Genomic DNA, 43086 nt, shown 5'->3' with positions numbered 1-43086 from the left:
CCGTGCTCGCCGGCTACCTGACCGGGTCGCTAAGGGGGCCGAGGGGATTGGCGCCGGCGCCATCCCGCCGCGCCTGGCACCGGATGGCGCTTGGCGCCCACTGAATCATACATTTCACATCTGCCGTTCCTGCGCTAGACAGAAATATGTGTTTCAACTAGCGTGGCCGGTAATCCCCTGCACTCGCCCTACGATTGGAAGTCGCAGTGACCGCGGAACCACCCCCGTCCGACGAGCACTCACCCGCGCGGCCGTCCGACGGTGCCGCCCCGCTCAGACAACCAACCTCCGTCGAGCAGTACGGCGTCGAACCGGTACCGGCATCCGAACGCACGGTGCGCTGGTACGACTTGTTCCAGATCATCGTCAACGTGCTACTCAACCCGGGCCTCATCCTGATCGCCGGTTTGGCCGTCGCCTCGGGGTTGTCGTTCTGGGCGGCGGTGACCGCCCAGGTCCTCGGCATCGCCATCGCGTTCGCCGCCTACACGGTGATGGCCACCGTGGGGGTCGACTACGGGTTGCCCGGCATCGTGTCGACGCGCGCATTTCTCGGAATCAGCGCATCGCGCTGGATCGTGTCCACCCTGCGCGCGGTCAGTTCGGCGTTCTGGTTTGCCTTCCAAACGCTCGCTGGCGCCATGGGAATCGTTGCGGTCGTGGGTGTTTGGCTCGGTGTAGACCTATCGCTGATCGCCGTCAGCGCGGTGTTCGCCATCCTCCAGGCGTCCGTCGCACTTCTGGGTTACGGCTCACTGAAGTGGTTGTCGAAAGTCGCGTTTCCCGTCAAGGTGGTGATCCTGGGGTATCTGTTCTACCTCCTCGCCACGCATGACGCACCCGGCTTCGCGCCGAGTGAAGTGTTCTCGTTCTCCAACTCCGAGGGTTGGCGATGGGCCGTCTTCGCGGTCTGGGTGAACTCCGTTGCCGCCGCGTGGTTCAGCCAGGTCACCGACGCGGCCGACTACTGCCGCTACTCGAGCTCGCGACGCGACATGTGGGTCGGCACGATCGCGGCGGCGCTGGTCGGCACCACCGGGTCGGCGGTCTTTGGGGCCTACGCGGCGGCGGCGACGCTGGGACAGACCTCCAACGCCTTCGAGGTCATCCCCACGCTCGGCGTCGGCGGTGTGACGCTGTTCCTCGTCCTGGTCGTGCTGATCCTCGACAACTGGACCATCAACGTCCTCAATCTCTATACCGGCGGATTGTCCTTGGCCAACCTGACCACCCGACTCGGGCGGTTCTGGTCCACGCTCGCCGTCGCCGTCGTAGGTGTCCTACTGGCCATCCTGCCTGCCGTGGTCGACGATTTCAGCGACTTCATGACGGCCATGGGCAACGTGTTTGCGCCCATCGTCGGCGTCATCATCGCCGACTACGTCGTCGTCAAGCGGGGTCGTATCGACGTGGACGCGCTCTTCGACCTGCACGGTCCGTATCGCTACACCCACGGCGTCAACGTCACGGCACTGGCGTGGTCGGCCATCGGCGCGGTGATCTACTTCTTCCTGCCGACCGACGTCCTTCCGATCCCGCTCGTCGCAATCGTTTCCGGCGCCGGTTACGTCGCCACGGTCCGGTTCCTTCGCGTGGCGGATCCCGTGCCGCCGGCCGCCACCGTGAACGCAGCCAAGTCCTACTGACCCACCCGGGCAGCACCCGATCCAGGAGGCATGATGTCGCAAGAATCCGCAATCCAGGAGGTCGTCCAGTCCATCGACCGTCACCGCGACAGGGTCATCGACACCGTGCGGCAACTGGTCCAGATTCCCACCGTCAACCCCAAGTTCGAGACCGGCGGCGACATCAACCGAGAGCCCGAGGCGCAACGCCTGGTGGCGGATCTTCTGGTGTCGGCTGGCATGACCGCCACGGACCACGAGGCAATGCCGGGACGGCCCAACGTGATTGGCACGCTCGACGGAGCAGGCGAACGTAGCCTGGTGTTCAACGGCCACATCGACGTCGTGCCCACCGGAGACCGCGCCGATTGGGAGTCCGACCCGTTCGGCGCCGAGATCAGGGACGGCCGGATGTACGGCCGCGGAACCTACGACATGAAGGCCGGTCTCGGCGCCGCCATCGCGGCCGTCCAGGCCATCTACGACTGCGGCATCTCGTTGGCCGGGGATCTGCAGGTGCACAGTGTGGTCGACGAGGAGGCAGGCGGCTTCGGCACCCGTGCGCTGCTTCAGCGCGGGCCGACCGCAACGGCCGTCATCGTCGCGGAGCCCACCCAGAACGAGATCATGGTCTGCCAGCCAGGTTTGGAGTGGGTACGGGTGACCATCCGCGGCCGAAGCGCCCACGCCGGATGGCGATACAACGACATCTATCCACAGCCCCACACACCGGATCGGATGCGCCCGGGCGTGAACGCCGCCGAACTGGTCACGCGGTTCATCACCGCGGTCGGTCATCTCGAGAAGGCGTGGTCGCAACGCAAGTTCCACCCGCTGCTGCCCGCGGGGATCACCACCATCAGTCCCAGTGTCGTGCACGTCGGGTCTGGTCTGGGTTCCGACGGCCTGCCCGTCACCGTCACCAACCCGGCGATCACCCCCGACGTCGCCGTCGTGGACTTCGACCTGAAGTACCTACCCAACGAGGATTCCGAGGACATTCGACGGGCATTCGTGGACTTCGTCCATCACTGGAGCATGCAGGATCCCTGGCTCGCGGAGCACCCACCGGTCGTGCAGTGGGAACTGGCCGGGCTCGTCTTTCCGCCGTTCGACACCTCCCCGGACCATCCGTTGGTGGTCAGCGTCGCCAAACATGCTGCGGCACTGCACATGCACACCCCCGTCACTGGCTTCCCCGCGGTGTGCGACGGTGCCTTCTACCGTGACCACGGTGCCACGCCGATCATCTTCGGGCCCATCGGCGCGGACGCCCACGGACCCAACGAATGGGTGGACGTCGACTCGTTGATCAACGTCGCCAAGGTCATGGCTGCCACGGCGATCGACTACTGCGGGTTGGCTGGCACCGGCTCATCCGCCACCGGAGAGCGCCGCGCAGCGCCTGCCGCGTCGGCAGGCTAGCGCGTCGCTGGCCTCAGTCGCCGCCGAGCTTCTTGTAGACGGCGCCGACGACCGGGGTGACGATGGACCGCGGCCCGTAGCCGCTGGCCACGGACATCGCCTTCGACGTCACGCCGGGCACGACGCGCATCTTGTTGCGCTCCAACCCGTCCAGCGACAGCTTCGCGGTGTGCTCGGTGGAGATCCACAGGAAGTCCGGGATCAGCTTCTCGACGAGGGACTGGTCGTCCGGGTCCGGCAATTCGGTGCGGACCGGTCCAGGGGCGAGCACGGTGACGTGCACGCCGTGGGCCTTGACCTCGCCGCGCAGAGACTCGCTGAAGGTGTTGGCGAAGGCCTTCGACGCGGCGTACGTGGCGTTGTTGGGGATGGGTGAGTTGCCTGCTACGGAGCCGGAGATCAGGATGCCGCCCGCGCGCCGTTCGATCATCCCGGGGAGTACGGCCAGGACGAGGTCGTGGACGCCGAGCACGTTCAGCTGAACCTGTGCCTTCTCGCCGTCGACGTCGAGGTCCGCCACCGGGCCGAACGTCGCGGTTCCGGCGTTGGCGCAGAGTATCGAGACGTTGCGGGCGGCGAGTTCGGCGCACAACGTGGCGCGTTGGGCCGGGTCGACGAGGTCGACGGCGCGGACCTCGACCGTCACGCCGTAGCGCGTCGTCAGACGGTCGGCGAGCGCGGTGAGCACGTCCTCGCGCCGCGCGGTGATGATGAGATGGTGCCCTCGGGCGGCGAGTTCGGTGGCCAGTGCCTCACCGATGTTCTGCGAGGCGCCTGTGACGACGGCTCGGGCATCGGGGCTGGGAGCGGGTACGGACATGGCGCCAATCGTAGGGACCAATAGAGTGCGGTCATGAGCAACCCCGCGTCGGGTCCTCGAACGGCGGGACGCTCCCGGGTGGTCGCATGGGCGTTGTGGGACTGCGGTGCCACGGGTGTCAACGCGATCGTCGTGACGTTCGTCTTCTCCGTGTACCTGACCGAACAGGTGGGTGCGGGGTTGCCGGGTCCCACGACGCCTGCCAGTTGGCTCGGGCGGGTGTTGACGATGGCAGGCCTGTCCGTCGCGCTCCTCGCGCCAGCGACGGGCGTCCTCGTCGACGCGCCGCACCGGCGGCGGACCGTCCTCGCCGTGCTGACCGGTGCCGTGGTGGCGTTGACGTCGGCGATGAGTCTGATCCGTGCGGACTACGAGTATCTGTGGCTCGGCCTGGCGATGCTGGCGTGCACTGCCGCGTTCAGCGATCTCGCCACGGTGCCGTACAACGCGATGCTGAGGCAGCTGTCGACCCCAGAGACCTCTGGTCGAGTATCCGGATTCGGCTCGGCGGCAGGGTACTTCGGCAGTGTGCTGCTGCTCCTGGTGGTGTACCTCGGCCTGATTCGAGGTGACGGCGGGATGTTGGCACTGCCCACCGACGACGGGCAGAACGTCCGCGCCGCAATGCTTTTGACCGCGGCTTGGTTCGCTCTGTTCGCACTGCCCCTGCTGGTGACGGCGCGACACCTCGACACCGATGAGCGTCCACCCGCGGTGGGGTTCCTCGGTGCGTATCGCGCCTTGTGGATCGAGGTGAAGGGCGAGTGGCGTCGTGACCGTCAGGTGGTGTATTACCTGTTGGCCAGCGCGGTCTTTCGTGACGGGTTGACCGGGGTGTTCTCCTTTGGCGCGGTCCTGGGCGTCAGCGTGTACGGGGTGTCGCCTGCCGACGTGCTGCTGTTCGGCGTGGCTGCGTGCGTGATCGCTGCGATCGGTGCGGTGCTCGGCGGCCTGCTCGACGACCGCGTCGGGTCCAAGCCCGTCATCGTGGGCTCGCTGACGGCGATGGTGGTCGTGGGGCTCGTGCTGTTGACGCTGTCTGGGGTGGTGGCGTTCTTCGTCTGCGGCCTACTGCTGTGCCTGTTCGTCGGGCCTACCCAGTCGTCCGCGCGGACGATGATGCTGCGGATGTCCACGGAGGGCAAGGAGGGCATCGCGTTCGGGCTGTACACCACCACCGGGCGGGCCGTGTCGTTCCTCGCGCCGTTCCTGTTCTTCACCTTCATCGACGTCTTCGGGTCGGACCGGGCGGGGTTGGGCGGCCTGATCACGGTGTTGGCGCTGGGCTTGGTCGCCGTCCTCGCGGTGCGGGTGCCAACGCGCTCCCGCTAACGGCCCCCCAGTGCGTTGCACAGCGTCAGACCGGTGCCCGTCCTCTGCTGGGTCTGGACGCCGTCGATGTTGATGGCGCAGCTGATCTCGCGGCCGACGTTGACGATGCTGACGCTGGCCTGCAGGTTGGCCTGACCGGTGAGCTCGACCTGCTTGCTCCACGGCAGCAGGACGTTGAACTCGGTTTGGAGAATGCCGCCGGTGTCGAGATACAGGATGCTGATGGCGCGTCCTTCGCCTGCGACCGTGTACACCACGGTGTGGGTTGCGCCGGGGGAGGTGCTGTCCGGTGGTAGAGCCGTCCTCGACGGTGTGGTCGACGGCGTCGTTCGTGGTCGCGTGCTTCTGGTGGTGGTCGGTGGCCTGCTCGTCGCGGTGGTCTGAGCCTCGCTGGGCAGCGGCGTTTGGGGCTCGGCCGTCATCGGCTCCTGTGAGCTGTTGTCGATCAGCAAACTCAGGATCAGGCCAACCACGAGGATCAGGGCGAGGGCCGCGAGCACCCAGAGCCAGGCTCGCGATCCCCGCCCGCCGCGCCGTGGTGGCTCGGGGGGCGGGCCGGGTGGTTGTGGCGGGATCCCGTAGGTGCCGTACGGGTCGGGGCCGTAGGGCGAGTAGGCAGGCAGCTGCTGGGTGGGGTTGAGTCCGGCCGGGGGCGGGTTGACGGGCTCTCGTCGCGGCCGTCGGCCGTCCGTCTCACCGGGTTCGACGGGGTAGCTGTACGTACCGGGGTGCTCTTGCCCCCACCCATCGCGGCCTGATGGATCCGTCATGCCCACCTCATGTCTGCAGGGTACCTGCGGGCACGACCGGTTCAGATGGTCCGATCGCGGCGGGGAGCTACCGGGGCCGTCAGGGGTTTACCAGAATTGTCGTTCGGGTAAAGCAAGGTCTCGTCATCGTGGCGGACACCGACATGGAGGTCAGCATGCGTGGTAGCGGTTTACTCGGCGTGATCGTGCTCATCTGGTTGTTGATCGGGGCGTATGCCGCCTATGACCGGGGGTACTTCGCGGGTGGGGACGCGAACTGTGCGACGGCGGGCACGATAGCGCTGAACGTGGTTGCCGGCCCGCTGAATTGGGTAGGCGACATCAATCCGAAGGTGGCGGATTGCGACGTGGACATCCCGCCGCCCAACCAGTGATCACGAAGGAACGCATTGCCATGATCGCGCTTGGGGTTGTTCTCCTCATTGTTGGTCTCGTCTTTGGGATGCCGGTTCTGGCCTACGTCGGCGTCGTCGCGCTCGTCATCGGTGCCGTGTTCTGGATGCTGGGAGCGGCCGGACACGCCGTTGGTGGGCGGCGGGTCTGGTACTAGCTGCCACGCGCCTGCGTGAGCGCAGCGACGGTCATCGCGCGTAGAAGTGCGCGCGATGACTGTGGCGCTGCTCCCGGGCGGACGCTGTACGGGGTGGAGTTGAGCAGTCCGAACGTGGCGTGGGCCATCAACCGGGCATCGGGTTCGTCCATCTCGCCATCGAGTTGGCGCAGCGTGTTCACCCATACCTCGACGTATTGTCGCTGCGCGCGACGGACCTGACGCTTGGCCGTAGCGGGCAGGTGGGCGAGGTCGCGGTCCTGAATGCGGATCAGATCGGACTCGTCCAGCACGAAGTCCAGGTGAAAGTCCACCAATCCATCCAGCGCCTCGGAGGCGGTCCCGGCACGGTCGACGACCTCCGCGGCGCCGGTGAGCAGCCGCGTGCTTATCCCGACGAGGAGTTCGGCGAGCAGGGTCTCCTTGTTGGCGAAGTGGCGGTAGACGGCGGGACCCGTGACGCCCGCCGCGGCGCCGATGTCCTCGATCCGCACCGCTAGAAACCCGTGCTCGGCGAAGAGTCGCTCGGCGGCGGCGATCAGCTGCGTACGGCGGTCGGACTTGGCTTGGCTGCGGCTGGTTGACGACGAGGCCGGTGACGGCACTGACAACTCCTCGGACTGGCGTTTGGACATTTGGGTTAATCGTCACTAACATTACCATCAGTTAGTCGTCATTAACTCAACTGGAATGGCTTGCATGGCAACGCGGACATCTCATCGCGATCAGCACCTGACGCTGGTCACCGAGCTGAAGTCGAAGCTCGCCGCAGCGGCGCTCGGCGGATCCCCACGGTCACGGGAACGGCACGTCGGCAGGGGCAAGCTGCTGCCCCGCGACCGGGTCAACGGACTGCTCGACCCTGGCAGCCCCTTCCTCGAGCTGTCACCACTTGCCGCCGACGGCATGTACGACGACGAATGTCCCGGCGCTGGAATGATCGCCGGCATCGGCCGAATCTCCGGCCGGGAGTGCATGGTCGTCGCCAATGACGCGACGGTGAAGGGCGGGACCTACTACCCGATCACGGTCAAGAAGCACCTCAGGGCTCAGGAGATCGCGGCCGACAACGCGCTGCCATGCATCTACCTCGTCGATTCGGGCGGTGCGTTCCTGCCCCGGCAAGACGAGGTCTTCCCCGACCGGGAGCACTTCGGCCGGATCTTCTTCAACCAGGCGAATTTGAGCGCGAGGGGCATTCCGCAGATCGCCGCGGTGCTCGGATCCTGCACCGCGGGCGGGGCGTACGTCCCCGCGATGAGCGACGAGGCCGTGATCGTGCGCAACCAGGGGACCATCTTTCTCGGCGGTCCGCCCCTGGTGAAGGCCGCGACGGGCGAGGTGGTGACCGCGGAGGATCTAGGTGGCGGCGATCTGCACGCCAAGGTCTCCGGGGTCACCGACCATCTCGCGCACGACGATCGCGACGCGCTGAGGATCGTCCGCCGGATCGTCGACACCCTCGGGCCCCGGTCGGCAACGCCGTGGGACGTCGTCCCGACGGTGGATCCCGTCGCCGATCAGACCGAGCTCTACGACGTCGTACCCATCGACCCGCGCGTGCCGTACGACGTGCACGAGGTGATCAACAGGATCGTCGACGGGCCTTCCCCCGGCGCTTCGCATGCCCAAGGTGTTGGCGACTTCGCCGAGTTCAAGGCGGAGTACGGCTCGACGCTGGTGACGGGCTTCGCGCGGATTCACGGCCATCCGGTCGGAATCGTCGCCAACAACGGGGTGCTGTTCGGTGAATCAGCCATGAAGGGAGCGCATTTCATCGAGCTGTGCGACAAGCGCTCCACGCCGTTGTTGTTCCTCCAGAACATCTCGGGGTTCATGGTGGGCCGCGACTACGAAGCCGGGGGGATCGCCAAGCACGGGGCCAAGATGGTGACCGCCGTCGCGTGCGCGCGGGTGCCCAAACTCACGGTCGTGATCGGCGGATCCTATGGGGCGGGCAATTACTCGATGTGTGGGCGGGCGTATTCACCGCGCTTCCTGTGGATGTGGCCCAATGCTCGGATCTCGGTGATGGGCGGCGAGCAGGCCGCTTCGGTGCTCGCCACCGTGCGCGGCGACATGACGGCCGAGGAGGCGGACGCGTTCAAGGCCCCCATCCGCGCGCAGTACGAACATCAGGGCAACCCGTACTACTCCACCGCACGGCTGTGGGATGACGGTGTCATCGACCCTGCCGATACCAGAACCGTTGTCGGGCTTGCGCTCTCGGTAGCCGCGCAGGCCCCGCTGGAGCCGGTGTCCTACGGCGTCTTCAGGATGTGATGCAGATGACCACCAGTCCCGACCCTTCGGCCGACCGCAGCACCACCTTCGACACCGTCCTCGTCGCGAACCGCGGTGAGATTGCGGTGCGGGTGATCCGCACGCTGCGAGCCATGGGCATCCGGTCCGTCGCCGTCTACAGCGACGCCGATGCCGGCGCCCGCCACGTCGCCGAGGCCGACACCGCGGTACGCATCGGCCCGGCCGCCGCCAGGCAGAGCTACCTCGACGTCGACGCCGTCGTGGGCGCGGCGGTGCGCAGTGGCGCGCAAGCCGTGCATCCTGGCTACGGATTCCTCTCCGAGAACGCCGAATTCGCGGCGGCGCTGCAACGCGCGGGCATCGTGTTCATCGGTCCGCCCGCGCACGCCATCGCCACCATGGGCGACAAGATCACCGCCAAGGACACGGTCGAACGTTCCGGGGTGCCGGTGGTTCCCGGCATCGCCCGACAGGGCCTGACCGACGCCGACCTCGTTTCGGCCGCCACCGACGTCGGCTACCCCGTGCTCGTCAAGCCGTCCGCGGGTGGTGGCGGCAAGGGCATGCGCATGGTCGACGACCCCAAGGAGTTACCGGCCGCGGTGGCGAGTGCGCGACGCGAGTCGGCCGCCGCCTTCGGGGACGACACCCTATTCCTGGAGCGGTTCGTGCTGATGCCCAGGCACATCGAGGTGCAGGTACTCGCCGACGCCCACGGCAACGTCATCCATCTCGGTGAGCGCGAGTGCAGCCTGCAGCGTCGGCACCAGAAGGTCATCGAGGAGGCGCCCTCACCCCTGCTGGACGAGGCCACCAGGGCCCGCATCGGTGCCGCGGCGTGCGACACCGCCCGCAGCGTGGACTACGTCGGTGCGGGCACCGTCGAGTTCATCGTCTCCGCGGCGAGCCCCGACGAGTTCTTCTTCATGGAGATGAACACCCGGCTGCAGGTCGAGCATCCCGTGACCGAAGAGGTGACGGGCCTGGACCTGGTCGAATGGCAGGTTCGCATCGCCGCGGGCCAGGAGCTGACGGTCCGCCAGGAAGACGTCGTCATGACCGGACACGCCATCGAAGCCCGGGTGTATGCCGAGGACCCGGCCCACGGGTTCCTGCCGACCGGTGGTGCCGTGCTCGGCGTCGAGGAGCCGAATGGCCCCGGCGTGCGGGTGGATTCGGGCCTGTTCGGGGGCACCGTGGTCGGCAGTGATTACGATCCGATGCTCGCCAAGGTCATCGCACACGACGTGGACCGTGGCGCGGCCTTGCGCCGCCTCGACCGTGCGCTGAGCCGCACCGCCGTGCTGGGTGTCGTCACCAACGTCGACTTCCTGCGATTTCTCCTCGCCGACCCCGACGTCGCGGCGGGCCGCCTGGACACCGGCTTGTTGGACCGGCGCGTTGGTGAGTTCACCACGCCGACGGCAGGCGAGGAGCTCTTCATCGCCGCCGCGGCATACCGTTGGCTGACCCGGTGGCAGCAGGCGACGAGCGACCCGTGGTCGGTGCCGTCCGGCTGGCGTCTCGGCGCGGACGCCGCCACCGTTCTGCGGTTGCGCTGCGGGGACGCGACCGACCACGTCCATGTCACGGGAACGCCCGAGCGGGCCGTCGCACGCCTTGAGGGTCACGAAACACGTTCTCTCGCAGCGATACTCGACGGAGATGCTCTCATCGTCACGCTGGACGGGTTGCAAGCCCGATTCCGGGTCGCCGATTCCGGACACCAGATCTGGCTCGCAGGCGAGACCGGCGTCACCGTCTTCGACGAGGTGCGCGAACCACCGGTACGTCCGGACGACGAGCTCGGCGGCGATGCCGAGTTGACCAGCCCGATGCCGGGTGCGGTGGTGGCAGTCGGTGTTGCGGACGGTGGAACCGTGACGGCGGGCACCGTCGTGGTGACCGTCGAGGCAATGAAGATGGAACACGCCCTGTCGGCACCCGCGGACGGCACCGTCGAACTACTCGTCGCCGTCGGCGATCAAGTCAAGGTGGGCCAGCCATTGGCCCGCGTCACCGCTCATTCCGAGGAGTCCAAGTCATGAACGATTATCTGTCCACCGGCACTCTGCCGGATCACTACGAGCAGCTCGCCAAGACCGTCCGCGACTTCGCCCGCAGCGTCGTGGCCCCGGTGGCCGCGAAACACGATGCGGAACACTCCTTTCCGTATGAGGTCGTGTCGGGGATGGCCGACATGGGACTGTTCGGACTGCCCTTCCCCGAGGAGTACGGCGGCATGGGTGGTGACTACTTCGCGCTGTGTCTCGCCCTGGAGGAACTCGGCAAGGTCGACCAGAGTGTGGCCGCCACGTTGGAGGCCGGGGTGTCACTCGGCACGATGCCGGTCTACCACTTCGGGACCGACGCGCAGAAGCAGGAGTGGTTGCCGCTGTTGACGAGCGGCCGGGCGCTGGGCGCGTTCGGTCTCACCGAGGCGGGTGGGGGCACCGACGCCGGTGCGACCAAGACCACCGCACGGCTCGACGACGGACACTGGGTGATCAACGGCTCCAAGCAGTTCATCACCAACTCCGGCACCGACATCACCAAGCTCGTCACCATCACCGCGGTAACCGGTGAGCAGAACGGCGCCAAGCAGATATCGTCGATCCTCGTGCCGGTTCCGACCGAGGGCTTCGCCGCTGGACCGGCGTACGACAAGGTGGGTTGGAACGCCTCGGACACCCACCCGCTGAGCTTCGACGACGTGCGCGTGCCAGAGGCGAACCTGTTGGGGGAGCTGGGGAGTGGCTACGCCAACTTCTTGCGGATCCTCGACGAGGGCCGCGTCGCGATGGCGGCCCTGGCGGTGGGCGTTGCTCAGGGCTGCGTCGACGAGTGCGTCAAGTACGCCAAGGAGCGCGACGCGTTCGGTGCGAAGATCGGTACCTACCAGGCGATCTCCTTCAAGATCGCGCGGATGGAGGCCCGCGCACACACCGCCCGCACCGCGTACTACGACGCGGCAGCACTGATGCTGGCCGGCAAGTCCTTCAAGAAGGAGGCGGCGATCGCCAAGTTGGTGGCCAGCGAGGCCGCGATGGACAACGCGCGAGACGCCACCCAGGTCTTCGGCGGATACGGGTTCATGAACGAATACCCCGTTGCCAGGCACTACCGGGACAGCAAGATCCTCGAGATCGGGGAAGGAACGTCGGAGGTGCAGTTGATGGTCGTCGCTCGCCAGGTTGGCCTGTGACGGAGGCTCGGGTGATCGTCCAGCGCGGGATGTGGTTCGAGGAGTTCGAGCAGGGCGTGATCTACCAGCACCGGCCAGGACGGACCATCACCGAGGCCGACAACGTACTGTTCACCACCTTGACGATGAACACCCAGGCGCTGCACCTCGATGCGGCGTTCTCCGATGCGTTGCCGCCGTTCCACCAGCGGTTGGTCAACTCGATGCTCACCCTGTCCACGTTGGTCGGACTGTCGGTCGCGCAGCTCACCCAGGGCACCATCGTGGGCAATCTCGGTTTCAGTGACGTCGCGTTCCCGAAGCCGCTTTTCCACGGAGACACGCTGTACGCCGAGTCCGAGGTGACCGACACCCGCGAGTCGAAGAGCCGACCGGGGGAGGGCATCGTGACGTTCGCCCACACCGGCCGCAATCAGCACGGCGACGTGGTCGCCACCGCATCGCGAAAGACGATGGTGCGCAAGGCCCCGACCGAGGCACCGTGATGTTGGGGAGCAACGGCCCCGGGTGGTTGTTCTGCCCCGCCGACCGGCCCGAGCGCTTCGAGAAGGCTGCTGCCGCAGCCGACGTCGTCATCCTTGACCTCGAGGACGGCGTGGCGGCCCACGATCGCGAATCCGCCCGCCGAGCGCTGATCGACACCCCTCTGGATCCGACGCGCACCGTCGTGCGGGTCAACCCCGTCTCGACCCCCGACCACGAGCTCGACCTCGAGGCGCTCGCGGCGACGGCATACACCACCGTGATGCTGGCCAAGACCGAGACCGCCGCACAGGTCGGGTCGTTGGCGCCGCTGGAGGTGGTGGTGCTCGTCGAGACACCGCTCGGTGCGCTGGCCGTCATGGAGACCGCACGGGCCGACAATGCGGTCGCCGTGATGTGGGGCGCCGAGGATCTCGTCGCCGCGACCGGCGGTACCGCCAACCGGTGGCCCGACGGTTCCTACCGCGACGTCGTGAAGCACGTCCGCTCGCAGACGCTGTTGGTCGCCAAGGCATTCGGCCGGATCGCGCTGGACTCGGTGTACCTCGACATCGCCGACCTGGACGGTTTGCGCGCCGAGACCGACGACGCCGTTGCGGTCGGATTCGACGCGAAGGTCGCCATCCATCCCACGCAGGTGGAGGTCATCCGGGCGGCCTATACGCCCACCGACGACCAGGTCGAATGGGCCCGCGCCGTGCTGGAGGCGGCCCGCGGCGAGCGTGGGGTCTTCCAGTTCGATGGCCAGATGGTGGACATGCCCGTGCTTCGGAGAGCCGAGCGCATCGTGGCACTGGCGCCACCCGCGTAGCGACTACCTGCGCTTGGCTGCGGCCAATCGTGCTGCGAATTCCGGTGATTCGATCGACACCGCCTGCGGGCCGATCTCGACGTCTACGGCCATCGCGTGCTGCTCGGTGTCGACGACTCCCGGGTTGGCCGTCGCGCGCATGGAGGCCTTGGTGGCGATCACCACGTCGCGAGGCGCCGACGCCGGACCTGCTGCCAGCTCGCGGGCGGCGGCCACCGGATCCTCTGCGACGTCGAGGGCCAGGCCGTAGCGCACCGCGGCCTCGGCATCGAAGCGCATGCCGAACAACAGCGATGCGCGCGCCACCTGTGGGCCGACACCGCGCTGCAGCATCCAGGTGGCTCCTCCGCCGGGGTGGATCCCGAGCTTTTGGAACCGTGGGTCGAACAGCGCCGACGGCCCGGCGATGCGGACGTCCGCAGCGAGCGCCAGATTGAGGCCCGCCCCTACCGCCGGGCCGTTGACGGCCGCGATCGTGGGCAGTGAGCAGTTCGCCACGGCCAGGAAGCCGTCGTAGATCACCCGGAGGCCGTCCTCGGTGGCGGCGCCGAGGGCGGTCAGGTTCGCGCCCGCGCAGAACGCCTTTCCAGCGCCGGTCACGATGACGGCGTGGACGTTCGCGTCGGCTTCGGCGGCCTGCACCGCTGCGCGCAGGGCCGCGGAGATGTCCGCGGTGACCGCGTTGCGGCGGTCGGGATCGTTGATCGTGATGAGCGCGACGCGGTCCTCGACCTGCGTCAGTACCAGATCGGACACCAGTCGAGGGTAGTCGCAGGCGCGCGTCCGGCCGCGATGCCCCTTCACAATGCGTAGGCTGATGGATGAGCCGCTTCGTCGTCGACGGTTGAGTCGCACCCGAACCCCGTGCGAGTGACATCAGCGTGGATCCGATTCGTCTGCCGTTGCGCACCGCGCGACGGCGTTCCCACGAGAAGGATCAGCGTGATCGCCAGCACTCACCCCGCGTCGACGGCACCTCGGTGACCAGTACGGCGTCACGCCGAACGGCCAGCCCTGTCCGGCTGACCCTGTGCGGTCAGCTCGGTCGCCGGGTGGATGGCGCGTGGTGGCCACACACGAATCGACTGGCCAGAGAACTGCCCGAGCTCGTCGCCGTGCTGCACGAGCGGTTGGGTGAGGTGGTCGACATCTCGGTCAACTGGTCGATGTCGGAGAACCTGCCGGATCTGAACTCACGGCACTGGCAGAACAAGCATCAGCACCTGATGGCCGTCACCGGCCGAGACGCCAGCGCCAACCTTCTGATCGTTCCGAGTTTGACGCCGGGAACCCTCGCGGGTCTGCTGCTGCGGTTGGCCGCCGGGCTACCGCTGAGCGCCGCACATCAGGCCACCCCGCTGTTTCGCACCGCCGCCGAGATCGTCGATGCGGCACGGGCAGACGCCGGCGAGCGGCCGACGCCCCGCCCCGCTCTGGCGGTCCGTCCCCGCGGTCGCAGAGCCTCGAAGTCCTAGGCCGTTCGGTCAGCCGACGAGGGAGAGCGCATGCGCGCGGCGCAGCTTCCCCGACGGCGTCTTCGGGATGACGCCCGGCTGGAGCACCACGACGTTGCGGGGGCGGACGTCGACGTCGGCGAAGACCTCGTGGGCCACTTGGCGTTCGATGCGGCGCACCTCGTCGGCGTCGCCGAAGTCGTTGGATTCGACTGCGACGGCGAATGTTTCGCGTGACATGCCAGCATCCAGTCGCACCGCGACCGAGCACCCGGGCCGGACCCCGGCCACTCGGGTGGCGGCACGTTCGATGTCGGTCGGATAGATGTTCTTCCCGGCCATGATGATGACGTCCTTGACCCTGCCGCACACCACGATGTCGCCGGCCTCGGTGAGGTAGCCCATGTCGCCGGTGTCGTACCAGCCCTGTTTGTCTTGCGCGCCGATGAAACCGGCCATGGTGAGGTAGCCCGTCGTGACGGGCTTGCCGCGCACCTGGATGACGCCGACCGCGCGGGTGGGCAGGACGTTGTCGTCCTCGTCGACGATGCGGGCCTGCAACCCGTCGATGGGCTGACCAAGGGCCACCAGCCTTCGGGTGTTGCCCTTCGTGGCGGGAACGGCGCGGTGCAGGACGGCCAGGAGGTCGGCGTCGACCTCGTCGACCACCATGCCCGAGCCGCATTCCGTGAACGACACGGCCACCGTCGTCTCGGCCATGCCGTAGGCGGGCACGATCGCCTCCGGTCGCAGCCCGAACGGAGCGCCTGCGTCGCAGAGGTCTTCGACGTCGGCGGGGTCGACCTGCTCGGCGCCGGACAGTGCCCATCGCAGCGACGACAGATCGAATTGCCCTGCGGTGGCCTGCCTGCGCAACCGTTTGGCGAACAGGTTGTAGGCGAAGTTGGGCGCCGCGGTCATGGTGCCCTTGTACTTGTCGATCAGCTTGGCCCACAACAGGATGTCGCCGAGGAAGTCCATCGGGGTGACCTTCACCAGTTCGGCCCCGAAGTACATCGGCACCGTCAGGAAGCCCGTCATGCCCATGTCGTGGAAGCAAGGAAGCCAGCTGACGATCACATCGGTGTCGGTGTCGAAGCGCGCGCCGATGAACATCGCCTCGGCATTGGCCACGATGTTGGCGTGCGAGATGCACACGGCCTTGGGGAATCCGGTGGATCCCGACGTCAACTGCATCAGCGCGAGGTCGTCGTCGTCGGTGTCCACGGGCTCGATGGGCTGACTCGCCAGCAGTTGTTCTGCGGTCAGGACCTGGATGCCGTGTTCGGCCAGCACGGGTGCCGCGGCCAGGAACGGATCGGAGACGACGACGGCCTTCGCGTCGATCATCTCGATGACGTCGGTGGTCTCCTTGGCCCAGCGCAGCAGGTCGGTGCGTGGGGTCGGCTGATGCAGCATGGTGAGGCTGGCGCCCCGCATCCAGATGCCCTGGGCGGTCGGCGCGATCTCGACCGGAGCGCCCGCCAGAACGGCGACGACGTCACCGTGGCCGATGCCGGCCTCGGCGAGGCCACCCGCAACGCGGCTCGCGCGGTCGTAGACCTCTTTCCAGGTATGTCGAACTGGCGTCCCTGGATCTCCGGTCGTCATTCCGTTGCGACTGCTATTCGCGTTGGCGAACATGGTGTCGGTGAATTTGCTCACGAAAATCCTTATGCTCAGGCGTTAGCGGCGATGCGAAGTCATCACCGCGTCTTGTCATCCCTCTGTCGAGCACCTTCAAGAGGTAGCGCGGGGACTGGGCGCCGTTGCCGCATAAGCAGCATGGTCAACGACGGTCATCGGCGTTCGAGCCGACGTGCGTCGTATTGAGACCGTGACCCTTCTGGTTCGTTTCCGTAGCTCCGTGCCTCCGGTTGGGAGCACGGCACCGACGTGATCGGATGCTCAAGACCATACAGACTTAGGCGCTTGTCGTGGCATTGGCGCACAAAGTGAATTTCGATCGTTGTGCAGTCGTCACGTTGGTCGGATTGCCCTACGTTCTCGGCCATCGATGCCAGTTCGCTCGCAATGCCGTTCGGGGGCGGCGCCGGGAGCCAAACCGCCGGGCTTCTCGGTGCGAGCACCAGGTGCGGGGGGCATCCGGCCCGCCGGAGTGCGCCGAATGTCGTCGACGGCGTCGACGTATCGCGGTTGCTCGGATGGGGCGCCGAGTCCGGATGGGGCGGCCTCGCGATTCACCGCACAGCCGGGTACGGGTTGGTATTTCGACGAGCGCATTCTCACCGGGCCGACCCGATGTCCAGGCGGTGAGGTTCGAGCGATCATCTCGCCCGGAGTGATGACGGGATCGACTCTGGCCCGCGGCATCGTCATTCTCCCTACTGATCGCTCCCCAGATCGCCGGGCCGACGACGGGCGCTGCCCGCTGTCGTTGGCGGGATACGGTGAGAAGGCACGATTTCGGCCAATGGCCCATGGATTTCGCCCCACTCGGCGACGCACAAGGAGGTTGTCGTGCCAACCGTCAAGAGTCCGCTGACGTCTCGCGGGCGTGGCAAGCACGTGATCGGCATCGTCGTGGTGCCCGACAGCGCCCCGTTGGAAGTCCTCGTCACCCAAGCAGTCTTCGGCCCGCCGATGCCGCCGGTCGCAGAGATCATGGGCATCCCCGAGGACTCGCCCTACGACGTGGTGCTCTGCGCAGAGGACCGTCGCTACGTCCTTCCCCGTGGCGTCGACATGGGGGAGTTGGCGCCGCTGGACGTTCTCGCTGAGGTCGACACGGTGATCGTGCCGGGCATCCTGGAACCACTGGCCCAGCGCAGCGACGACCTGCTCGACGCCGTGCGGGCGGCGGGCGGTGCGGGAGCCCGGATGGTGTCGTTCTGCGGTGGGGCGTTCATCCTCGCGCAAGCCGGGATCCTCGACGGGCGGACGGCGACGACGCACTGGCTGTTGGCGCCCGAGTTTCGGAAGTCCTTCCCCGACGTGCGGTTGGACGTCAACCGGCTCTACGTCGACGACCCGCCGGTGCACACCTCCGGCGGGGTCTTGGCGGCCACCGACCTCGCGCTGCACATGGTGGCACTGGACAGGGGACAGGCCGTCGCCAACGATCTCGGCAGGATCCTCGTCAGCGCCCCGCATCGCTCCGGTGGACAGGCGCAGTTCATCAAGGACTCGATGCGTGCCGATGACTCCGCCCCGATGGGATCGCTGTTGCAGTGGCTGCGCGAGAACGTCCACGAACCGTTGACGTTGGCGGAGCTGGCGCGGCACGAGCACATGAGCGAGCGCACGTTGGTACGCAAGTTTCGCGCCTCGACGGGGATGAGCGTGTTCGACTGGATCGCCAGGGAGCGGGTCAATCGGGCCAAGGTCTTGCTCGAGACGAGTGACTTCGCCATTTCCGAGGTCGCCGCGATGGCGGGGTTCGGGTCGGCGGAGACGTTGCGCCGCAACTTCGAGAAGGCGGTCGGGACCACGGCGGGCGCCTACCGCCGCACGTACAAGGCCGCCACATAGCGGCACAGCCCATAGCCGAATAGCCCACCTAGCCACACCGCCCGCCTTCTCTTGCACGAATCCGGCCGACCTTCGCTACCGTTCGTTCCGCGGCGCTTGCGAGGCGCAGAATCGTGCAATGGACATCTCTGCCTGCACCGCCCTAGTCACCGGAGCCAACCGCGGACTCGGTCGGCACTTCACCAACGAACTGCTCAAGCGCGGCGCCAAGGTTTACGCAGGAGCCCGCAATCCCGACTCGATCGACGTCGACGGCGGCGCCATTCCCGTGGCGGTCGACATCACCGACCAGGCCTCCGTGACCGCCGCGGCGCAGGCCGCGGGTGACGTGACGCTTCTGGTCAACAACGCGGGCATCGCGGCCAACGTCGATCTGCTCACCGATGATCTGGACGGCGCGCACCGCGAGATGGCCACCAATTACTTCGGCACGCTGTCGATGGTGCGGGCGTTCGCTCCGGTGATCGAGGGCAACGGTGGTGGCGGCATCCTCAACGTGCTGTCGGTGCTGTCGTGGATCAGCTTCCCCGCCAGCGGTGGGTATTGCGCGTCCAAGTCGGCGGCCTGGTCGATGACGAACGCAGCGCGCGCCCAACTGGCCGGCCGCGGAATCGTCGTGACCGCCTTGCACGTGGGTCTGATGGACACCGACATGGCCGAGGGTCTCGAAGGGCCGAGGTCTGATCCCGGCGTCGTTGCCGCACTCGCGGTGGATGCGATCGCAGCGGGGGCCTATGAGATCCTCGGCGACGACGCGAGTCGCGGCGTTCAGGCCGGTCTCGCCAAGGGCGTGGCTGCGCTGTATCCGGATCTTCCGTAGCGGCGGTCGCCATAGATTTGTCTTTTCTATGAGCATCTGGCATCGGCTCGGGTTCGCGATAGGTTGATATCGAGGACATCCGGACATCGATGAAAACCGTTGTTGCACAGTGGAGAAGCAATCATGCGCAAATCAACTTTCGTGCTCGCCAGTACGGCGCTCGCATCGATCGTCACGGCGTCGGCGGGAGCGGTGGCGTTCGCGCCGTTGCCGGCGAGCATCTCACTGGCGCCGGACGTGTCCTACCCACACGCCAGCTATCCGCTAGCCGAGCATCAGCCGCACCCGCCGTCCTCCCGCGACTTCGCCGACCTTTCGACGTAGGATCGCCCTCGGCGAGCCGGGTTTCGGGGAGGATGACTCCGTGGCCACTAGCGAGGAGCGCGCCGGAGTCGAGCTGACGAACCTGGACCAGGCGCTGACGCCGGAAGCCGACGCCACCAAGCGTGACCTGATCGACTACCTCGACGCGGTCGCTGATCGGATGTTGCCGGGCCTGGTCGGCCGGCCGCTGACGGTGCTCCGGGTGCTGCGCGGCAGGGCGCCGTTCATGCAGAAGAACGTGCCCAAGTACACGCCCGACTTCGTGCGAACCGCCACCATCTGGGCTGAGGCCTCCAAGCGCGAGGTGCGCTACGCCCTGTGCGACGACCGGCGGACGCTGCTGTGGCTGGCCAATCAGCGCGCCGTCGAATATCACCCGACGCTTGGGCTGGCCGCAGAGCGCGGCTCAGCGAGCGAGCACGTTCACGACGTCTATCGGCCTACCCATCTCATCCTCGACCTCGACCCGCCGGGTGACGACGACTTCGCTGCGGTGGTGGCCGTCGCGCATCTGGTGCGGCGCGCCCTCGCGGATTCCGGTCTGGCGGGTGCCGTGAAGACCAGCGGCGCGAAGGGAATTCACGTCTTCGTGCCGATCGACTCGAGCGAAACGGCCGCACCCGTTGAGGACGTCGCCGCGGCGACCCGCGCGCTGGCGGCCCGTGCCGAAGCGCTCGACCCCGAGGTGGCGACCACCGCATTCATCGTCGACGACCGGGGCGGCAAGGTGTTCGTCGACTCCACGCGGGCGGGTGGCGCGACCGTCGCCGCCGCGTACAGCCCGCGACTGCGGCCGGGAACGCCGGTGTCGTTTCCAGTGGATTGGTCCGACCTCGACCGAGTGTCGCCCGGCGACTTCACCGTGCGCACGGCGATCGGCGCGCTGGCCGGGCGCGACCCGTGGGCGGAGTCGATGCCAGCGCCGCAGCGGCTGCCCGACGACCTGATCGAGCAGGGCCGCGGCATCCCGGTGGCCAGGGTCGCCGCCATGCACGAAGGCAAGCGGCGGGCCCGCGCCAGGCGGGCGAAGACGGACGAGTCCGACAGCGGCTGAGAGGGATCCACGCCGGGTGCCCGCTGCTGTCAGCGGATCCGCCTTGAGCAGATCTGGTGGCGGCACACCGACCCGGCCTGCAATCGTCGGGACATGTCATCGACTGAAGCACCCGACCTCGTCGCCGATCACCTACTGAACCGGTTGCAGAACCAGCGCATCATTCAACTCGGTCAGGAGGTGGACGATCCGATCGCGAACAAACTCTGCGCTCAATTGCTCCTGCTCGCCGAGGAAGATCCCCGGCGCGACATCTTGTTTCTGATCAACTCGCCCGGCGGTTCGGTGTCCGCGGGACTGGCCATCTACGACACCATGGTCGCGATCAAGCCCGACGTGGTCACGGTCGCCATGGGGCTGGCCGCCAGCATGGGCCAGGTGTTGCTGGCAGGCGGCTCACCCGGCAAGCGATTCGCCTTGCCGCACAGCATGATTCTGATGCATCAGGGGTCGGCGGGCGTGCAGGGCACGGCCATCGACGTCGAGATCCAGGCCAAGAATCTGGAGCACACCAAGACCGTCATGAACAACCTGAATAGCCAGTTCACCGGGCAGTCCGTCGAGCGGATCGAAGCGGACTCCGACCGCGACAGGTGGTTCACCGCCGAAGAGGCCAGGGAGTATGGCTTCGTCGACCGGGTGGTGTCGTCGCTCGAGGCGGTCCGGCCTGCGGGACGCAACTCCGGGCTGGGGTACTGATCATGGGGCACTACTCGATCCCCAACGTCGTGGAACGCACCGCGGGTGGTGAACGCATCGTCGACGTCTACTCCCGGCTACTGTCGGACCGGGTGATCTATCTGGGCACGGAGATCGACGACGACGTCGCCAACGTGATCGTCGCCCAACTGCTCCACCTGGAGTCCGAGTCGCCGGACCAACAAATCAGCCTCTACTTGAACTCGCCTGGCGGTTCCATGTCGGCCACCATGGCGATCTACGACACCATGCAGTTCGTCCACTCGCCGATCGCCACCACGTGTGTGGGGCAGGCGGCGTCCGGCGCGGCAGTCCTGCTTGCGGGTGGCGCCGAGGGGGAGCGGTCGATGTTGCCGCATTCGCGGGCGCTCCTGCACCAGCCGTCGATCGGGGGCCGCGGCACGATCTCGGACCTGACACTGCACACCAAGGAGGTGCTGCGTGTGCGGAGCCAGATGAACGAGGTGCTGAGCGCCCACACCGGGCAGACCGAACAGACGCTGCTGCAGGACACCGAGCGCGACAAGGTGTTCACTGCGGAGCAGGCGGTCGCCTACGGGTTGGCCGACCGCATCGTCCCCGCCCGCAAGGTGCGGTCGACGGCGGCCTGAACCGCACCGCCCGTCACGCCGCCAGAAGCACGGGTCCCGACGGGGCCTGCGGGGCGGGTCGCTCGGCAAGGGCCGCCAGGCGGATCCGCGGCAGCGTCAGTCGGCGATCCGCAGCCCGCAGCAGGTCGACGAGTCGCAGCCCAAGGGCGCCGCACATCGACGCGAGCATCTCCGACGAGGGTTCCTTCAACCCCCGTTCGACTTCGGACAGGTACTGCGGCGAGATGCCCGCCCGCTCGGCCACCTGCCCGAGCGTCCGCTCCTGCGCGGTGCGCTCGGTCCGGATCAGCGAGCCCACCAGCTCCCGCCACAGCGGTTCGTCGGCCGTGTGCCTTGGATCGGGATCTGCGCTCATGTCCTTACGCTAGGACCGACGGCGCCCGGTGTCAGCGGGACGCGGCGCTGTTCGCCGTCAGCTGACAGCATCGCCCTGCGTAGGCCGACGGCGGGTGGCGCCCCAAAGTCCGACGCCGATGCCGACGGCTGCCCCGCCGAGGCCGATCAGGCGCTGTGACGGCCTGAGGTCGTGGTGCACGCTGAGCCCGCCGAGGAGATCGGCGGCGTCGGCACCGCCGGAGGCAAGGAACCAGCCTCGGGTGTCGCGGCCACGCAACGCCGCAGCGGCGAGCAGTCCGCCGACGAGGGCGTCTCGGTAGCCCATCGAGTACAGCAGCAGCCGGTGCGTGCCGGTGGCCTCCTCGGCTGAACCCCAGAGCCTGTCGGCCTTGATGGGGTCGACCAGGAAGGAGATGCCGGAGATGAGACGGAGCCCTCCGACGGCGAGGGCCGCACGGTCGATCGACATCCTTCGCAGCGTAGGGGTTTCCGGTGGCGGCCAGGGCCGATTTGGATCAATCGGTGCCCCCGCGATGGGGCTCCATCACCAGCAAGCCCTTGCTGGCCAAACCTGGGGAATGCCTCACGCAGCGAATTGCGTCCCACCCCAAGGCCATTGACGAGATCAGCTTCGACATGATCCCACGCGACATCCAGGCAATCTTCGGGTGCGCCTGGATCTGGGAGAGGAACCGCTCGCCTCCGGCGAACGGCAAGGGCACGGCGTGGAGCGCTCAAGGTGCGTCGGCATTCGGAAGGTGTTGAATTTACCTAGATCCGATGATATTGATTGCCGGTGTGGCACCTCTCATGGCCGAGCTGAACGAGATCGACGACTTCGAGGGCATTGGCAAGGCCATTGATCAGGCCAGCGATCTCACTGCGCGCTATCTGATCGACCGCTCGAGCCTCAGTGTGACCGCGGGCCACGTCCTCAACCGACTGCACCGGGAAGGCCCGTCCCGGATAACCGTGCTGGCGGCCAAGGAAGGCGTGACCCAGCCGACCATGACTCAGCAAGTCCAGCGAATGGAACGCCAGCAGTTGGTGACCCGGCTCGCTGACCCGGGGGATGGACGAGTCGCGCTGGTAGCGATCACGGAGACCGGGGTCGACTACTTGAACGCCCAGAAGGACATTCGGCGCAAACGCCTGTCAGCACTGCTGTCGACGCTAACCGATGAACAGGCGCGGGCGTTGAAGCTGGCCACCGACGTTGCGTTACCCATCCTCGAACAGCTCACCAGCATGGCGGACGCCGACGCTTCGTCGGTGTGCAGACCGTGCGTGATCGACCCTTCTGCATGAATCCATGCCGCACGTCGGGGATTCGCTGAGCTCGCGGCCGCGCGGCATCGGCAGTTGACCGACGGCGTCAGCCGCGGATCCGCTCGTTGGTGGGATCGTAGGGCGGCCGCAGCGACACCGAGATCGGGTACCGCTCGCCTGCGACGTCGACTTCGTAGCGACCCGACTTGACCCAGTCGGCGTCGATCGCCGCCCTGGCCGGATCACGCACGTACGCCAGGCCGACGCAGGACCCGGCGGTCTCACCCCACGCCGCGGAGGTGACCTGGCCTGCGACCAACCCGTCGCGCAGAATCAGTTCCCCGCCCCACAGCATCGCGTCGGCGGACTCGACGCGAAGGCTCACCAGCTTCTTGCGCGTCCCCTCCGACTTGGCCTTTTCCACCGCTTCCCGACCCAGGAAGGCGATGTCGGTCTTGAGCTTGCAGGCAAAGAGCAACCCTGCCTCGACCGGGTTCTCGCTCGGTGTCAGCTCACGTCCGAACGCCCGGTAGCCCTTCTCCAGCCGCAGGGAGTCGATGGCGTAGTAGCCACCCCGGCCGACGCCGAAATCGGCTCCGACGGCCATCAACTGGTCGTACACCCCGACCGCGAACTCGCTGGGCACGTACAGCTCCCAGCCCAGTTCGCCGACGTAGGTGATGCGGGTGGCGCGCACCGTGGCGTAACCCAGCGAGATCACCTGGCTAGTGCCGAACGGAAACGCCTCGTTGGACAGATCGGCGTCGCTGAGCGCACTCAGGAGGTCGCGCGAGCGTGGCCCCATCACCCCGAAGACGGCGTAGGCGGAGGTGACGTCCACCAGCGTGGCGCGCGCGTCCGCGGGAAGGTTCCTGCGGATGTGGTCCTTGTCGCGTTCGGTGGTGGCGGCGCTGCTGACGATGAGGAATTCCTCTGCGCCGGTGCGGGTCACGGTCACGTCGGACTCGTACCCGCCCCGCTCGTTGAGCATGGGGGTGTATACCGATCGGCCCACCTCCACGCCGACGTCACCGGCGCACAGCCACTGCAATGCGGTGTCGGCGTCGGGACCCACGACGAGGTACTTGGAGAACGACGTCTGGTCGAACACGGTGACTCCCGTGCGGGTGTTGGCCTGCTCCGCGGCCGACCATGGCAGCCAGTTCGGCTTGCCCCAGGTGTATTCGATGGTGGGCTCGGTGCCGCTGGGGGCGAAGAAGTTGGCCCGTTCCCACCCCATCTTGCTTCCGAAGTTCGCGCCCGCCGCGTCGAGGAGATGATGAACGGGGGAGCGACGGAACGGGCGCGCCGTCGTCAGTTCCCGGTTGGGCCAAGGAATCTCGTAGTGCACACCGAGAACCTCGGCGACCCGGTCGTGCAGCCAGCGGTTGTTGCCGTTGAAGGGGGCGAAGCGACGGATGTCCACACCGGTGAGATCGCCAGTCGGTGCGCCGTCGACGATCCACTCGGCCAGCGCCCGCCCGGCGCCACCCGCAGTTGCGATGCCGACCGAATTGAACCCGGCCCCGACGAAGAAGTTGGCGACCTCCGGTGCCTCGCCGAGAATGAATTGGTTGTCGGGGGTGAAGCTCTCGGGGCCGTTGTAGAACTTCTTGATCCCGGTGTGTTCAAGGGTTGGGATGCGCAGCAACGCGTTGTCCATCAGGATCTCGAAGTGCTCCCAATCCTCTTCGAGCAGTTGGAACTCGAACGGGTAGGGGATCTGGTCCGGTGACACCCACGGCTTCGCCTCAGGCTCGAAGCCGCCGATCACCAGGCCACCGACCTCCTCCTTGAAGTAGGTGTATCCGTCGGGATCGCGGAGGATCGGCAGATCGGGATGAACGCCCGCGATCTGCTCACTCACGACGTAGAAGTGCTCGGCGGAGTGCAGCGGGACGTTGACGCCCGCCATGGCGCCGATGTGCTTGGCCCACTGGCCCGCACAGTTGACGACGATCTCGGCCTCGACGTCGCCGGCATCGGTCCGCACGCCGGTGACGCGTCCGCCGTCGGTGAGAACGTCGAGCACCCTGACCTTCTCGATCACGACGCAGCCGCGCAGGCGCGCACCCTTGGCGAGGGCGAAGGTGAGGTCGGTTGGGTTGGCCTTGCCATCGGCGGGCAGCCAAATCGCTCCGACGAGGTCATCGACCCTCATCACGGGGTAGTGCTCCAGTGCCTGTTCGGGGGTGAGCAGTTCGCATTCCATGTCGAATGCGGCGGCGCTGACCGCCGTGCGGCGCAGTTGGACCATCCGGTCCTCGGTGCGAGCCACGGTCACTCCGCCGCAACGCTTGTAGCCGGCCGAGAGGCCGGTCTCGTCTTCGAGTTCGGCGTAGAGCTGGGTGGAGTACTGCACCAGCCGGGTGAGGCTCTCGGACGCCCTCAGCTGACCGACCAACCCCGCTGCATGCCACGTCGTTCCCGAGGAGAGCTGACCCTGTTCGAGCAGTACGACGTCGGTGATGCCGAGCTTGGTGAGGTGGTAGGCGACGCTGGTGCCGATGACGCCTCCGCCGACGATGACGACACGGGCGCGGTCGGGAAGGGGCTTGGTGGCCATGGGTTCAGCGGATCCTCGTGGTGTGGGATGAATCGTGGTGTGGATGAGTCAGTCGGTGGCGGTGGCGTCGGTGAGGAGGCGGTCGAAGTCGGGGTCGTTGAACTCGGCGACGGCACTGTCGTAGCGCTCCATCGCCCAGCCCCAAAAGTCGAAGTCCAGGGCACACGACGCGCTTTGGATGCAGCCCCACAATGTCCAGCCGTACTTGGAGACGATGCCCTGCAGTCTGGCGCGGGCGATCTTGTGTCGCAGCGCGCGACCGTAGTAGGCGGTGACGAGTTCCTCGAGCTGGTCGAGGGAAAGTCCGCACTCGCTCCACACGTTGCCGAGCTCGAAGCACGGGTCGTTGTTGCCGGAGTACTCGTAGTCGATGAGCCAGATCTTGTCACCGTCCTCGATGAAGTTGCCCGCCAGCAGGTCGTTGTTGCACGGCACCGTCGTCTGGTCGCAGGTGCTCAGCACGGCGGCGATCCGAGCGAACCTGTCGGCATAGGTCAGGTAGTCGCTGGGAATCTTGAAACCGTTGTGCTGCACGGTGTTCAAATAACTGGGTTGACGCTCGAACATGTTGAAGTCGCCCTGGAAGCGCGGACCCTGGTGCAGGGTGCGGATGCTCCTGGCCGCCTTGGCGACGACGCCGGGGCGTTGAAAGTCGGCGTTGGCCAGAGTCTTCCCTTCGAGGTAGCCGAGCAGCAGGATGCCCATGTCGGGTCGAAAGTCGATGACGGGCGCTCCCACGCCAGCTTGTTCGGCGGCCCTGGTGTTGAAGTGTTCCTGTTCCCGATCGATGCCCAACAGGTTCGACGTGGTGTCGCAGCACCGCGCGACGTAGACGCCGTCGGGGGTGGTCACCTTGACGTTGCGGTTGGTCAGCCCTCCGGACAGTTCCTCCAACTGGCGCGGCAGGCCCGCGAGCACGGGAATCTGCTCGAATCGGTCGTCGAGCTGAGCATCGTTGAGGGAGAACGACATTGACGCAACTTCCTGGCGTGCCGGGAGGCGAGTTTGGTGCGGTCAGGTTCACTGTAAGCCGAGTGGTGCTAAACGTCTAGACTTGACGCAGCGGTCCGCTCATCAGCCGTTATCCGGTCAAGAGCGCGGCCTCTCACCACGCGGATCGTAGAGCGGTTCGGTGAGCAGCGTCGCCGGATGGCGCTGGTTCATCACCTCCACTTCGAATCCCTCCGTCTCGGTGAGGCGGGCCGGGAGATAGGCCGAGAACGTGGTGGTCCCGACGGTGTGGCCGTAACCCGCGCTGCGGACGCTGGCGCGGGTGGCGCCGTGGACCACCATCTCGCCGCCGTGCATCACGACGTCGGCGTCGGTGGTGAACCACCGCAGCAGCCGTGCGGGACCGGTGGCCTTGATGGCCAGCAGCGCGGGACCGGCCAGCAGGTCGGGCTTGGACGCGCTGACGCAGAACCCCAACCCCGCCTCGTAGGGATTGGTGTCCGAGCTCGTGTCGGTGGCCCAGGCCAGATATTGCTTCTCCAGTCGCAGGGTCTCAACGGCTCGGTAGCCAACGTCCCGGATGCCTTGGGAATCACCGGCTTCCAGTATCTTGTCGTAGAGGTCGCGGACGTACTCCGTCGGTACGTGCAGTTCCCAACCCAGCTCGCCCACGTAGGTGGTGCGCAACGCCAGCACGGGAGCCCAGCCGACGTGAATCCGCTGGGCGGTCATGTAGGGAAATGCCTCGGTGGAGAAGTCGGCGGAGCTCAGCGCCGTGATGACGTCGCGCGACCTGGGCCCGCAGACGTTGAGGACGCCGTACCCCGAGCTCACCTCGGTGATCACGACGGACCCGTCCGTGGGGGCTTGCTGTAGCAGGAACGTGACGTCGTGACGGCCGAAGCCAGCGCCGGTGACGAGGTAGAAGCGGTCCGGCGCCAGGCGGGTGACGGTGACGTCGGCTTCGATTCCGCCCCGTTCGTTGAGTAGCTGGGTGTAGGTCACCTTGCCGACGGCGGTGTCCATGTTCGCTCCGGCGACGCGCTGGAGCAGCCCGAGCGCGTTGCCGCCGCTGATCTCGAATTTGTTGAACGAGCTCTGGTCGATGACGCCGACGCCCGTGCGCACGGCCCGGTGTTCGGCGGCGACGAAGTTCCAGGCGTTGCTGCGGCCGAACGTCGGCAGTTCCTCGGTCCCGACCGTGGCGGGGTCGAACCAGTTGGCCCGCTCGTAGCCGAACTTGCTGCCGAACACCGCGCCCCGTTCGCGCAACCGGTCGTAGACGGCGCTGCGCCGCTGACCGCGCGGGGGAGGGCTCGCCCGGTTGGGGAACGCGATCTCGTAGTAGTGGCCGTAGGCGTGCACCGACTCCATGTCCAGTACGGTCGGCACGTTGTGCGGGGTACCGAACCGGCGAACGTCGAAGTGCCACAAATCCATTCCAGGGTCGCCGTCGATGATCCAGTTGGCCATCGCATCACCGGCCCCTCCCGCCGCGGCGATGCCTGCCGAGAACCCGCAGCAGTGAAAGAGGTTGTCGATGTCCTCGGTGAGTCCCATCATCGGCTCGGCGTCGGGGGAGAAGGGGATGGGGCCGTTGACCCAGGTGTGGATGCCCATCTCGCCGAACGTAGGCAGCCGGTTGGCGGCGCCTGCGGCAATGGTCTCGAATCGATCATGGTTGGCGGGGAACAACTCCGGGCCCAGGTCTCGTGGGATGTCGCGCCAGCACGCCCGGGTGCCCTCCTCCCAGCCGCCCACCACCAGGGCTCCGGCCTCGGGCTTGAGGTAGAACCGGGCGTCGGGGTCGCGAAAGGTGGGTAGATCGGCGGGCAGGTCATCGCGCTTCTCGGTGACGACGTACTGATGCTCCACCGCGTTGACTGCGACGTGGACTCCGGCCAGACGCGCCGTCTCGGCGCCCCACATGCCCGTCGCATTGACCGCGACGTCGCACTCGATCCGGCCCTGCTCGGTGAGCAGGGCGGCGACCCGCCTGCCTCGGCGTTCGATCGACTCGACCCGGCACTGCTGCACGATGCGCACACCGAGAGCCCGTGCGCCCGAGGCGAACGAGTGGGTCAACTGATTGGGGTCGACGTAGCCGTCCGATGGGGTCCAGGTGGCGCCGTGTACCCCGTCGACGTTCAGAAGGGGGAACAGGTCCCTTGCTTCGCGTGGCGTGACCAAATGAAGGTCGAAGCCGAAGCTCTTGCCCTGGGTGTAGACGCGCTGAAGCTCCTCCCACCGTTGCGGACTGGAGGCCACGCGCAACCCGCCGACGCCGTGCCAGCCGGTGGCGTATCCGGTGACGTCCTCGAGGCTTTCGTACGTTTGCACGCTCTTGCGCATGAGCTGAGTGAGGTTGGCGCTGCTGCGGAGCTGGCCCACCAGACCTGCCGCGTGCCACGTGCTGCCCTCGGTGAGCGCCTTGCGCTCGATCAGCGTGACGTCGGTCCTGCCCCGGCGAGCCAGGTGGTAGGCGATGCTGATGCCGACGACGCCGCCACCGATGATCACGATCTCGCTGCGCGTGGGAAGGGTCATGCCGACGCAACTTTCCGACGGGAGTTCAGGGAAGGCGACCACCGCGGGCGCTTTGGTAAAAGACTAGACGATTGACGGCAAGCTGGGTCGATGATCGACTCGACGCCGCATCGCCGTCAGCCGTGCTGACGCCGCATCGCCGTCAGCCGTGCTGATGGTGCGCTGACTCGATGGCGTCGCGACCACGGCTCACCGCTCAGAAGACGATGGTTTCGTTGCCGTGCCGCAGAATGCGGTCCTGGCAGTGCCACAGCACGGCCCGAGACAGCACCGCGCGTTCGACGTCGGCACCCAACCTGACGAGATCCTCGGTGGTTTGCCGGTGATCGACGCGGACGACGTCCTGCTCGATGATCGGCCCCTCGTCGAGCTCCTCGGTGACGTAGTGCGCCGTGGCCCCGACGAGCTTGACCCCGCGCTCCCTCGCTCGTTTGTACGGCGCGGCGCCAATGAACGCGGGAAGGAACGAATGGTGGATGTTGATCATCGGGCAGCCGACCGCGCGCAGGAACTCGGGGCTGATGATCTGCATGTAACGCGCCAGCACGACGAGATCCACGTTGCCGCGTAGCAAGTCCAACTGCCGTTCCTCGGCCTGGGATCGGGTGTCACGCGAGGCGGGGATGTGGATGAACGGCACACCGAACGGGCGCACCTGGTCGGCGAGTTCCGGGTGGTTGGAGATGACCATCACCACCGACATCGCGAGGTCTCCACGGCGGTTGCGCCACAGCAGGTCCAGTAGGCAGTGGTCGGTCTTCGACACCATGATCGCGACGCGCTTGGGCTTGACGGCCTCGCTGAAGCGGTAGTCGATGCCGAAGTCCTTCGCCACCGTGTCCGCGAAGGCCTGGTCCATGTCGTGGATCGCTGCGGCGAGGCCAGGCTTGCGAAAGATGGTGCGCTGCAACAGGGTACCGCCATCGGGATTGGTGGTGTGCTGATCGAGCGATTCGATGTTGGCACCGGCCTTGGTCAGGAAGGTGCTCACCGCCGACACCACGCCGAGGCGATCCGGGCAGCGCAGCAGAAGGCGGCCGACGTCGGCGCGTGTCGGTGGGGGTCCTTGGCTTGGCGTCTGCGGCGCCAGCGGTGCGACCCCGAGTTGCGTTGAGTCCGCCGTCATGACGTGCCTTCCGGTCGGGTCCGGTTCACTGTATGCCAGCAGGCGTCGGCAGGCCGGACCAGGTTCACGACGTCGCGGGGAGGGGCTCGACGGCAGTTTGGGCGCCGCTGTCGACGCGTGACTTGATGCGGATGCGAGTTCGGTCCGAGCGGTGGTAGTCGCGGGTGAACTCCACGGCGACGCCGTCCTTGGTGAGGGAGGTCCGCGTGATGAGCAGCAACGGTGCACCTGCCTTGACGTCGAGGATCTCAGCCTGATGCTCGCTGGCCTGCGTTGCCTCGATCTGCTCCTCGGCGGAGTAGGGCGCGGAATCCTGCTCCCGCATCACCGAGTACAGCGACCCGGTCAGGTTCGCCGACAGCATCGCCGGAAAGACGTGGGCGGGAAAGTACGCCTCCTCCAACACGATCGGTTCACCGTTGGCGGATCGCGCACGCAGGATTTCGTGGACCTGATCGCCGCGCTTGAGGCCAAGGGCCTGGCGGACCTCCGCCGTCGGACGCCGAGTCGAGGCCTTGAGTACGTGCGCGCCCGCCTCGACGTGGATGCGGCGCATCTGCTCGGTGAACCCCGGCAGGGTCTCGTGGTCGAACTCGAAGCGAGGCGTCGCGACGAAGTTGCCGCCGAATCGACCCCGGCGGCGATCGATGAGCCCCTTGGCCTCGATGGAGCCGAGCGCTTGGCGCAGCGTCATTCGGCTGACCCCGAGCGCGGCGGCGATGTCGACTTCGGAGGGGAGCTTGTCGCCGGGCTGCAGCCGCCGAGACACGATCAGCCGTTCCAGCCAGTAGCCAATCCTCATGTGAGCGGGCAGGTCGCCAGAACCGGTGAGGTCGGGACGAACCTCCAGCTCGGGATCGGCCATGCTCAGCGCGCGCACGCTTGGGAGTTTACTGCGCTGCGTGACGGCGCTGGGGCCATCGAGAACTCTCGGCGCGGCTCGGGTCGTTGGCGCTGCGGCCTGCGGTTTCTGCTTCCGCGGGCAATCCAGGTAGTCGGCTACTCGCGCGCCGGGGTGGCGTTGCCGCGGATGCTGTCGACAAGCGGACATCGCGTCGCCAAACCGGTGTACGGCGCTCCGTGCGACACCAGGAAGTAGACGATCATCATGATGACCTTCCGTCACTCGACAGCGAGCTTGGTTGTGTTGAGCGCGTTGACTTTTGGGACCCAGCTGGCCGTGGCACCCGCCAACGCCGACGATGCACCCGGCAATGAGGTGATGCTCGCCAACACCCAAACGGGCAAGTGCCTGACCATTGCGGGCGGTGTGAGCACCGCCAACAACGTCGTGGCCCTGCAGTTCTCCTGCGACCGTCATCCGTCCCGCCGTTGGACGCTCGAACCCGCGTCGAACGGCAACTTCATGATCCGAAACCTGCAAACGGGCAAGTGCTTGACGATCGCCGGTGGCCGGAGCACGGAAAACAACGTCGAAGCGTTGCAATTCACCTGCGACGGCGACGCGTCCCGCAGATGGGCGATGACGTCGTTGCCCGATGGCACGTTCAAGATCCGCAACGTCCAGACCGGCAAGTGTTTGACGATTGCCGGAGGGACCAGCACCGACAACAACGTCCATGCCGTGCAATTCAGCTGCGACGGCCACCCGTCGCGCACCTGGCGAGTCATCCGCCAGGGCGGCGGTCTCCTCGATGACAACTGAGTGCCGGGGGACGTTCGTGGTCAGGGCTCGGCGGGGTGTTCTTCGCGCCGCCCGCACCCGCGGTGCAATCATGGCCGGATGGATGCAACCACGCTCAGGGCACTGCAGGCGCCGCTCAAGGAGCGCTATCGCGAAGATCCGGCCAGCTCACGCACCCCGGTCGGGGCCGAAGCCTCGTTCGACACCGACGGGATTACGGCATTGGTGCAGACGTGGTCGGGTCCGACCAGAGCCGGTCTCCATCCGGCCACCGGTGGGGACGGAAACGATGCTTGCTCCGGCGACATGTTGCTCCAGGCCCTGCTGGCCTGCGCTGGAGTGACGATGCGCAGCGTGGCGACCGCGATGGGCATCGACGTCACCTCCGCCGAGCTGCGTGCGACGGGATCGTTCGACGCCAGGGGAACCCTGGGCATCTCCCGCGACGTACCGATCGGCGTGCAGGAGATCGGCATCGTCGCGGAGCTGCAGACCGATGCCGACGATGCGACGTTGGCCAAGCTGGCGGAGCTGACGGAGCGCTATTGCGTCGTCGGCCAGAGCTTGGCGCAGCTACCCTCGATCACCATCCGCAGACGTGAGGTGCCCTGAGCGGCAACGCATTCAGCTCGGTCCCGACGCCATGTCTGATCGGGGCGGGCCCCGACGACGGACGTCAGTTCGGTGAGCCATTCGGCGACCCACGCATAAGCCGACTGGACCAGCGTCTGCAGACCCGGCACCGCGTGGGCGAGCTGGTCGTGTTGCAGGGTGAATTCTGCTGCCTGGCGGGCCAATTGACGTGCCTCGGGGCTCGTCGGCGTGCCGGGGGGACCGATGCCTCGGCCGACGTTTCGCTCAGTCGACCGGAGCATGGGTGGGTGCCGCTGTGTTTGGGCGATCCGCAATGCGGTGGCGGTGGCCTCGGCGTCAATCGAGCGAGCCAGCGCCCCGGCGCCGCACCCAACGATCTCCCGACCGGCAAGGGCTAGCGTGCGACCATGGAGCAGGTGTTAGCTGAGCGTCCGCGACCAGTGCCCAGCGGAGGTGGCCATTCGCCGGAGAGTTTCCTGTCGGCCGGCTCCACGCCTGGGCCCAGGGTCCCGGGCTGGATGGCGGGTCACCGTCAGATCTCGCCCTCGGGTGGGCCTGCCTGCGCAAGGGCGGGCGGCGCCCGCCGCACACGAGAGATGGCCAGCGCCCCCGGCAGGGATCGAACCTGCGACCAACCGCTTAGAAGGCGGTTGCTCTATCCACTGAGCTACGGAGGCAGTGCCCGAAGAGTGTATCTCCCGCCGGATCTGGCTACCGCAGCACAACACCGGTAATGCGACCCGCGGTACCGAGCGGCCGACTAGCGTGGACTTCGCACTCGGCGGCCACGGGAGGGGATCGACACACGATGAGCGACGTGCCGGAGAGCTACGCGGCCGGACTACCCGAGGAACTGAGTGCGGTTGACCAGCTTCTGCACCGTGGCGAGGCCAATCCGCGCACCCGCTCCGGGATCATGGGGGTGGAGCTGCTCGACGCGACGCCGGACTGGGAGCGGTTCCGCACGCGCTTCGAGAACGCCTCCCGCAAGGTGTTGCGGCTTCGGCAGAAGGTGGTCATGCCGACCCTTCCGACGGCGGCGCCCCGCTGGGTCATCGACCCCGACTTCAACCTCGACTTCCACGTGCGTCGGGTACGCGTGCCCGCACCCGGCACACTGCGCGAGGTGATGGACCTCGCGGAGGTCGCGCTGCAATCGCCGATGGACATCTCCCGGCCGCTGTGGACGGCCACCCTCGTCGAGGGTCTGGCCGACGGCACGGCTGCGACGATGCTGCATCTGAGCCACGCGGTCACCGACGGCGTCGGCGCCATCGAGATGTTCGCCAACATCTACGACGTGGAACGCGATCCGCCGCCAGTGAAGGTCGCTCCGCTACCCATCCCCGAGGATCTCTCGCCGAACGACCTGATGCGCCAGGGCTTCAACAAACTGCCCGGCTCCATCGCAAGCGGCATCGTCGGTGCCATCGGGGGAGCGGCGTCCGCGCTGAGCAAGGCCGTGCGTGATCCGGTGTCCACCGTCGGCGGGGTGGTGACCTACGCCAGGTCCAGTGCTCGGGTGATGGGCGCCGTTGCCGACCCGTCACCGCTGCTGCGCAGGCGGAGCCTGTCGTCGCGCTCCGAGGCCATCGACATCAAGTTCAGTGATCTTCACAAGGCATCCAAGGCGGCGGGCGGGTCGATCAACGACGCGTACCTCGCAGGCCTTTGCGGCGCACTCCGGCTCTATCACGAATCCAAGGGCATCCCGATCGCCACGCTGCCGATGGCGGTCCCCGTCAACCTCCGTTCGGACGACGATCCCGCGGGTGGCAACCGATTTGCGGGCATCAACCTCGCAGCGCCCGTCGGCGTCGTCGATCCGACGAAGCGGATCCTGAAGGTGCGCAAGCAGATGATGACCAAGCGCGAAGAGCGCGCCATCGACATGGTCGGCGCCATGGCTCCGCTGATCAGTCTGCTGCCGGACTCGATTCTCGAATCCGTCGCCGGTTCCGTCGTCAACTCCGACGTCCAGGCAAGCAACGTACCGATCTACCCGGGCGACACGTTCATCGCCGGTGCGAAGATCCTGCGGCACTATGGGATTGGGCCTTTGCCCGGTGTCGCCATGATGGTCGTGCTGGTCTCGCGGGCCGGCTACTGCACCATCACCACGCGCTACGACCGCGCGGCGATCGCCGATGAATCGCTGTGGGCGAGATGCCTGAGGGCTGGCTTCGACGAGGTGCTCGCACTCGGCGGCGACGGACGCTGCACGCCTGCGTCGTTCACGCCCGACGACGTTGCCCCGCCGTCCACGTCGATACCCCACACGGTGACCAACTCGGCCAATGGGAGTGCCGCGCAATGAGCTCGCAGAACGGACAGTCCTCGCGCACCCTGCGCCTACCCGGGTCGGTCGCGGAGATAAACGCGAGTCCGGAGGGTCCCGACGTCGGAGCCTTCTTCGATCTCGACGGCACCCTGGTGGCTGGGTTCACCGGCGTCCTCATGACTCAGGATCGGCTGCGCCGCGGCCAGATGAGCGTCGGCGAGTTCATCGGCATGGTGCAGGCCGGCCTCAACCACCAGCTCGGACGTTCGGAGTTCGAGGATCTCATCGGCAAGGGCGCCCGGATGCTTCACGGCAACTCGATGAGCGACCTCGACGAGCTGGGGGAGCGGCTGTTCGTGCAGCACGTGCAGAAGCGCATCTACCCCGAGATGCGCGCTCTGGTGCGCGCCCACATGGCCCGTGGGCACACCGTCGTCCTGAGTTCCTCCGCGCTCACCGTGCAGGTCGAGCCCGTCGCCAAGTTCCTCGGCATCCAGAACGTGCTGAGCAACAAGTTCGAGACCGACGACGACGGCCTGATCACGGGCGAGGTGAAGACCCCCATCATCTGGGGTCCCGGCAAGGCACGCGCCGTCCAGGCATTCTCGGCGGACAACGGTGTCGACCTGGGCAAGAGCTACTTCTACGCCGACGGTGACGAGGACGTCGCCCTGATGTACCTCGTCGGCAATCCCCGACCCACCAACCCCGGCGGCAAGATGGAAGCCGTTGCGGTCAAACGAGGTTGGCCGGTGCTGAGGTTCTCCAGCCGCAGCGGCAGCAGCCCGGTGGCGCAGATCCGCACGGCCGCGGGCATCGCCTCGCTGGTGCCCGCCGCCGCGGGAGCGATCGGGCTCGGGTTGCTGACCCGCAACCGCCGCACGGGCGTCAACTTCTTCACCTCGACGTGGAGCAGGCTCCTGATGACGTCCATCGGCATCGACCTCAACGTCACCGGCGAGGAGAATCTCAAGGCCCAACGGCCCGCCGTCTTCCTGTTCAACCACCGCAACCAGGCCGACCCGTTCATCGCGGGCAGACTGATCAGCGACAACTTCACCTCCGTCGGCAAGAAGGAACTGGAGAAGGACCCGCTGATGGGCACCATCGGCAGGATGATGGACGCCGCCTTCATCGACCGCGACGATCCGAAGGCCGCCGTCGAGAGCCTGCACAAGATCGAAGAGCTTGCCCGCAAGGGCCTTTCGGTCCTGATCGCTCCCGAAGGCACCCGCCTGGACACCGTCGAGGTGGGGCCGTTCAAGAAGGGTCCGTTCCGCATCGCCATGGCGGCCGGAATTCCCATCGTGCCGATCGTCATCCGCAACGCGGAGGTCATCGCCGAGCGCAACTCGAGCACGTTCAACCCTGGCAGCGTCGACGTCGCGGTCTTCCCCCCGATTCCCGTCGACGACTGGACCACCGAGAACCTCAACGACCGCATTGCCGAAGTGCGCCAGCTCTACCTGGACACGCTGAAGAACTGGCCGCAGGGAGGCCTCCCCGACGCGCCGATGTACGCCCGAAACGCTCAGCCCGCCAAGAGGACCCTTGCCAGGAAGGCGCCGGTGAAGAAGGCCGCTCCGGCCAAGAACGCTCCAGCCAAGAACGCTGCGGCCAAGAAGGCTCCGGCCAAGAACGCCGCGCTGAAGAAGGCCGTGGCCAAGGCGCCAGCCGAGAAGGCGGCCACCCCAGCCAAGACGCCGCGCGGCGGCGCGAAGGGCCGGCCGTGAAGGTCAATGCCGACGCGCTGCACAGCTTCACCCCCACCGACGACGCGTTGGTGCTCGCGTCGGTGGATTCGCCCGCCGAGGTCAAGATGCTCGACGACTGGCTGGCGGCCCAGCGACACGCACACCCCGACGCCCGCATCGAGGTGCTGCAACTGCCGGGCGACGATGATCCGCCGCCCGCCACGCTGGCCCGCCTCGTCGCACTCCTCGAGGACGACGAGAGCCGCTCCGTCGTGCCGGTGCGCGTGTTCTGGATTCCGGGTGGACTGCCCACTCGCTCCAAGGTGGTCGCCTTCCTCAGCGGGCGGGACACCTACCGGCCGCCGAAGTTGCTGCAACGCGGCATCCTTCGCAAGGATTCCTCGCGCGCGCGGGTCGTCGCGGGTGAACCCGCGACGGTATCCGAGCTGCGGAAGAACTGGAGCGACACCACCGTCGCCGAGAACCCTCGCGACTTCGCTCGCTTCGTGATGCGGCGCGCAGAGTTGGCGATCGAACGTGTCGAGCTACGGCTCCTCGGTCCGGAGTATAAGTCGCCGCGGCTGGTCAAGCCGGAGATGTTGGCCTCAAGCAAGTTTCGCGAGGGGCTCGAGGAAATCCCCGGTGCCACGCTGGAGTCGGCGGGTGAGATGCTCGACGAACTGGCGACGGGCTGGAGCCGGTTCTCCGTCGATCTGATCCCAACGTTGGGGCGCGCGATCTTCAGCAGGGGATTCGACCCCAACATCGACTACGACCGCGCCGAAATCGAGGCGATGCGGGTGGCGCTGGAGAATCACCCTGCGGTGCTGCTGTTCTCGCACCGCTCCTACCTGGACGGCGCGATCGTGCCCGTCGCGATGCAGGAGAACCGGCTGCCACCCGTGCACACCTTCGCCGGCATCAACCTGTCCTTCGGGCTGATGGGGCCGCTGATGCGGCGCTCCGGTGCGATCTTCATCCGCCGCAAGCTCGACGATCCGCTCTACAAGTACGTTCTCAGGGAGTTCGTCGGCTACATCGTCGAGAAGCGCTTCAACCTGAGCTGGGCCATCGAGGGCACCCGGTCCCGGACCGGAAAGATGTTGCCGCCCAAGCTTGGACTGCTCGCCTACGTCGCCGACGCCTACCTCGCAGGCCGCAGTGACGACATCCTGCTCCAGCCGGTGTCCATCAGCTTCGATCAGCTCCACGAAACCGCCGAGTACGCGGCGTACGCCCGGGGCGGCGAGAAGACGCCCGAAGGCGTGTCCTGGCTCTACAACTTCATCAAGGCCCAGGGCGAGCGCAACTACGGCAAGATCTACGTCCGGTTCCCCGAGGCAGTCTCGATGGCCAAGTACCTTGGCGAACCCCACGGTTCGATGACCACCGACGAGGCCGCCAAACGGCTGGCGATGCAGAAGATGGCCTTCGAGGTGGCGTGGCGCATCCTGCGCGTCACACCCGTCAACGCGACTGGACTGGTGTCGGCGCTGCTGCTCACCACCAACGGGGTGGCGCTGACGCTCGGTCAACTGCATCACACCCTGCAGGACTCGTTGGACTACCTGGATCGCACCAATACTCCGATGACCAACAGCGCGTTGCGACTTCGGACCACCGACGGGGTCCGCGCCGCCGTGGACGCGTTGTCGAATGGTCATCCCGTCACCCGGATCGACGGGGGGCGGGAACCGGTGTGGCGCATCGCGTCGGGAGACGAACACGAGGCGGCGTTCTACCGCAACACCTTGATTCACGCCTTTCTCGAGACTTCGATCGTGGAACTGTCGTTGGCGTGTGCGGGCCGCTCCGAGGGTGACCGACTGGAGGCCTTCTGGGCACAGGCGATGCGACTGCGCGATCTGCTGAAGTTCGACTTCTACTTCGCCGACTCCGCGGCGTTCCGCGGTCACATCGCCGAGGAGATGTCCTGGCACGAAGAGTGGGAACAGCACGTCGCAGCGGGCGGCGACGAAACCGACGCGATGCTGCGGGCCAAACGGCCGCTCATCGCCGGAGCCATGCTGCGGCCCTTCATCGAGGCCTACGAGATCGTGGCCGACGTACTCAGGGGTGCCCCACCCGACATCAGCGAGAAGGACCTCACGAGCCTGGCCCTCGGGGTCGGCCGTCAGTACGTTGCCCAGGACAGGGTGCGCAGCAACGAGTCGGTATCGGCCCTACTGTTCGCGACGGCCAGGCAGGTGGTCGCCGACCAGAACCTGCTCGCGCCCGCCGCCGACCTCGAGCAGCGCCGGACCGCGTTCCTCGCCGAACTCCGCGGCATCCTCGGCGACATGGACAAGGTCGAGCTGTTCTCCCGTGAGCAGTTCTTCGTGCGCGAACTGGTCAAGCGCCAGCGAAGCACCGCCTGACCCGCGCGCCCGCCCAGGATCGGCCCCACGCCCGAGTCCAATACCCTCGTCTCATGACGACGGTCGCGCCCGCGGAGCGCAAGAGCCGCAACACTGCGGTGTGGCCGATCCTGTACGGAGTCGGCATCCTGGCCGGCGCGACCGCCGCCGGCCTCGCCGCGCTGTCGTTGGTCGATGCGTTGACGGCCACCGGTCTGCCCAACCCCGGGCCGGTCACCAACTACGGCTTGCCGTTCGTGCGGGCCGCAGGCGAGATCGCCGCCGTCGTCGCCGTCGGCTCGTTCATGTTCGCCGCGTTCCTGGTCCCGCCTCAGCGCAACGGTGTCCTCGACGTGGCGGGCTACCGGGCGATGCGGTTGGGCACCGTCGCCTCCGGCGTCTGGACGGTGTGCGCAACGCTGCTGGTTCCCTTGACGGTCTCCGACATCACCGGGCAGCCGTTGACGAGCAGGCTCGACCCGACGGCGATCTGGTCGGTGGCGAGTTTGATCGACGTCGCAGGCTCTTGGCGCTGGACGGCGTTGTTCGCGGCCGTCGTCACCGTCGTCAGCATCCCGGTGCTGCGCTGGTCGTGGACACCGCTGCTGCTCGTGGGCGCCCTCGCGACGCTGATGCCGCTGGCGCTGACGGGACACTCGTCGGCGGGCGGTTCCCATGACGTGGGCACCAACAGCCTGGTCATCCACCTCGTCGCGGGCGCGCTGTGGGCGGGCGGGCTGCTCGCCCTCCTCGTCCATGCTCTCCGGGGCGGCGAGCATGCCGACCTCGCCGCGCGCAGGTTCTCCCTCCTTGCGCTGTGCTGCTTCATCGCGATGGGGTTGTCCGGCGTCATCAACGCGTTGGTGCGCATCCGCCCTGAGGACCTCGTCCACAGCAGCTACGGCTGGTTGGTGGTCGGCAAGATGGTCGCGCTGTGCGTGCTTGGCGGGCTGGGCTGGTTGCAACGCCGCCGAGGAGTGGCTGCGCTCAAGGCCGACCCCGCTGCGCGTGGCCAGCTGATCCGGCTGGCGCTCGGCGAAGCCGCCGTCTTCGGGTTGACCTTCGGCATCGCCGTCGCACTGGGCAGGACGCCGCCACCGCCTCCGCCGACCGTCAATCCGTCGGTCACCGCCGTCGAGATCGGCTACGACCTGGCCGGTCCACCGACGGTGGCTCGCGTGCTGTTCGAGTGGCGCTTCGACCTCATTCTCGGCACCGCGGCGCTCGTCTTCGCCGGGGTCTACCTGGCGGGCGTGCTGCGGCTGCGCAAGCGGGGCGACGCGTGGCCCGTCGGGCGGACCGTCGCATGGCTCTGCGGGTGCGCTGTGCTGCTGTTCGCCAGCTCATCCGGGATCGGCCGCTACATGCCTGCCATGTTCAGCATGCACATGGCAGCGCACATGCTGCTGTCGATGTTGGTGCCGGTGCTGCTGGTGCTCGGAGCGCCCGTCACGTTGGCGCTGCGCGCGCTGCCCGCCGCCGGGCGGGCCGATCCGCCGGGCGCCCGCGAGTGGCTGTTGGCGGCCCTGCACAGCCGGGTGTCGCGATTGCTGACCAACCCGATCGTGGCGACCGTGATCTTCGTCGCGGGTTTCTACGGCCTGTACTTCGGTGGGATCTTCGACGTCGCGGTCGACAGTCACGCCGCCCACGTCGCGATGAACCTGCACTTCCTGCTGACCGGCTACCTGTTCTATTGGGTCGTGATCGGCGTGGACCCGACGCCGAGGCCGATTCCTCCCATCGCCAAGCTCGCCGTGGTGTTCGCGTCATTGCCGCTGCACGCGTTCTTCGGGGTGGTGTTGATGGGCACGAACACGCCCCTGGCGGAGAAGTTCTACCGGTCACTGCAACTGCCGTGGCATACCGACCTCTTGGGTGATCAGAAACTCGGTGGTGGAATCGCCTGGTCGGCAGGCGAAGTGCCGCTCGTACTGGTGTTGCTTGCGCTGCTCATCCAGTGGCGTCGCAGCGATCAGCGCACCGCGACGCGCCTCGACCGTGCGGCCGACCGGGACGAGGATGCCGACCTCGCGGCCTACAACGCGATGCTGGCCAAGCTCGCCGACCTCGACGAACGCTCTAGGTGACGGCGCCCGCCGCGATGGCCGCCGCCCAGCCGCCGTACCGGCTGATGTCGACACCCGCATCGGCGGCGGCGCCGTCGCACCCGAACGACGTCCGCCAAGAGCCGTCGTCGAACTCGACCTTGCCGAGCTGCATCGGCGCGGGCAACGCGACCAGGAACCGGCCGAGCGCAGCGGGGGAGAGCAGCCAGCGGTGCGCCTTCATCGCGGTCCCTTCGGCGCCGTCGGGCACGCGGGTGACGGCAGGCTTCGGCGGGGTGGTCGGCAGCCGCATCATCCGGTAGCGGCCCGACGTCGCGATCTCACCGGCCCAGCGCGCCCCGAGGTCGGTGAGTTCGTGTGCCAGCGCACCGCCACGCAGGTGTGCGCCGAACACCACCAACTCGGCGTGCTCGGCGACGGCCAGCGGCCACGCGCACTGCGGGGCGCCAACTTCCACCAGGAGGGTGGCGACGTCGAGGGCGACGGCGTCGTCGAAGGCTCGCGCTTGCACGGTGACCGAGGCCGCGCCGACCGGGACGGTGACCGAGCACGGATCGACGTCGTGTGATGGGTGGGCGAGTGCGACGTCCGCGTCGTCGGGCACGGCGTCGGCGGCACCGATCTCGACGATCTGCGCCCCCGCGCTGCGCAGCACCTCGACCGCCACGGTCAGTGAATCTCGTTGCGCGCCAAGGTGATCGTCGAGGCCTTGCCGAACCGCGATGACGGGCCGCGGCGGCGCCGCGAGCCGTGTGTCGCTGGGCCACGACGGTATGGCCGCAGGCGCCAGGACGGCCATCGCCGCGTTCGCCAGCTGGATGCTCCCTGCGGAAACCGTTGGACCGCTTGGCCCGGTGGGGCGGATGGTGACGGCACCCATGGGTGCCACCGGGATCGAGCGACCCCCGACGGAGATGTCGGGATCCGCGCCGCGGGCGTCGAGTGCACCCGCCGCGCGCAGCGCCGCCACCGCGACGGGGTCGACGTCGTCGGCAACCACGAAGGTCGAGCTCGTCAACGCATGCTCGCCCGTCATGGCGACCAAACTAGCCGCCGCGCGATTCATCCACAGCCCGTGATTCATCCACAGGTGGCGTGCCTCCGGTCGTGCATCGGCCCCGGACGTCGGTGGCGCGACGGTGAATGGGCGCACGGCGGGCCGAGGCTCCGTCGACTCCGAGAGAACAGATGAAGGGAATGAAGAATGTTCGAGACACCGTTTGCGATCGTCGGCAACATCGTCACCGACCCCGTCCACCGTCGGGTGGGCGATCAGCAGGTCACCAAGTTCCGCGTCGCGAGCAATTCGCGCAGGCGCATGCCGGACGGCAGCTGGGAGGCAGGCAACTCGCTGTTCGTCAACGTGAACTGCTGGGGTCGTCTGGTCACCGGCGCCAGCGCACTCGTCAAGGGTGATCCCGTCGTCGTGGTGGGCCACCTCTACACCAGCGAGTACGACGACCGCGAGGGCAACAGGCGGTCGTCGATCGAACTTCGAGCTCACGCCATCGGGCCCGACCTGGCGCGCAGTACCGTCCGCGTCGAGCTGCCCAAGCGGACCGAGCCCGCAGTCGCCGAGCGCAAGCCCGACGGGAACCTCACCGACGGGAACCTCACCGACGAGAACCTCACCGAGGACGGCCTCGCCGACGACGGTTTCGGCGAGGAGTCCGACGCCGACGACGAGGCCAGTGGGCGGGGGCTGCCTCTGACGGCATGACCGCAGGGGGCCGCGCCTAGGATGGTGTGCGAGCAATACCCGCAGACCGGAAAGGCAATACCCAAAGCATGGCTGAGTTCATCTACACGATGAAGAAGGTCCGCAAGGCGCACGGTGACAAGGTCATCCTGGACGACGTCACGCTGAACTTCCTCCCCGGAGCCAAGATCGGCGTCGTCGGTCCCAACGGA

The 43086-nt window shown here is 67.3% G+C and carries 38 protein-coding genes, 1 tRNA gene and 1 pseudogene; 26 read left to right on the top strand and 14 right to left on the bottom strand.

From position 1 onward, the window contains the following. The first annotated feature begins 206 nt into the window (after positions 1-206). On the top strand, positions 207-1646 hold the full coding sequence (locus tag ABW137_RS27930; RefSeq protein ID WP_526404817.1) for a purine-cytosine permease family protein: 1440 nt from the start codon (positions 207-209) through the stop codon (positions 1644-1646). A gap of 33 nt (positions 1647-1679) precedes the next feature. Continuing rightward, positions 1680-3050 (top strand): M20 family metallopeptidase, encoded by a 1371-nt coding sequence (locus ABW137_RS27925; RefSeq protein WP_526404815.1) that lies wholly within the window; start codon positions 1680-1682, stop codon positions 3048-3050. 13 nt (positions 3051-3063) lie between these two features. Here the strand turns inward: ABW137_RS27925 and cmrA are convergent, their stop codons facing one another. After that, positions 3064-3870, bottom strand: a complete 807-nt coding sequence (gene cmrA / locus ABW137_RS27920) for a mycolate reductase (RefSeq protein WP_526404813.1) — start codon at positions 3868-3870, stop codon at positions 3064-3066. A gap of 33 nt (positions 3871-3903) precedes the next feature. Here cmrA and ABW137_RS27915 point away from each other — a divergent pair, with 33 nt between their 5' ends. Further along, positions 3904-5202 carry an MFS transporter gene (locus ABW137_RS27915; protein ID WP_526404811.1) on the top strand — a complete coding sequence of 433 codons (1299 nt, stop codon included), beginning with the start codon at positions 3904-3906 and terminating at the stop codon, positions 5200-5202. Here ABW137_RS27915 and ABW137_RS27910 read toward each other — a convergent pair. After that, positions 5199-5972, bottom strand: a complete 774-nt coding sequence (locus ABW137_RS27910) for an MmpS family transport accessory protein (protein WP_526404810.1) — start codon at positions 5970-5972, stop codon at positions 5199-5201. The two genes, ABW137_RS27915 and ABW137_RS27910, sit on opposite strands and share 4 nt — an antisense overlap. A 155-nt stretch (positions 5973-6127) precedes the next feature. Here ABW137_RS27910 and ABW137_RS27905 point away from each other — a divergent pair, with 155 nt between their 5' ends. Together ABW137_RS27905 and ABW137_RS27900 are read left to right on the top strand one after the other, a co-directional pair. Then, positions 6128-6346, top strand: a complete 219-nt coding sequence (locus ABW137_RS27905) for a hypothetical protein (RefSeq protein WP_526404822.1) — start codon at positions 6128-6130, stop codon at positions 6344-6346. A 68-nt stretch (positions 6347-6414) separates the two neighbouring features. After that, the gene (locus tag ABW137_RS27900; RefSeq protein WP_526404824.1) at positions 6415-6522 is read left to right on the top strand and encodes a DUF6131 family protein; all 108 of its coding nucleotides are present in this window, start codon (positions 6415-6417) and stop codon (positions 6520-6522) included. On the opposite strand, the gene ABW137_RS27895 is transcribed toward ABW137_RS27900, so the two are convergent. Next, a complete protein-coding gene (locus ABW137_RS27895; protein ID WP_526404808.1) occupies positions 6519-7157 on the bottom strand; it encodes an SACE_7040 family transcriptional regulator in 639 nt (212 codons plus the stop codon). The two genes, ABW137_RS27900 and ABW137_RS27895, sit on opposite strands and share 4 nt — an antisense overlap. Positions 7158-7221: 64 nt before the next feature. Between ABW137_RS27895 and ABW137_RS27890 the strand changes: the two genes are divergently transcribed. The 5 genes from ABW137_RS27890 to ABW137_RS27870 are packed head-to-tail and all read left to right on the top strand — an operon-like array spanning position 7222 to position 13286. Continuing rightward, positions 7222-8805 (top strand): carboxyl transferase domain-containing protein, encoded by a 1584-nt coding sequence (locus ABW137_RS27890; protein WP_526404806.1) that lies wholly within the window; start codon positions 7222-7224, stop codon positions 8803-8805. A gap of 5 nt (positions 8806-8810) precedes the next feature. Beyond that, a complete protein-coding gene (locus ABW137_RS27885) occupies positions 8811-10835 on the top strand; it encodes an acetyl/propionyl/methylcrotonyl-CoA carboxylase subunit alpha (protein WP_526404804.1) in 2025 nt (674 codons plus the stop codon). Then, positions 10832-11992, top strand: coding sequence for an acyl-CoA dehydrogenase family protein (locus ABW137_RS27880; protein WP_526404802.1), 1161 nt, complete (start codon positions 10832-10834; stop codon positions 11990-11992). Before ABW137_RS27885 ends, ABW137_RS27880 begins: the two co-directional genes overlap by 4 nt. 29 nt (positions 11993-12021) lie before the next feature. After that, positions 12022-12477, top strand: a complete 456-nt coding sequence (locus tag ABW137_RS27875) for a MaoC family dehydratase (protein ID WP_526404820.1) — start codon at positions 12022-12024, stop codon at positions 12475-12477. Beyond that, the gene (locus ABW137_RS27870) at positions 12474-13286 is read left to right on the top strand and encodes an HpcH/HpaI aldolase/citrate lyase family protein (RefSeq protein WP_526404800.1); all 813 of its coding nucleotides are present in this window, start codon (positions 12474-12476) and stop codon (positions 13284-13286) included. Before ABW137_RS27875 ends, ABW137_RS27870 begins: the two co-directional genes overlap by 4 nt. A gap of 3 nt (positions 13287-13289) precedes the next feature. Here ABW137_RS27870 and ABW137_RS27865 read toward each other — a convergent pair whose 3' ends face one another. Further along, complete coding sequence (locus ABW137_RS27865) at positions 13290-14042, bottom strand: enoyl-CoA hydratase (RefSeq protein WP_526404798.1); 753 nt, start codon at positions 14040-14042, stop codon at positions 13290-13292. Positions 14043-14167: 125 nt separating this feature from the next. Here ABW137_RS27865 and ABW137_RS27860 point away from each other — a divergent pair, with 125 nt between their 5' ends. Continuing rightward, the gene (locus ABW137_RS27860; protein WP_526404797.1) at positions 14168-14761 is read left to right on the top strand and encodes a DUF5994 family protein; all 594 of its coding nucleotides are present in this window, start codon (positions 14168-14170) and stop codon (positions 14759-14761) included. Between the two features lie 9 nt (positions 14762-14770). Here ABW137_RS27860 and ABW137_RS27855 read toward each other — a convergent pair whose 3' ends face one another. Then, positions 14771-16405: a fatty acyl-AMP ligase gene (locus tag ABW137_RS27855; RefSeq protein WP_526404795.1), complete on the bottom strand. Its 1635-nt coding sequence runs from the start codon at positions 16403-16405 to the stop codon at positions 14771-14773. A gap of 816 nt (positions 16406-17221) precedes the next feature. Here ABW137_RS27855 and ABW137_RS27850 point away from each other — a divergent pair. From ABW137_RS27850 to ABW137_RS27825, 6 genes are all read left to right on the top strand, one after another. Continuing rightward, entirely contained in the window at positions 17222-18232 is a 1011-nt protein-coding gene (locus ABW137_RS27850) for a GlxA family transcriptional regulator (RefSeq protein ID WP_526404793.1), read from the top strand. Positions 18233-18350: 118 nt separating this feature from the next. Next, positions 18351-19052: an SDR family oxidoreductase gene (locus tag ABW137_RS27845; protein ID WP_526404791.1), complete on the top strand. Its 702-nt coding sequence runs from the start codon at positions 18351-18353 to the stop codon at positions 19050-19052. A gap of 123 nt (positions 19053-19175) precedes the next feature. Beyond that, positions 19176-19376: a hypothetical protein gene (locus ABW137_RS27840; protein ID WP_526404789.1), complete on the top strand. Its 201-nt coding sequence runs from the start codon at positions 19176-19178 to the stop codon at positions 19374-19376. A gap of 40 nt (positions 19377-19416) precedes the next feature. After that, positions 19417-20430 carry a DNA polymerase domain-containing protein gene (locus ABW137_RS27835; protein ID WP_526404788.1) on the top strand — a complete coding sequence of 338 codons (1014 nt, stop codon included), beginning with the start codon at positions 19417-19419 and terminating at the stop codon, positions 20428-20430. A 93-nt stretch (positions 20431-20523) separates the two neighbouring features. Then, positions 20524-21129, top strand: a complete 606-nt coding sequence (locus ABW137_RS27830) for a ClpP family protease (protein ID WP_526404786.1) — start codon at positions 20524-20526, stop codon at positions 21127-21129. 2 nt (positions 21130-21131) lie between these two features. Then, on the top strand, positions 21132-21740 hold the full coding sequence (locus ABW137_RS27825) for a ClpP family protease (protein ID WP_526404785.1): 609 nt from the start codon (positions 21132-21134) through the stop codon (positions 21738-21740). A 13-nt stretch (positions 21741-21753) separates the two neighbouring features. Here the strand turns inward: ABW137_RS27825 and ABW137_RS27820 are convergent, their stop codons facing one another. Together ABW137_RS27820 and ABW137_RS27815 are read right to left on the bottom strand one after the other, a co-directional pair. Next, on the bottom strand, positions 21754-22095 hold the full coding sequence (locus tag ABW137_RS27820) for a helix-turn-helix domain-containing protein (protein WP_526404783.1): 342 nt from the start codon (positions 22093-22095) through the stop codon (positions 21754-21756). Between the two features lie 57 nt (positions 22096-22152). Continuing rightward, positions 22153-22545, bottom strand: a complete 393-nt coding sequence (locus ABW137_RS27815) for a DUF4267 domain-containing protein (protein WP_526404782.1) — start codon at positions 22543-22545, stop codon at positions 22153-22155. A 329-nt stretch (positions 22546-22874) separates the two neighbouring features. On the opposite strand from ABW137_RS27815, the gene ABW137_RS27810 reads away from it, so the two are divergent. Continuing rightward, complete coding sequence (locus ABW137_RS27810; RefSeq protein ID WP_526404780.1) at positions 22875-23384, top strand: MarR family winged helix-turn-helix transcriptional regulator; 510 nt, start codon at positions 22875-22877, stop codon at positions 23382-23384. Between the two features lie 67 nt (positions 23385-23451). Here the strand turns inward: ABW137_RS27810 and ABW137_RS27805 are convergent, their stop codons facing one another. From ABW137_RS27805 to ABW137_RS27785, 5 genes are all read right to left on the bottom strand, one after another. Then, complete coding sequence (locus ABW137_RS27805) at positions 23452-25911, bottom strand: FAD-dependent oxidoreductase (protein WP_526404778.1); 2460 nt, start codon at positions 25909-25911, stop codon at positions 23452-23454. A 48-nt stretch (positions 25912-25959) separates the two neighbouring features. Beyond that, positions 25960-26883, bottom strand: a complete 924-nt coding sequence (locus tag ABW137_RS27800; RefSeq protein WP_526404776.1) for a phosphotransferase — start codon at positions 26881-26883, stop codon at positions 25960-25962. A 117-nt stretch (positions 26884-27000) separates the two neighbouring features. Continuing rightward, complete coding sequence (locus ABW137_RS27795; RefSeq protein WP_526404774.1) at positions 27001-29409, bottom strand: FAD-dependent oxidoreductase; 2409 nt, start codon at positions 29407-29409, stop codon at positions 27001-27003. A 196-nt stretch (positions 29410-29605) separates the two neighbouring features. Further along, positions 29606-30535: a formyltetrahydrofolate deformylase gene (purU, locus tag ABW137_RS27790; protein ID WP_526404772.1), complete on the bottom strand. Its 930-nt coding sequence runs from the start codon at positions 30533-30535 to the stop codon at positions 29606-29608. A gap of 64 nt (positions 30536-30599) precedes the next feature. Continuing rightward, positions 30600-31415 (bottom strand): GntR family transcriptional regulator, encoded by an 816-nt coding sequence (locus tag ABW137_RS27785; protein ID WP_526404770.1) that lies wholly within the window; start codon positions 31413-31415, stop codon positions 30600-30602. A gap of 267 nt (positions 31416-31682) precedes the next feature. On the opposite strand from ABW137_RS27785, the gene ABW137_RS27780 reads away from it, so the two are divergent. Both ABW137_RS27780 and ABW137_RS27775 read left to right on the top strand, forming a co-directional pair. Continuing rightward, on the top strand, positions 31683-32201 hold the full coding sequence (locus tag ABW137_RS27780; RefSeq protein WP_526404768.1) for an RICIN domain-containing protein: 519 nt from the start codon (positions 31683-31685) through the stop codon (positions 32199-32201). A 78-nt stretch (positions 32202-32279) separates the two neighbouring features. After that, positions 32280-32792, top strand: coding sequence for an OsmC family protein (locus ABW137_RS27775; protein WP_526404766.1), 513 nt, complete (start codon positions 32280-32282; stop codon positions 32790-32792). Between the two features lie 586 nt (positions 32793-33378). Here the strand turns inward: ABW137_RS27775 and ABW137_RS27770 are convergent. Beyond that, positions 33379-33451: transfer RNA gene (locus tag ABW137_RS27770), tRNA-Arg, on the bottom strand. Between the two features lie 131 nt (positions 33452-33582). On the opposite strand from ABW137_RS27770, the gene ABW137_RS27765 reads away from it, so the two are divergent. The 4 genes from ABW137_RS27765 to ABW137_RS27750 are packed head-to-tail and all read left to right on the top strand — an operon-like array spanning position 33583 to position 41196. Further along, positions 33583-35091: a wax ester/triacylglycerol synthase family O-acyltransferase gene (locus ABW137_RS27765; protein ID WP_526404764.1), complete on the top strand. Its 1509-nt coding sequence runs from the start codon at positions 33583-33585 to the stop codon at positions 35089-35091. Then, positions 35088-36788: an HAD-IB family hydrolase gene (locus ABW137_RS27760; RefSeq protein ID WP_526404762.1), complete on the top strand. Its 1701-nt coding sequence runs from the start codon at positions 35088-35090 to the stop codon at positions 36786-36788. Before ABW137_RS27765 ends, ABW137_RS27760 begins: the two co-directional genes overlap by 4 nt. Beyond that, on the top strand, positions 36785-39127 hold the full coding sequence (locus ABW137_RS27755; protein WP_526404760.1) for a glycerol-3-phosphate 1-O-acyltransferase: 2343 nt from the start codon (positions 36785-36787) through the stop codon (positions 39125-39127). The genes ABW137_RS27760 and ABW137_RS27755 overlap by 4 nt, the downstream gene beginning before the upstream one ends. A gap of 53 nt (positions 39128-39180) precedes the next feature. Continuing rightward, on the top strand, positions 39181-41196 hold the full coding sequence (locus ABW137_RS27750; RefSeq protein WP_526404759.1) for a bifunctional copper resistance protein CopD/cytochrome c oxidase assembly protein: 2016 nt from the start codon (positions 39181-39183) through the stop codon (positions 41194-41196). Here the strand turns inward: ABW137_RS27750 and ABW137_RS27745 are convergent. Further along, positions 41189-41731: pseudogene (locus ABW137_RS27745) on the bottom strand (allophanate hydrolase-related protein); the annotation flags it as partial. The gene ABW137_RS27750 and the pseudogene ABW137_RS27745 sit on opposite strands and share 8 nt — an antisense overlap. Positions 41732-42379: 648 nt before the next feature. Between ABW137_RS27745 and ABW137_RS27740 the strand changes: the two are divergent. Continuing rightward, positions 42380-42895: a single-stranded DNA-binding protein gene (locus ABW137_RS27740; RefSeq protein WP_526404757.1), complete on the top strand. Its 516-nt coding sequence runs from the start codon at positions 42380-42382 to the stop codon at positions 42893-42895. Positions 42896-42963: 68 nt separating this feature from the next. Continuing rightward, positions 42964-43086, top strand: a 123-nt coding sequence (locus ABW137_RS27735; RefSeq protein WP_526404819.1) for a hypothetical protein, incomplete at its 3' end; no start/stop codon positions are given.

Source organism: Mycobacterium sp. (genome assembly GCF_040509115.1).
Taxonomy (GTDB): domain Bacteria; phylum Actinomycetota; class Actinomycetes; order Mycobacteriales; family Mycobacteriaceae; genus Mycobacterium.
The sequence above is the reverse complement of the archived record's forward strand: the minus strand, read 5'-3'. Positions and strand labels throughout refer to the sequence as shown.

Excerpts from the sequence above, each read along its gene's own strand:
- ABW137_RS27795 (WP_526404774.1), bottom strand. The coding sequence starts at position 29,409 with ATGACCCTTCCCACGCGCAGCGAGATCGTGATCATCGGTGGCGGCGTC.
- ABW137_RS27915 (WP_526404811.1), top strand. The coding sequence starts at position 3,904 with ATGAGCAACCCCGCGTCGGGTCCTCGAACGGCGGGACGCTCCCGGGTG.
- ABW137_RS27805 (WP_526404778.1), bottom strand. The coding sequence starts at position 25,911 with ATGGCCACCAAGCCCCTTCCCGACCGCGCCCGTGTCGTCATCGTCGGC.
- cmrA (WP_526404813.1), bottom strand. The coding sequence starts at position 3,870 with ATGTCCGTACCCGCTCCCAGCCCCGATGCCCGAGCCGTCGTCACAGGC.
- purU (WP_526404772.1), bottom strand. The coding sequence starts at position 30,535 with ATGACGGCGGACTCAACGCAACTCGGGGTCGCACCGCTGGCGCCGCAG.
- ABW137_RS27910 (WP_526404810.1), bottom strand. The coding sequence starts at position 5,972 with ATGACGGATCCATCAGGCCGCGATGGGTGGGGGCAAGAGCACCCCGGT.
- ABW137_RS27820 (WP_526404783.1), bottom strand. The coding sequence starts at position 22,095 with ATGAGCGCAGATCCCGATCCAAGGCACACGGCCGACGAACCGCTGTGG.
- ABW137_RS27830 (WP_526404786.1), top strand. The coding sequence starts at position 20,524 with ATGTCATCGACTGAAGCACCCGACCTCGTCGCCGATCACCTACTGAAC.
- ABW137_RS27765 (WP_526404764.1), top strand. The coding sequence starts at position 33,583 with ATGAGCGACGTGCCGGAGAGCTACGCGGCCGGACTACCCGAGGAACTG.
- ABW137_RS27845 (WP_526404791.1), top strand. The coding sequence starts at position 18,351 with ATGGACATCTCTGCCTGCACCGCCCTAGTCACCGGAGCCAACCGCGGA.
- ABW137_RS27905 (WP_526404822.1), top strand. The coding sequence starts at position 6,128 with ATGCGTGGTAGCGGTTTACTCGGCGTGATCGTGCTCATCTGGTTGTTG.
- ABW137_RS27885 (WP_526404804.1), top strand. The coding sequence starts at position 8,811 with ATGACCACCAGTCCCGACCCTTCGGCCGACCGCAGCACCACCTTCGAC.
- ABW137_RS27925 (WP_526404815.1), top strand. The coding sequence starts at position 1,680 with ATGTCGCAAGAATCCGCAATCCAGGAGGTCGTCCAGTCCATCGACCGT.
- ABW137_RS27760 (WP_526404762.1), top strand. The coding sequence starts at position 35,088 with ATGAGCTCGCAGAACGGACAGTCCTCGCGCACCCTGCGCCTACCCGGG.
- ABW137_RS27800 (WP_526404776.1), bottom strand. The coding sequence starts at position 26,883 with ATGTCGTTCTCCCTCAACGATGCTCAGCTCGACGACCGATTCGAGCAG.
- ABW137_RS27895 (WP_526404808.1), bottom strand. The coding sequence starts at position 7,157 with ATGTCCAAACGCCAGTCCGAGGAGTTGTCAGTGCCGTCACCGGCCTCG.
- ABW137_RS27825 (WP_526404785.1), top strand. The coding sequence starts at position 21,132 with ATGGGGCACTACTCGATCCCCAACGTCGTGGAACGCACCGCGGGTGGT.
- ABW137_RS27750 (WP_526404759.1), top strand. The coding sequence starts at position 39,181 with ATGACGACGGTCGCGCCCGCGGAGCGCAAGAGCCGCAACACTGCGGTG.
- ABW137_RS27875 (WP_526404820.1), top strand. The coding sequence starts at position 12,022 with ATGTGGTTCGAGGAGTTCGAGCAGGGCGTGATCTACCAGCACCGGCCA.
- ABW137_RS27890 (WP_526404806.1), top strand. The coding sequence starts at position 7,222 with ATGGCAACGCGGACATCTCATCGCGATCAGCACCTGACGCTGGTCACC.
- ABW137_RS27840 (WP_526404789.1), top strand. The coding sequence starts at position 19,176 with ATGCGCAAATCAACTTTCGTGCTCGCCAGTACGGCGCTCGCATCGATC.
- ABW137_RS27900 (WP_526404824.1), top strand. The coding sequence starts at position 6,415 with ATGCCGGTTCTGGCCTACGTCGGCGTCGTCGCGCTCGTCATCGGTGCC.
- ABW137_RS27775 (WP_526404766.1), top strand. The coding sequence starts at position 32,280 with ATGGATGCAACCACGCTCAGGGCACTGCAGGCGCCGCTCAAGGAGCGC.
- ABW137_RS27880 (WP_526404802.1), top strand. The coding sequence starts at position 10,832 with ATGAACGATTATCTGTCCACCGGCACTCTGCCGGATCACTACGAGCAG.
- ABW137_RS27815 (WP_526404782.1), bottom strand. The coding sequence starts at position 22,545 with ATGTCGATCGACCGTGCGGCCCTCGCCGTCGGAGGGCTCCGTCTCATC.
- ABW137_RS27740 (WP_526404757.1), top strand. The coding sequence starts at position 42,380 with ATGTTCGAGACACCGTTTGCGATCGTCGGCAACATCGTCACCGACCCC.